This window comes from Paenalcaligenes sp. DL 463 (genome assembly GCF_057475185.1).
On record NZ_JBYBKX010000002.1, the window covers coordinates 229546 to 287216 of the forward strand.

Consider the following 57671-nt stretch of genomic DNA (forward strand, 5'->3'; position numbering starts at 1 on the left):
AGGACGGCCCGTCGGCGGGGAGGAAGGAGGTGGTGTCTGGGCAGGATCAGCACCCGTAGGCATTAACGCCAACATGCGCAAACACGCCATCACAAACCCTGCGTACTCGTCAGGTGCCAAACTTAATTCGTTTCGGCTGTGCACCGCAATGGAATAAAACAGCTGGATAAAATCCGGACCTAAGCGTGTCGCTAAGGACTGAATATCGGCTTGCAAGGGGTTCTCAGGTGGCGTAGCACCGGGCAGTCGTTGCTCGATCGCAATATGAGACAGCAAAACGGCTAAATCCGCCAACGCCGCAGCATAAGATAGCCCTCTGGCCGCTAAGTCATCCGCCACCGCTAAAATGGTAGCCGCGTCATTATCACTCAACGCTTGTAATAAGCGACACAAATGGCCCTGATCAATGGTGCCCAACATGCCTTGTACGGCTTCCGCGCTGAGGCTTCCCGCACTGTATGCAATAGCCTGATCAGTCAGCGAAAGCGCATCACGCATAGAACCGGATGCCGCTTGAGCCAGTAGCCGTAAACCAGAGAGCTCGAAGGGAATTTGCTCTTGCTGTAAAACACCTTCTAAATGCTCAACAATAGCCGGCACCGTCATCTGTTTAAGGTTGAACTGTAAACAACGCGAGAGCACCGTTACCGGTATTTTCTGCGGATCGGTGGTGGCCAGAATAAATTTCACATGTGCCGGCGGCTCTTCAAGCGTTTTCAGCATCGCGTTAAACGCGTGCCCTGTCAGCATGTGTACTTCATCAATCATGTAGACTTTGTAACGGCCCGAGCTGGGCGCATAAACCGCTTGCTCGAGTAACTGCGTCATTTCGTCTACCCCTCGATTAGAGGCGGCGTCGAGCTCGACGTAATCCACAAAACGACCCGCATCGATTTCTGTACAGGCCTGACAACGACCACACGGTGTTGCCGTAATGCCGGTTTCGCAATTAAGCGCCTTGGCCAAGATACGGGATAAGGTGGTTTTCCCAACCCCACGAGTGCCTGTAAAAAGCCATGCGTGATGTAAGCGCTGAGTCGATAAAGCGTGAGTTAACGCACGTACCACGTGATCCTGTCCCACAAGGGTATCGAAGGATCGAGGGCGCCATTTTCGTGCAAGAACTAGATACGTCATGCTATGAGAGGTCTAAAAGATAAAATGGCGATGCGAGATACCAGCCATCGAAAATGAAAAGTGTACCGAATTAATATACCTTTGGGCAGCAATGTGGCCAAAGTCAGTACAAATAGAGGGGAATAAGCGGCTGCTGTCGTAGCAATTGAAAGTGGCGAGCCTGACTTCGGCACTGGATCGGGACAGTTGTGGCTGCTTCGTTCCCGACCTGACCAGGTTGACTGTTGACCCATGCGAAGGGACCCGCCAGAACGAAGTTTACCATCAATGTGCGTGGGCTGCATCCGCATCATTAAAACAAAGTCCGTTGTTCAAAAAGAAAAGCAGGAGCCGCTTCGCGTGAAGGCACCAAGCTGTCGTATTCTATCCAGGCGTCAATACGGGGAAAAAACAAGGCGGCTTTCGCTTCGCGTCCATCAAGAGCATGGACTTGCTCGCTGTAGCGCTGCATTTGTTCGGCATAGCGTGCTTTCATGCGGGCGCTGAAGTCTGCAACGGACTCTTCTTCATGGGGCGCACCCGTTTTGTAATCAACAATGAGCCAATGATCTTCCTGAGAAATGGCTAAATCAATAATCGAAACCCTACCTGTGACATCCAATAAGGACCATTCTCGGTAAGCGCGGGCCACTTCCAGCAACCAGCGCCCCCGCTCACTGTGAAGGGTTGCAATAAGCGCGTGAAGCAAATCACCTACCGCCCTTTCTACCTGAACTACGGCAACCCCCGCTCTAAGTAACTGCTTACGCATAGCACTCTGGCTGGACTCAAGTCGTGCCGCATCCCAGTCCGATAGCCCTTCTTTACCCAGTCTTTCTAGCCAAGCATGAGCAACGACGCCCATTGCACTTTCATCCGTATTGGACTCGGGCCATTGCCACGCATTTTGATTCAAGTTAGGCCAATGCCAAGCAGTCTGTTTGACCTGCATCGTGGCCACACGCTTTAATAAACGCGTTGTGCCGTCATCCTGCTTAATAGGGCTTCCAACTTGTGGTTGCACAGCAGAGACGGTGATACATGGCCACAACCGACCCAGCAAACTCCCTGCGCCGGGGGCTTTAAGCTCGGTTTCACTGCTCAGTTGCAGTTCGGAGACAATGTGTAGCTGGGTACGTGCTCGCGTGACGGCCACGTACAACAAGCGATTCATTTCATAGTCAGCGCGTTGTTTGTCTCGGGCTGCCAAGAACCGCGACACAGGATCATGCTCATCCGATGCCCGAGGCTTAACTGGGCCCAACAAAAGCTGACCATGGCTGTGCTCCAAGCGTATGAGGGGCGCCTGATCGTTCATAGGGCGTCGTTCAAGTCCGTACAAAATCACCGACTCAAACTCTAGACCTTTCGCCTTATGAATCGTCATCACTTCAACAGCCCTGCCTGCACTGCGAGGGGCGGCATAAAGGCCTTCAACTTTTTGCTCAAACTCAGCGACAACCACGTTTCCGTAAGCAGCCGTTTCTTCCAGCAGTCGTAATACTCGCTCGGCGTCGGCTTGATCACTGGGGTGCGCATAAACACGTGCTCCGCCTAAGCCATACCAAACGCGTTCCACCCACGCTGCAAAGGGCAACATACCACTGCGATTATGGGTGTCCAATAATAATCGGCTCGCTTGCTCCAGACGGTGGGCCTCATCCGGTGCAAAATCAACAAAACCGTTTGGCTGCAGCAGCCGCTGCTGAAGTAGATGAGGAATCGTTTCTAACGCCTTCTCGCTACAGAGCTGATGTAGCGTATTAAGTCGTAATCCGATAAGGGGGCTACGCAATACCGATAACCAAGCCAATCGATCGCCCATGTGGCTCAACGCGCGCACAATTTGCAGCAAATCTCGCACCGCCGGACGAGCCTCTAAAGGCTCAAGCTCTACGGCTCTACAATCGATATTTTGCAGCGCCAACTCGCGCACCACATTTTTTAAGTGGCTGCGTGCCCGCACTAAAATTGCTACAGGGTGCTGGCTTTGGTCGTAAGTCGACAAGGCCTGCGCACAAAGCTCGACCACTTTCTGTTGTGACGCCTGCTCTAACACCTGCTGTTGCTGCTCGTCGCTACGCTCGTCAGAACTCGCCACACAAATTGGATGAAAACTGAACGCTGGCTGGGACACCGTTGGCTGAAACGCGTCAGACGGACTATAACTTACCGCCCCCAAGCTACTGTTATCGTAACGAGGGAATAAGTGCGCACCGGCTTGATTCACCCAATCGACCAAAGCCTCCTGTGAGCGGAAATTGTTCGTTAATGCGAGAGGCTCTAACGACACCGCCCCTAAACGCTTTTGGTTTTTCACTTGAAGAAACAGGCCCACTTCCGCTTTTCGGAAACGGTAAATGGACTGCATGGGGTCGCCAACTAAAAACAAGGTGCGTCCATCGCCAGACTCCCAGCCCGAACTTAAGCGTTCCAGCAATTCAATTTGGGTATGACTGGTATCTTGAAACTCGTCGACCAACAAATGGCGCATGGATCGATCGACCTTTAGCAGCAACTCGCTAGGCTCATCGACACTGCCCAGTGCTTGCAAAGCGCGCTGCGAAATCTCGATAAAATCCACCTCGCCTTGCTCAGCAAAGCGCAAACGTAACTGCGCACTCGCTATCCATAGCACCTTGATAAAGCTCATGAGCACGTCAACTTGCTGGGCATCATAGCCCTGAGGAAGATGGCGTGACCGTGCCAAGGCGGCGACCCAGTGGTCGTCGTCACTCGCGCTTTTTAGCCACTGTTCAATGGCGAGTTTTTGTGGCGTCTTTGCCGGAAACCCTTGCTTTACCGTGATGCGTTTACGCAGGCTTCCATCGGCGGTTAACAGCGCATTGGCCAGCGCTTGCCACAACGGCAGATAATCCACATTTGCCTCGAACGGTGTGCCATCCCAATCCAATAACGCTTGAATGTCAGGTACGCCTGCACCTGACTGCCGTTGACATTCATCAGCAGCCAATCGCATCAAAGGCGCCAGCTCTGCGGCCCAACCCAATGGCATCGCTGCAAGCAAACCGGCAAGCTCAGACTCGACGATTGTCTCTAAGTTATGCTCGATTTGCGCTATGTTTTCAGCGTCACCCAAAATAGGTTGCCATTGATCCCGACTGGCCAGCATCTGGGCAATCAGCGCTTCTGCTGTGGATAAATGCACGTCAACGTGCGCTAGCAACTTCGCCACCTCATCGTACTCATCAGCCAAGGCCAAGGTGTCAGAGGCTGCTTGTAAATAATGTGGCCGCGCATCTTCAATTACGCTGGGCACCCCGCCCAAGCCACTTACCCATGGCATGGCGCGAACCAAATGGGCGCATAGCGAATCAATGGTGCGGATGCTTAACCGCGCGGGATAGGATAAAAGCTCCCACCCCATCTCTTTGTCACGAGCCATGGCAGCTTGCGCTAATTCCCAGCTTTTGACTCGGTAAGCCTCTTCAGGTCTCGCTTCGTGGGCCGTTTGCAACTTCTCTAAAACTCGGGCGTGCATCTCTGCAGCCGCTTTCTTCGTAAAGGTAATAGCAACTACCTCTTCGGGGCGATTCACCGACGCTAATAACGCTAAAATCCGATCCGTTAGCAATTCGGTTTTTCCAGACCCTGCAGGCGCTTGCACCAAAAAGGAGCGAGTGGGGTCAATGGCGAGCTGGCGAACTGAGCTGTCTGTAGGTTGTTTAGCGCTCATGACGCCCCCTCATTCAAACGTAAAAAAGACAACACATCACAATACAGTAAGTCATTAGGGTTCCAATAACGATTGCTTGCCTCGCCTTGAATGAACTCATTAGCCAGACCTTGTATGGCCGCCTCCCACTCTTGCAGCTGTGTATCCCACATTGGCATTTCTTGCTGTTTTTCCATGTCTCGACTTTTCACATCGCCCAACACGATGTCAGTATCAGCATAACCGGTGACCCCAGGGCGACGCGCATTCAACCACGCCAAGGCAATGGCCCCTACCTGTTGGCCTTGAGCAAGCAAATGCGCTGCATATAAAGGCAGCTGTAGATTAATAGGTCGAGGGCGTACCCACTCGTTAAGAGGCTCTGTGCGATTAAGCGAGGTTTTGTAATCCAGCACAACATAACGGCCATCTGGCAGTTGATCTAAACGATCAAGCCGCATGGATAGCTTTAGGTGTTGATGCGTGAACTGCAACGCGGATTCCAGTTCAATCACGCTAAAAGGTTCACGCTCTAGCTCAAAACGCACCCAATTCGACAACACGAATAACGCCCGCTCGCATTCGAGCTCACGCAAACGCTCTCCATAAAGAACCAGCTCCATATCGGCTGCCTGCGCAATTAATGTGGACAACAATTCGGTCTCACCCTGTTGCGCTATCCACATCCGCAACCCCTGCTGAGTCGGCTCAGGACATTGTTTCCAAAGCAGCTCCATAACACGATGTAGAAATAGACCTCGGGCGTTTACTTCACTTAATGTCGCGTACTCAGGTAAGTTACTGGCTGCTAAACGATATTTAACAAAAGCCCAAAGTGGGGAGCGCGCTTGGGTATCTAATACCGCCACACCACCGCGTATGGGCTCGGTATCGCCCAGCGGCGGCCCTAATGAGTCATCGATATACGCGACCTCGGCAGCCTCAATCTCGTTACGGTTCGAACCATAACCCACGGTATCGAAAGGCTGCAACAAGGGGCTGGGTCGTAATAGCTGCTCGCCTTGGTGTTGTGGATAACTTAGCCGAATGACCGATGCACTGCTGCTTAGGGTTTTAAACAGCAAATGTGCCCATTGCAATTCGCGCTCGGGGGTAGAGCGAGGAGCATTAGCACGCCGCAACGCACTATGGGGCAACAAAGGATTGGGTTTCACCGCAGCAGGCAATACCTCATCATTCAAACCCAGTATCCACATCGCATCCCATTGCCCACCCTCGGCCTCTAGAAAGCCCAGTACATCTAAACGGGATTGCGGGTCTCGCTGAGGTTGAAACAATGTTTCTCGTAATAAACGAGTCAATAATCGATGAGCTTGTAAAAAGCTAAGCTCGTTCAAAACCGGGGCTTGCCTTGCAAATTGAGTCAGCCGCGCGTCAAAAGCCTCCATTACCTGAAAGCCATGACTATCTATACTTTCCTGACCTGGAAAGCCAATCAACGCCAACGTTTTACGTAGTGAGTCTGCCCATTGCGCTGGGGTTTGTTGGTTAGGTAGTCCTTGCACATAGGTCAAGGCTTCTGTCCACGCTTGCGCCAACAGGGGGGTACGGCTGCTTAAAGCGAGGTGCAGGGTCGCGGCGTCTATAGCAAGTTCATCGTTACGTCGCCACGCCACATCGATCGCCGCACGCGCATTGGCTTCGCTTAAGCTGCCTGCGCAAGCACCTGCTAATAGTGCTGCTCCTAAAATCTCAGGCTCAACACGCTGATAACGCTTCATCTGGGCCAAAACCCGTAGCCAGGCCAGCGCCGCACGCACGAGTGGCCAATCAGACAGAGGGCGCCCAACAGCCACGTTCCACGGTAAAGCGGGCTCGGTGTCCGTTTCGGCACATGCCTGAACTAATACCCGATGTACATACGCAACGCTGGACTCTAGCTGTGGAGCCACAATCGCCACACAATGTCGAGGGTTCGCCCGCAGCTGTTCGACTGCCCATTGGGCCGCTAAGCGCCATTCGTGATCCGCCTCATCGGCGACCACCACATCCATCTTAATAGGAGTATGAGCCACCGGTGCTAAACGGTAGATCGTCACACCCTGCTGTTGCAACGCCTTGAGTATGGCCACTAAGCGTGGTGACAACTCATGAAAGCCAGCCAACACCAAGGTACTAAAGTGCGGAGCGTAAGCGCCTGCTTCACACGCAAGACGCACCCGCTCGTTAGAGCGATTGCTATCGTCCACGTCATGGGCTTGCAGCGTGGCATGGTAGTGCTCGCGCCAGACTAAAAACTGTTCGTAATCGGGGGACTGCTCCCCATCAATCACCGAAACATCCCATTCGTTCAGCAACATATCGGCTTCGCACGCTAAGCGTGCTGCCTGACGAACATCCAGCAAAACGCGGTCGTCGCCTTCGAGCTCGGCAATGGTTTGCTCCCACAACTGAATCGTGCCAAAACCATCTAATAAATAAGAGGCGGGCTGGAAGGCATCGCTAAAGCAAAGTTCGTCCGCAACGATTTTTAGCCATGCGCCCATCGGAATAATATCCGGCACCGCCACGGCCCTGCGATCACTGCTAAGTTGCTTTTGTAAGGCAGATAAGATCCGTCTGGCATAGCGATTATTAACCGTCAGTATCTGGGTCTGCGTACTATCGAAAGACTCAATCTCATCTAGCTGCACCAAAGGAAAATCATGCATACTTAACCCTGTGATCTGCGTTGTTACTATAGATTTAGTATTCTACCGCTTCGCTACAACAACTTGCTTACCCCTTGCGCCAGTCACGTTACCTCGTTATGACCTCTACGCCGTTAGCTCCCACTTGCACACACGCGCTCATTGAAGCATTCATCCAGCATTGCTGGCTTGAAGACGGCCTCGCCAAAAACACCTTAGCCGCTTATCAGCGCGACTTACAACTTTTTGCCATCTGGTTAGAAGCGCACGCTCATGCCGACCTATTGGCGGTCACCAAAGAAGACCTACAAAATTGGACACAACAAGAAGGCGAGTCGATTAAGGCCACCACTTCTAACCGTCGTTTAGCCACGCTAAGAAAGTTTTATTTGTGGGCATTGCGTAACACATGGATTAGCACGGACCCCTGCCAAGGACTTAGCACAGCCAAGCAGGCCCCTCGACTACCCCACACGTTGAGTGAGACACAAGTCGAAGCGCTGCTGTCCGCACCCGACATTGCGAACCCCTTAGGGCAACGCGATCGCACCATGCTAGAGACGCTTTATGCAACCGGCTTACGCGTCAGTGAGCTGACCGACTTGCGCTTATCGCAACTGAGTCTCAACGACGGCGTGATACGGGTCGAGAATGGTAAGGGTGGAAAAGACCGTTTAGTACCCATCGGAGCCGAAGCCCAAGACTACCTGAGCGACTATTTGGCTTCGCCCCGCACCGAGATACTGGGAACCAAACGCAGTGACTTTTTATTTGTGACGGCTAGAGGTAAAAACATGACGCGACAGTCCTTTTGGTTAATCGTCAAAAAGTACGCCGCCATCGCCGGTATCTATACTCCCCTGTCACCTCATGTATTGCGCCATGCCTTTGCTACCCACTTACTGAATCACGGTGCCGATTTACGTGTCGTGCAATTATTGCTGGGCCATGCGGACATCTCTACCACGCAGATTTATACTCATGTGGCACGAGAGCGACTGAAAGCGCTCCATCATGCACATCATCCACGCGCTTAATTTTCAAACCATGGCAAAAGCAAAACATATTAGTGAAACCCCAGCCACGTTGTGGCTACGCCAACACCACATCGCCTTTACCGAGCACAGTTACGAATACGTTGATCATGGCGGTGCCTTGGAAGCCGCGCGGCAGTTACAGCTGCCACCCCAGCAGGTCGCAAAAACGCTAGTCATGGAAGACGAAAACGCCAAACCATTTATCATTATTATGCATGGTGATCGGGACGTATCGACTAAAAATCTAGCGCGCCAAATCGGGGGGAAAAAAATCAGCCCCTGCAAACCCGAGGTCGCCCAACGCCACACGGCGTATCAGGTAGGAGGCACCTCTCCCTTCGGTACGCGTAAGCCTCTGTCCGTTTATATCGAAGTCGATCTGCTTGAACTAGACATCATCTACATTAACGGTGGACGCAGAGGGTACCTATTGGGCATTGAGCCCACCCTTGTCGCTAGCGCACTCAACGCCGTCACCGTTAACGTGGCCATTCCACATTAATCAGGCATTAGTTTAGGCCTGAGCGCAACACAATTTGAGTGATTTCTGAGTGCCTACCCAAACGAATCGGAAAACCATTCCAAAGACCCGCCCCATTGCTGACATACAACTGCATCGTTTGAACCGCGTACAACCCAGAAACAAAACCCGCGTTGGCTTGTTTAACCAACCAATGCAGGCCCAATGCCTGCCCACCGTGCGTATGGCCCGATAACTGCAGATCAGCCCCTGCTTGAGCGTACTGCACGGCGTGCGTCGGACGATGTGCCAACAAAATGACCGTTTCGTCTTCCTGCACGCCGGATAAGGCCGCGTGTATATCGGGTGCAGGCTGTCCCACCGAAGCGCCTGCGTTATCCGTTACGCCTGCTAAAACAAAATGGTGGTTCTCGTGCTCAATCTTGACGTGCTCATTAAAAAGCATGTGTAACCCTAGCTCTTCGAATACGGGTAGCCAGTTTAGGTACTCGACATAGTATTCATGGTTACCGGGAATCGCGTAAACACCGTGCTTGGCAGACAAGGCTTTAAGAGGTGGAACATCCGCAGCGCGCGCCTCGGGAGAGCCGTCGATCATATCGCCCGTTAGCACCGTAAGGTCAGGCTCAAGCGCATTCGTTTTAGCAACGACCGCTTCAATCCAGGGCCCCTGCAGTAAACGACTGGCGTGTAAGTCCGTAAGCTGAACAAGCTTAAAGCCGTCAAACTCTGAGGGCAGCGTGGGCAAAACAACCTCGACGGTTTTAACATCAGGAACGCGAACAGATTCCCAAACGCCGACAGCGGCCAACACCAACGCGACCACCCCCAAGCCATAGTGCAATCGAGGCATCGCAAAGCCTAACGTTGTGGTGCGCTTCGAAACAAGGTAGATCAGCCCCCCAAGCACATCTTTAATCAAGAGCAGGCACGCAAGAAGCACCAGCGCGCCAAATAGCCATCCCAGCAATACCAACATTAAAAAGGGTATCTCTGGCGATGCCATGGAGCCAAAAAAGTGACGGGTGATGAGATGATGCTCGGCTACTAGTATCAATAAAACACCAAATAGCACTTTGGGTCTACGTGGCCACGGCAATAACCGTACAAAAGACCAATATACGTATAAAGCCGTTAGCCCAGTGATGATGTGAAACACAGATTTAATCCCGTTCTAGTGTACGTTGTCGTTGTTATCGCAATGTACCAAGCCGGTATGACAATAGCTGTATGGCATGATGCGTCATGATTACGTTAAGTATGGCGGCCCCAGCAGGAATCGAACCTACAATCTTCCCTTAGGAGGGGAAAGTTATATCCATTTAACTATGGAGCCTCAACGTATCTTCAATACTATCGCGCAAATAAGCGAGTGTATCAGCGTGCGGAGCGCTATTATATAACACCCAAAGCTCGTAATTTTGTTTTTTGCCAACGTAAAAAGCCAATAAAACCCTCAGCGCTGAAAACTTTTTACACCGCCCTTATCCATCCAACGTATTAACTTCATCAACCGATAATGTAATCGTGCTCGTTGTGCTTCATGTCGAGCAACAAGGATAGGACGACTCGCCAATCGCTGGACTTCTGCCCCCACAAAATAACGCGTCCCATAATCTCAGCAGGGCTATCAAAAACAGAAAAAATGGACAACATCACGACTGGATTCGGCCACAGCGTCTACTAACTTGGAATCAAGGGCGTTAACGCGCTGCGTCTGTTTTAGCAATGCCCGAAGCGTCGGATGAGACGTTGAAAGCTCAATGTTTTATAGCTCTGAGTTTTTGCAGTCGTCCACCCCACCGCTAGAGCTATTAAGACCCCTAATAACGCCGTTAACAAACGGTCAATACCCAGACCAAAAATGTGGTCTGGATGCGGCATGCCAAGCATTGCCACCATCACAGCGGAATACCCTGCCAACATGGTCCCGTACGACACAAAATTGCGTTGTAGGTTACCAATGCCCACACACAAGCTTAGCCAAACCGCCATGCCTGTGACAAGCCAAGAACACAGCGATGCCACAGGCAAAAGCAGTGCGCAAGCTGAAATGAAGGCGCTCTACGTCAAAGCCCAAACGCGTTACTAACGTCGTGTCACTCATACGTCCGACACCTTATTTGCCAAAACGGTGTCAATACGCTGACCAATACGATCAAAGGCGTGCTGCATCAAATCAAGGTCTTGATCGCTCAGCTCGGCCAGCAGATCCACTTCTACACTGACAAGCGCTTTGCGAATATCTCGCACAGCCGCTTGCCCCTCAGCAGTCAGGTAAATTAATTTCGCCCGACGGTCACTTTTATCGGTGCGCCGCTGGATTAACCCCCTGCGCTCAAGCAGATCCAGCAGCCGCACCAAACTTGGCTCGCTTAAGCCTAAGCGTAGCGCTAACTCTTTTTGCTGAACACCATCACCGAGCTCATGCAAACGAACAAGCGGAGACCAGCTAGCATCGGTCAGGCCGGTTTGCGCCAAACTATGGTCTAAAGCACGACGCCACCGTCGAGCAAGCTCGACAAATTGAATCCCGAAGCGTTCTCGAGACGAAAAAGTAGACGCGGTTTTAGAGGGGGGCATATCGTTTCACGTGACAATAGTTAGCATCCTAACCATATAGCAAAAAACCAACTGTTGTCGAATCATATGACAAATGAATATGATGGCTTCAGCCCCCTGTTCACTTTCTTTTTTGCGCGAGCCCTTCTCACATGTTTACAACGGCGTTATTGATCTTGCCCGATTTCATGCTGATTGCATTAGGGGGGCTGCTGCTCAAGGTGATGGGCTTTAGTAGCGAGTTCTTTCGCCACATCGAAAAGCTGGTGTACTACCTTTTCTTTCCTTCGCTACTTTTCTACTCCATTGCCCACACCTCATTAGAAGGTGGACAGACCCTTCTACTTTTTGCTGGGGTGGCTGGCGTAATTCTCGTTGGCGCACTCTGTGGTTGGCTAGCCTTGTTATTCATGCGTGATCGCACGCTTACCCATGCTTCGGTGGTCCAGTGCGCCTTTCGCTTCAACACCTATTTGGCTTTATCATTGGCTTTTGAGCTTGGGCACGAAGACGGTTTAGGTTTAATGTCCGTCATCGTTGGGTTAGCCGTTCCACTGGTAAATACCTTGGCGGTGTATGCCTTAGCCCGAGGACGAGGTCTGGGGGTTGGCGTTGAACTGATTAAAAACCCATTAATACTGGCTGCTGTACTCGGACTAATTTGGAATTTTCTGGGCCTTTCACTTCCCAAACCTATCGACGTAAGTCTGTCTCGCCTAGGTAGCTGCGCTTTGCCTCTTGGGCTCTTGTGTGTAGGCGCAACCCTTTCGCTACGTGCGCTATACGGAGAGCAAAAATTGGTAGGATGGATGGTGGTCAGTAAGCTGCTGGCTTTGCCTTTGGCCGCAGTCGGCATTGCTCTGCTTTTGGACTTCACACCTCTTGAAGCTAATATGCTGATCTTGTTTGCAGCGATCCCAACTGCATCTTCTGCCCATGTATTGGCTGCTCGCATGGGCGGCAACGCAGAGTTAGTCGCCACGACGATGTCCGCTGGCACACTACTCTCGGTTCTCACCCTTCCCTTATGCATCCGTTATTTGTTTATTTAGATAGGACAGCACCGCACTATGTCAATGGCACATGAACCGCTTAGCACGTTAACGTTTTACGCCGCAAACGAAGGCGTAACACAAGGTCTGGCTGAAATACTGTCTCCTCTTGTTTGTGGGACTTCACTACAAAAAAACGACGAAAATAGCGAACGAGGTGGGCATATCCACCTAGAAGGGGATCTGGGAGCGGGAAAAACCAGTTTTACAAGGGCTTTTTTACGCACGGCTGGCGTGACTGGCCGCATTAAAAGTCCTAGCTACGCGCTTATCGAGAGCTATAAACTTTCTAGCTTAAATGCCTATCACCTTGATTTTTATAGATTTAACAACAGCAGAGAGTGGCTAGACGCGGGGTTTCGTGATATTCTTCTGGAAAGCGCTGTTGTGCTAATTGAATGGCCGGATAAGGCGGGCGAACTATTGCCTCCGGCTGATCTAAAAATCACATTCGATTATTGCGAACCAGGCAGGGAACTCACGCTTGCGGCATACAGCAAAAAAGGACAAGAATGGCTAACGATACTCAGACCACAGCTCAGGGAATTGGAACCTTAGGATTAGCGCGGCGGCGCCTTGTCGCCTCAGCAACAACCTTAATGTTGTTGCCTATATTCCCGCGCGTCGCCCATGCAAGTTCAATCGTCGCTGTTCGTACCTGGCCTGCTGATGAATACACCCGCGTCACCCTTGAGATGGACAGCGAGCTCAAGGCCGAGCATTTCACGCTCGAGAACCCCCATCGGATGGTGGTAGACATAGAAGGGCTACGTTTAAACAGCACATTGAACGAGTTGATTGCCAAAGTTCGCGCTAACGATCCTTACATCGCTTCCGTGCGTGTAGGCCAAAATCGTCCTAACGTCGTACGTTTGGTGCTTGATCTCAAACAGCCCGTTGCACCCCAAATTTTTACACTCAAGCCCATCGGCGAATATAAATACCGCCTCGTTCTTGACTTGTATCCACGCATAGCGCAAGACCCGTTGCTAGCATTGCAGCAACAATTCGATGACGACGATCCCTTAGCTGCGGTCCTTGAAAATCTAGCCCAATCGCAACCCAATGTGCCTGTGCCCACGGTGCAAGGGCAAGAGGTTCCTAGGGTAGCCAAACAACCCACGCCCACGCCTCCTCCTGCCTCTCCGGTACCCAAAGTCACCCCTAATACAAGGCAAAATCGTCCTGTGCTGATTGCCCTAGACGCGGGCCATGGTGGTGAAGATCCTGGTGCTATCGGCCCAGGGGGCACCTATGAAAAAGACGTAGTGCTGCAAATTGCCAAGCGCTTACAAAAGCTAATTGATGCGCAACCCAATATGCGTGCCTACCTAACGCGTGATAAAGACTTCTTCGTGCCGTTACACGTACGCGTACAGAAGGCCAGACGGGTCAAAGCGGACTTATTTATTTCTATCCACGCCGATGCTTGGATTAAGCCAACAGCACGAGGCTCATCCATTTACGCTCTGTCTCAAAATGGGGCCACCAGTACAGCGGCTCGATGGCTGGCCAATAAAGAGAATCAGGCTGACTTAATTGGTGGCGTCAATATTAAAACGCAGAACAAACAAGTTGCCCAAGTGTTACTTGACCTGTCTACCGCTGCACAGATCAATGACTCTGTACGTGTGGGCTCGGGCATCCTCTCAGAAATCGGTAAGATTAATCGCCTACACAAGCGTCAGGTCGAACGTGCCGGTTTTGCTGTGTTAAAGGCTCCTGACATACCTTCTGTTTTGGTAGAAACAGCCTTTATTAGCAACCCTACCGAAGAAAAACTACTCAAAAGCCCGGCACACCAAGAAAAAATTGCTCGTGCCATGCTGTCAGGTATTAATAACTACTTCAATTCCGGTGTGGCCTTAGCCAATCGTACTTAAGGTATTTGCTGACACAAAAACGGCCCAGAAGCGAACGACATCGCCTCTGGGCCTTTCGCTTTTGATCGCTAAAAAGGTGAAACCACTCGCTATAGCTCGCTGTGCAGCCCTTCGTATTAAGCGTTACGATAAACCGCTAAAATTAGCTTCGGTCTTTCGCCCAGCGTAGAATCCATTGACAAGACACAAGTAAAGACGAGATTGATCACCATGACACCACGCCGTTCCATCGCCGCTCTACCTGAACTTCTTATTAGCCAAATTGCGGCGGGGGAAGTCATCGAAAGGCCTGCTTCAGTACTAAAGGAATTACTGGAAAACGCAATCGATGCTGGAGCGAGCAGTATTGAAATTCGCTTAGAAGGCGGAGGCATACGCCGTATCGCTGTCAGCGATGATGGTCACGGCATTCCCCACGACGAGCTCGCCTTGGCCTTCAAACGTCACGCAACAAGTAAAGTTCAATCACTGCCTGAGCTTGAAGCGGTGGAGTCCATGGGTTTCAGGGGGGAAGCACTCGCCTCTATTGCCTCCGTAGCGCGCACATCCCTTCGATCTCGGGCCGCTAACGAACCCCACGCCTGGCAGCTTAATGGTTTAAGCACGGAGATCGAAGCCGCCAGTGGCGTACAAGGCACGACGGTCGACGTAAGACAGCTATTCGACAATATTCCAGCCCGACGAAAGTTCTTACGTACCGAAAACACTGAATACGGTCACTGCGTTACGGCTCTTGAACGCATTGCGCTGTCTAAGCCTGAAATTGCTTTTCGATTGTTTCATAACGACAAAGCTACCCGTCACTGGCGTGCGGGAAACATCGGACAACGCATCCTTGATATCGTCGGCGAAGAGTTTGTCAGCCAAAGTATTAGCGTAGAACAAGATCAAGGGCTTATTGCTTTACACGGGCTGATCATCCGGCCTGCTTTTGCACGCAGCAGAACTGATATGCAGTTTTTATTTGTAAACGGGCGCTTTATTAGAAACCGGACCGTGTCACATGCCATACGACAAGCATACTCTGACGTTTTGCATGGTGATCGTCAGCCTGCTTACGTGCTTTACTTAAACATCGACCCCAATACTGTCGATGTTAATGTGCACCCTGCCAAGCACGAAGTCCGCTTCAGAGACTCAGGGGCAGTCTATCAGTTTGTGATGCGTACGCTTGGAACCGCCTTAGCGCAAAGCCAAGCCGATGCAGTAACCGGAAACTCGGACGCGTTAAGTGAAGTCAGTAGCGTCCAGACTCGTGACGTGACGACGGCACCTGCTTCGACGTCGCCTGCGCAAGATACATCACAACGCCATCCATTTAACTCTAAGTTTGGCCATCACCTCGGTCAACAGCAAAGCCTCGGCATTCATCCACAAACGGCAGCACAACAAGAGCAGAACTGGAAGAAATTTTATGCCCCCATTGCCGAAACCACGACTGTTGCTGAACCCATGGCGCCTATGGAACAACCCTCCGGCGCACACGACAGATTAAGTGAACTGCCCATGGGCATGGCTATCGCGCAATTACACGGTGTATATATTTTGTCGCAAACAAGGCAAGGTTTGATTTTGGTCGACATGCACGCCGCCCACGAACGCGTGATGTACGAACAATTAAAGCAGGCAATGGATGAACGCGAACTGCCGCGCCAAGAGTTACTGGTACCTGTTGTATTCCAAACCACTGAAACCGAGGTCGCCTTGCTGGATGAACACCACGACACGCTCGTCGAACTGGGCTTAAGCTTAAGCGCCCTCAGTCCCACATCCATAGCCGTTCGTGCCGTCCCGGCTCTGCTTGCTCGGGGTGATATTGAGGCCTTAGCCCGAAGCGTGCTCAATGACTTACAGTCGGTGGGCGGTTCACAGCATGTAGCGTCTCAGCGTAACGAGCTACTCTCAACAATGGCTTGCCATGGCGCCATACGGGCCAATCGGCGCCTGACGCTTGACGAGATGAATGCGTTATTACGACAGATGGAACAAACGGACCGTGCTGATTTGTGTAACCATGGTCGTCCTACGTGGGTATATTGGTCATTAACTGAGCTTGATAAATTATTTTTACGCGGTCAATAAATGCAGCAACGTGTTATTTGTTTAACGGGCCCGACAGCCGCTGGTAAAAGCGCGGCAACGCATGCCATCGCCAAAAATTGGCCAATCGAAATTATTGTTATGGACTCGGCCACTATTTACCGTGGCATGGACATTGGAACCGCTAAACCTAGCCATCAAGAGCAGGCTGCCATCACGCACCATTTGCTGGATATTCGTGACCCAAGTGAAAGCTATTCAGCGGCGGCTTTCGCTAACGATGCCTCGGTATTAATTAAACAAATTACAGAGCGCGGACATTACCCGCTGCTTTGTGGGGGCACCTTACTGTATTACAAAGCCTTGCGTGAAGGCTTGAACGATCTCCCTACCTCTCAGCCAGACATCCGGGCTCAACTTGACCATGAAGCCGCGCAGTCAGGTTGGCCCGCTATGCATGCCCTACTCGCCCAAGTCGATCCGGTCACTGCACAACGTTTAGCGCCAAATGACAGTCAACGTATTCAACGCGCCCTAGAGGTGTATCGAATTAGTGGTCGAACACTCTCGTCATGGATCAGCGAAACCAAACAAAAAAATGATGCCAACCAATACGATTACCTGACGATCAGCTTAGAACCTTCTGATCGCAGTGCACTGCATGCGCGCATCGCAACGCGTTACCAAGACATGATTCAAGAGGGTTTAGTTGCAGAGGTCGAGGCGCTGTATCAGCGTGGCGACTTAACGGCGTCCCTACCTTCCATTCGTTGTGTAGGGTATAGACAACTGTGGGAGTACCTTGAAGGTAATTGCTCGCTAGAAAACGCCATCGAAAAAGCCATTGTTGCCACGCGTCAATTGGCAAAACGACAACTAACCTGGCTACGCAGTGATCGCGAACGCACTGTCATCGACTGCTTAGATAAGGACCGAGTGGCTAGCGTTATGCAGCAAGTGGCCCTGCACTGGCCATCTTAAGCAACAAGGCAGCCTAGGCTGCCTTGTTGCTGACTGCTACTCGTTTTTTGTTTTAGCTTGCTATCATTTGCACCGCTGCATCATCGGCTTGGCGATCTACGATCTCGCCTAAACGATAAACCGTTTCACCTTGCGCACTAAACGTAGCACTAATGGCGTCAGCTTGGTCTTGGCTAACCACAACCACCATACCAATACCGCAGTTAAAGACACGCCACATCTCGTCGTCGGCCACACCACCATTTTGCTGTAACCACTGAAATAAAGGCGGTAATTCCCAAGCATTACGCTGAATTTTAGCCGCTACATTTTTAGGCATAACGCGCGGAATATTCTCGGTTAAGCCACCACCCGTTACATGTACTAGGCCTTTAATGGCCTTACCATGCGCCTCTAGCGCCGCCAGTACTGACTTCACGTAAATGCGCGTTGGCTCCATGACCACATCGGCTAAGGGACGCCCGCCAAGGTCATCTGTAGGACGAGCATTAGCATGCGATATAATCTTGCGTATTAACGAGTAACCGTTAGAGTGCGCACCACTGGAGGCCAAACCAAGTATGACGTCTCCGGCGGCGATATCTTGGCCCGTGATGATTTTTGATTTTTCAACCACACCCACGGCAAAGCCTGCCAGATCGTATTCGCCATCGGGGTACATGCCCGGCATTTCTGCCGTTTCGCCACCAATTAGCGCACAACCTGAGAGTTCACAACCTTTGGCAATGCCTTCAACGACCGACGCTGCCGTGTCAACGGATAAAGTTCCACACGCAAAGTAGTCTAAGAAATACAATGGCTCTGCGCCTTGCACCAAAATATCGTTGACGCTCATAGCAACGAGGTCGATACCCACGGTATTATGGCGTTGCCACTCGAAAGCTAAACGCAGTTTTGTGCCCACCCCGTCAGTGCCAGAAACCAGCACAGGTTCTTCGAGGTTTTTAGGTAATTCGAAAAGCGCACCAAAACCACCGATACCTGCCATCACGCCGGGGCGCATGGTTTTAGCAGCTAAAGGTTTGATACGATCGACAAGGGCATCGCCTGCCTCGATATCGACGCCTGCGTCACGATAGGTTAGTGATACGGATTGATTGTTTGTCATGAGAAAAGCCGTGGGATATGTAAGAGTTTCAAGTTGGATGGAATTGTACGACACATGAACCAACAACTGATTCTGGATATTTCTCCAGCACCGCCACCATCGCTTGATAACTTTGTTATCGGCTCTAATCAGGAAGTGCTTAATGCACTGGTCCAATGCAGGCCAGGCCGCGCCATTTACTTGTATGGGCCGCCCGGTGTGGGGCGTACACATCTACTTCAAGCCATGGCGCAACAGTGGCACGGATACTATTTTAATGCCAACCAACCAATTACACAGCTTAAAAAACTAGCTACTGCTGAAAGCATCACCATACCACTCATTGCGATTGATGACGTAGACAAACTCAACGCCTCAGGACAAGCCGCTGTCTTCGCTTTATATAATCGCTGGCGCGAAGTCGCCTCAACCCAAAAAGCCTTTGTTCTGTTGCTTTCAGGCGAACGTGCGCCCATCGGAACCGAAGTTCGAGAAGATTTACGCACCCGACTTGGTTGGGACTTGGTATTTCGCCTACGATTACTGTCTGATGAAGAGCGGGCCGAAGCCATTCGGTCCCGCGCCGCCGATCGAGGCTTACACTTAAGCTCTGAAGTGATGAACTGGGTGCTTACCCATTACGAACGAGACATGAGCCGACTAATTGCACTGATTGATGCATTGGATCATTACTCGCTAACTCGCAAGCGGCACATTACCCTGCCTTTGCTTAGAGACCTTTTGGCCGAAGGCCATCTTCCTACCTAATATTTATGAACACCCCAACTTCACTAGCCCTATTTGATCTAGACCATACGCTATTGCCCTTAGACAGCGATTACCAATGGGCTGATTTTCTGGCCCGCTCAGGCCGCGCGGGCGATCCGATCGAAGCACAGCGCCTTAACGAAGAGCTGATGGATCGCTACAACCAAGGTTTATTAACCGCCGAAGAATCCGCTGAGTTCATGCTGGGTCTACTCTGCAAAGCTGCCAACCGTGCCGAGCTGGCTCAATGGCAAGCTGAGTTCATGAGCCGCATTATTGAACCCGCCATGCATCCTGCGGCCATTGAGCTTGTCAAACAGCATCAACAACAAGGCCACTTATGCGCCATTGTGACCGCCACGAACGAGTTCGTGACTACGCCTATTGCTAAACTGTTTGGCATTGAGCACCTCATTGCGACAGTACCCGAAGAGCTTGACGGTCTATACACCGGAAAAATACACGGGGTGCCCAGCTTTAAAGAAGGTAAAATCACTCGTGTGGACGCCTGGCTTCACGATCTGGGCCTACGACGCGAACAATTTTCACGGGTGTGGTTTTACAGCGACTCCCCAAACGACCTACCCCTTATGGAGCAAGTTTCCGACCCTGTAGCCACCAATCCAAGCGAAGGTTTACGTCGCACCGCTCAAGAACGTAACTGGAAGATCATTGATCTCTTCCCGCTAATGATGGATGCAAAGTCTTAACACCCACTCATGTTGAAACGCACAATAAAAACATTTGTAGCGCGACTTTTCGCCGCGCCGTCTAAAGGGCCAGCACATTACGGACCAAGCCAACACGGTATTGATCGCCGGCTCGTCTCACGGCATGCCATCAAGGTGTGTGAAGTCTTACAACAGCAAGGGTACGAAGCTTACATTGTGGGCGGCGCAGTACGCGATTTAATTGCAGGCTTAGAACCTAAAGACTTTGATGTGGCCACCAACGCCACCCCAGAGCAAATACGCCCGCTTTTCAGGCGTGCCCGCATTATTGGACGTCGCTTCAAGTTAGTGCATGTGGTGTTTGGTCGAGAAATCATCGAAACCTCTACCTTTCGCGCCGCCGATACGCAAACACAAAAAACGGATGCTCATGGCCGCATTTTGCATGACAACCAGTACGGCAATTTAATCGACGACGCCAATCGACGCGACTTTACACTCAATGCGTTGTACTACGACCCCTCTAGTGAAGAAGTCATCGATTACCATCAAGGCGTTAACGATTTAAAAAACCGGATAGTACGCATTATTGGTGACCCCACCGTGCGCTATCGTGAAGACCCCGTACGTATGTTACGAGCCGTGCGCTTCGCTGCAAAGCTAGACGCTACGATCGAGCCCCATACTCACGCCCCACTCCAAGAGTTAGCCCCCCTTATCGCAAACGTGCCCGAGTCTCGACTTTTCGACGAGTTACTTAAGCTCTTAAGTTGTGGTCATGCTTTAAATTGCCTGCTGCAGCTTCAAGCTGAAAACCTGCATCGCGATTTACTTCCTTTCTTAGAACACAGCTTAACGAACACTGAGCACCGTGCCTTCTTAGAAATGGCTTTAGCCAGTACCGATAGCCGGGTCCGCACAGGTCGCAGCATCAGCCCTAGCTTCCTTTTTGCCAGCCTATTATGGAAACAAGTATTAGGCGAGTGGGAAACCCTAAAGAATGCAGGACACCCACCCATACAAGCCTTAGTTGATGCCAGCGATATCGTCATTGCCAAGCAATCTAAAGCCTTACCCATTCAGCGACGCTATCAAACCGATATGCGCGAGATTTGGTTTATGCAGGCGCGCTTTGAGCGTGTTAATAATCGTGCTATTTGGCGTCTAATCGAGCAGCCTCGTTTCCGAGCCGCGGTCGACTTTATGCAATTGCGCGCCGAGGCCAAAGAGGTAGATAGTGTAGAAGCCCAATGGTGGATGGATTTGGCAGACACTAGCAGCAGCGAGGGCCGTTCTGCACTCATCGCCGAACGTATCGCGCCTCATAGTCAAAAACGCACACGCCGCCGTCGCGTAAGAACAAAGCGCCCTACCCATCAATCCGCTCAAAGCAAAACGCCACCCACAGAATGAAATCAACGCTTGCCTACATCGCTCTGGGAGCCAATCTCGGTGATCCTATCGATACCTTACTTACGGCCATTGACGAGCTTCGAGCCCTTGCTCAGTGCTCACAACTACAAAGCTCAGGCTTTTATCGCACGGCCCCTGTCGATGCCACCGGCCCCGATTACATCAATGCGGTCGTATCATTGCAAACCACACTGGATGCACCCACTTTATTAGCCAATCTGCACGCCATCGAACAAGCCCATGGCCGTGAGCGAAACGAGCGTAATGCGCCCCGCACTCTGGATCTGGATTTATTATTATTCGGCGATGAGCACATCAACACTGAGGCACTCACCGTGCCGCATCCTCGTATGCATTTACGTGCCTTTGTGTTGCGTCCACTTGCAGAACTTGCCCCGTCATTGCAACTTGAGCAAGGTACGATAACTGCGCTTCTGCAAACCGTAGCCGATCAAGCCATTTTTCCGCTGGATACTAACGACGACGATTAAACCGTCTTGTTAATCAAGAAGCCCCCAATGATCCAGCAATAATCTGTGTCATTGGGGGCTTTTTTAATGCCTATCATCTAACGGCAATCAACAACGAAACGGGCCGTTGCTTAGACCGGAATTAGCGGAATTTCAGCGATGCGTTTACGCCATGTCGCCGGCCCCGTAGTGTGAACGGATGTACCTTTAGCATCCACTGCTACGGTCACTGGCATGTCTTTGACTTCAAACTCATAAATGGCTTCCATGCCTAAGTCTTCAAAGGCTACGACTTTTGAAGCGCGTATCGCTTTGGAGACCAAATACGCCGAACCACCCACCGCCATTAGATACGCCGAACCATGCTTACGAATCGCTTCGATCGCTTCAGGCCCGCGCTCCGCTTTACCGATCATAGAAATCAATCCCGTTTGAGAGAGCATCATGTCGGTAAACTTATCCATGCGTGTCGCCGTTGTTGGGCCTGCTGGTCCTACCGCCTCGCCGCTGATTGGATCCACTGGCCCGACGTAATAGATAACGCGATTCGTGAAATCGACAGGTAAGGTTTCACCCTTATCGAGTAGCTCTTGTATCCGCTTATGCGCGGCATCACGTCCGGTCAACATTTTTCCAGAAAGCAGCAAGGTTTCGCCAGGCTGCCACGAGGCCACTTCTGCCTTAGTAAGCGTGTCGAGATTGACCTGACGGGACTTGTTGTAATCGGGCGCCCAATGCACATCAGGCCACAAATCAAGACTGGGGGCTTCTAAGTGAGCAGGGCCACTTCCATCTAACACAAAATGCGCATGACGCGTCGCTGCGCAGTTTGGAATCATCGCGACAGGCTTGGATGCAGCATGCGTGGGGAAGGTGTTAATTTTGATATCCAAAACCGTCGTCAAACCGCCTAACCCCTGCGCCCCAATACCTAAGGCATTGACCTTCTCGTATAGCTCAATGCGCAACTCTTCAATCTTATTCTGTGGGCCACGCTGTAGAAGCTCGTACATGTCGATGTCTTCCATTAAGGACTCTTTCGCCATCAACATGGCTTTTTCCGCCGTACCCCCCACACCAATGCCGAGCATGCCGGGTGGACACCAACCTGCGCCCATTTCAGGAACAGTACGCATCACCCAGTCGACCAACGAGTCACTGGGGTTCAGCATGGCAAACTTGGCTTTATTCTCGGAGCCGCCCCCTTTGGCAGCGATTTGTATCGCCACCGTATCACCCGGCACCAACTCAACACTGACAATACAGGGCGTGTTGTCGCGCGTGTTTTTTCGGCTGAACAAGGGGTCGGTCAAGATTGAGGCTCGCAGCGGGTTATCCGGATTCAAGTAACCCTGACGCACGCCTTCGTCGCAAAGCGCTTGCAAACTAAGCGTCGTATCAAAGCGTACGTTCATTCCCACCTTAAGAAATACGTTGACCACCCCTGTGTCTTGGCAAATGGGGCGATGGCCTTCGGCACAGAGTCGTGAATTCGTCAGTATTTGTGCGATGGCATCTTTCGCGGCAGGGCTTTCTTCTCTCTCGTAAGCGCGAGCCAAATGCTGAATGTAATCGGCGGGATGGTAATAACTAATAAACTGTACCGCATCGGCAATAGACTGGATGAAGTCTTGTTCCTTAATAATCGTCGTCATGATAATTGCTTAAATAAAGTGAAAATAAAAAACGTAAAAATAGGATGCGTTGCTTTATTTGGCTTGCCATACAGGTGGGCGCTTCTCTGCAAAAGCCATAGCCCCTTCCTTTGCGTCGGCCGAGGCAAAAACCGAGGCGATAATTGGCCGTTGGATACTGAACATGTGCTCTTGGTGCCAATCGCGCGAGTGACTAATGACCCGCTTGGCCATCTGCACCGCCAATGGTCCGTTAGCATTAATTTTTTGTGCCAGTATTAGCGCCTGCGTAAGCGCCTCGCCAGCGGGCACGATGGCATTAATTAACCCAAGTTCGTAGACGCGCTGGGCGGTAAACATATCCCCTGTTAACACGAACTCCATTGCCACATGGTACGGTATTCGCGTAGGTAAACGTAACATACCCCCTGCGCCAGGCACGAGACCACGTTTCACCTCAGGCAGGCCGAACAGTGCGGCATCCGAAGCCACCATTAAGTCACACGCCAAGGCCAACTCAAAACCACCGGCTACCGCATACCCTTCAACAGCGGCAATCATCGGTTTACGAGGCGGTCGCTCGCACATACCGCCAAAACCCCGATCCTCGACATAAGGACGTTGACCCGTTTCAGCAAAGGCTTTGAGATCCATCCCCGAACTAAAGGTTTGCCCTGCCCCCGTTAACACTCCAACTCGAATGCTAGGATTTGCATCAAACTCGTCTAAGGCTTGCGCCAACTGCACAGCAGTATCGTAGTTAACCGCATTACGCGCCTCGGGTCGATTTAGCGTAATCACCATGATTTGATCAATGATTTTTGTTTGAACCAACTCTGGCATCTTGGTAGATCCTAAGAAAGCGTGTTAATCCTAGTCGATGACGACACAGGTTCTATACAATAAGACATTTGTAGATTTCTATCATACGACTAATTCGTGCCCCTTCCGCTGCCATTGCGCCCTTTTACGCAAGGCGGCTGTTACTTTTTAGCGCTGTCGCCTAAGCTATTGGGCAAAAACAGCTAAAATAGAAAGATTTTGTGCGACACCCCAATTTACTGGCCTTTGACCATGCTTACTTTTCAGCAGTTAATTCTTACCCTCCAACACTATTGGGATGAACACGGTTGTGTGTTGCTACAACCCATCGACTTAGAAGTCGGCGCGGGCACCTCGCATACAGCCACCTTCTTGCGAGCAATTGGCCCAGAGCCTTGGCGTGCAGCGTATGTACAGCCTTCACGTCGTCCCGGTGACGGTCGTTACGGCGATAACCCCAATCGACTGCAACACTACTACCAATATCAAGTGGTACTGAAACCCGCCCCTGAAAATATCGTCGACTTATACATCGGCTCGTTGAAGGCCCTCGGGATCGATCCAAAACAACACGATATCCGCTTTGTCGAAGACGACTGGGAAAACCCAACATTGGGCGCCTGGGGCTTAGGCTGGGAAGTATGGCTAGACGGAATGGAAGTGACGCAGTTCACCTATTTCCAACAAGTCGGTGGGCTAGACTGTGTGCCAGCCACCGGCGAAATCACCTACGGTATCGAACGCTTAGCCATGTATATTCAAGGCGTTGAAAGTGTTTACGATCTGGTTTGGACCACCGACAAGCAAGGCCGCTCGGTGTATTACCGCGACATCTACCACCAGAACGAAGTTGAACAGTCGACTTATAATTTCGAACTTTCGAACGTGGATATTTTGTTCCAGCACTTTAGTGACCACGAAAGTGAAGCCAAACGCTTAGTCGAGCTATCGATGGCGCTTCCGGCATACGAACAAACGCTCAAAGCCGCTCATACCTTCAACTTACTTGATGCTCGCGGTGCCATCAGCGTAACCGAACGCGCCGCCTATATCGGTCGCATTCGCAACCTGTCTCGGGCCGTCGCACAAGCCTATTACGAATCTCGCGAACGCCTTGGTTTCCCTATGCTGCAAAGCTCCGCTCAGACGGAGACTAAATAAATGAACACCATTACTCAAGATACTCGTCACCTGTTGGTTGAGCTACAAACTGAAGAGCTCCCACCCAAAGCCCTAGAAAAAATGGGCCAAGCCTTTGCCGAAGGTATTGTTAACGTGCTCAGCGAACAACATCTGGTTGCTGACAACACTACCTTTACGGCTTACGCCACGCCCCGACGCTTAGCCGTACGTGTCGACAACGTAAAAGGGCAAGCCGACGACCAGCCATTTAACGACAAACTCATGCCCGCCAAAATAGGTCTGGATGCCGATGGCAACATCACGCCTGCCTTGGCTAAACGCTTAGCAAGCAAAGGCTTACAACACCTAAGCGCCAGTGATCTACATGTAGAGTCTGATGGTAAGCAAGACTATCTGTTCGCCAGAGGCATGGCTACCGGAGCAAAACTCGCCCCCGCGTTGCAAGAGGCTCTTGATTACAGCTTGACCCACTTGCCCATCCCTAAAGTCATGCGCTACCAACTGGCTGATGGCGTGACCAGCGTACGCTTTGTTCGTCCTGCACATGGCTTAGTCGCCTTATGGGGTGCCGACATCGTGCCGTTAACCGCATTGGGTCTCAATGCGGGGCGCAAAAGTGTGGGTCACCGCTTTATGTGCGATAGCCCTCTTTCCATCGCGTCAGCCGAAACCTACGTTGAACAGTTAGAAACAGAAGGTAAGGTCATCGCCTCGTTTGCCAAGCGTAAAGCGCTAATTTCCGCACAGCTTACTGAACAGTGCCAACGCCTTAACGCCAGCTTAGGCAATGACCCCGAAGTCCCCGAATTGCTTAACGAGGTAACCGCGTTAGTTGAGCACCCCAGTGTTTATGTGGGCGAATTCGACGACGAATTTTTAAGTGTCCCTTCCGAGTGCCTGATTCTTACCATGCGTCTGAATCAGCGTTACTTCCCTCTGTTCAATCCAGACTCTCAAACACTGACAAATCGCTTTTTAATTGTCAGTAATATGCACACCGACGACCCCAGCCAAATCATTGAAGGTAACCAGCGCGTTATTTTGCCTCGCTTGGCGGATGCCCGTTTCTTCTTCGATACAGACCGTAAAGTCGCCTTAGCTGATCGGGTAGCTAGCCTAGAGCAAAGTGTCTACCACAACAAACTGGGATCACAATACCAACGCGTCAATCGCATACGCGACATTATTCGCTTTCTCGCTTCACGTTTAGGTGCGTCTGTCGATCTGGCTGATCGGGCCGCGCTATTAGCCAAAGCTGACCTAAACACCAGCATGGTGGGCGAATTCCCAGAGCTGCAAGGCATCATCGGAGCCTACTATGCTCAAGCCGATGGCGAAGACCCATCCGTCGTCCATGCCTTACGCGAGCAGTACCAACATCGTTTGCACAACGCGGTAACCGATCAAAGCCTCGTAGCGGCGCTCTTGTTTCTTGCAGAGCGCGCCGAGACTCTTGTCGGCATTTGGGGGATTGGCCTTGCTCCGACTGGCGAGCGTGACCCCTACGCATTGCGCCGTGCCGCATTAGGTGTCATTAGTGCCTTTGAACAGTTAGGTGCGGGTGGCTACTTAGGTGCTGCAGGAGAAAGCAAACTAAGTCTGGACGAGCTACTGCAACAGGCCGCACAAACTTTTGATGCAGGCATCGTTACCCAAGAAACACAAGACGCTGTACGCTCTTTTATCTACGAACGCTATCGTAATCAACTCGTCGCCGAACACGATCGAAACGTAGTAGAAGCGGTGTTGGCCTTAAATCCACCTCTGCAGCAAGTTCAAGCACGAATCAAGGCGTGCGCATCCTTTGCCTCTTTAGCAGAAGCGCAAAGCTTGGCCAGTGCCAATAAGCGCATTAGTAACCTGCTGCGCCGTGCCGACGAGCAAAATCAAGAACTCAACCCTGCCCTGTTAAGCGAGGCTGCCGAGTTAGCACTTGACCACACCATACGTGAACTTAGTCCTAAGGCTAACGCTCAGTTTGCACAAGGCGAGTTTAACGCCAGCCTAAGCACCCTAGCCGGTGCCAAAGAGGCGGTGGACGCATTCTTTAACGACGTTATGGTCATGGCAGACGATCCTGCCATACGGGCAAACCGCCTTGCCCTACTAGCGAAGCTTCACCAAACCATGAACCAAGTGGCCGATCTGTCTCGGCTTGCCTCATGATGTTAGCTATTTTAGATCGGGACGGCGTCATCAACCATGACTCCGATGCCTTCATTAAAAGCCCTGACGAATGGCAGGCACTACCCGGCAGCTTGGAAGCCATCGCTAAGCTTAACCATGCCGGTTGGAAAGTGGTCATTGCCACCAATCAGTCCGGTTTAGCACGAGGGCTGTTCAGCATGCATGATTTAAATGACGTTCATGCAAAAATGCGCAAAGAGCTCGCCGCTGTCGGTGGGCACATTGACGCCATCTTCATTTGCCCACATGGCCCCGATGATCACTGCACCTGTCGTAAGCCCCTGCCTGGGTTGTTTGAGGACATCGCACAGCGCTTTGATACCGACCTCAGCCAAGCGGTGGCGGTCGGCGATTCGCTTCGTGATATTCAGGCAGCTAGTGCCGTAGGCTGCAACGTCTGGTTGGTGTTAACCGGAAATGGTCAGCGAACCCAAGTTAGCGGACAACTTCCGCCAAACTGCCTCATCCGCCCTAATTTGGCTACCGTCGTTGACGACTGGCTAGGAATGTCATCATGCTAGTCATCCGTGCTGCTTTGTATCAGGCGTTTTTACTGATCACCGTCATTCCTTACGCCTTCGCCTGTATTTTATGGTCTCCCCTTCCCTTGCATTGGCGTTATAAACTGACTGCAGGTTGGCCGCGCTTAGCCGTCTGGGGAGCTAAACACATTCTGGGCATCGACTGGCAAGTGAAAGGCTGGGAAAACTTACCCGATGGGCCTGCCATCTTATTAGCAAAGCATCAATCCGCCTGGGAAACCATGTTCTTCCCAGCTTATATGCCCCGTGAGGTTTGCTTTGTTTATAAACGTGAGCTTCATCGCGTGCCCTTCTTTGGTTGGGGTCTTGCCTTACTTCGTATGATTCCCATTGACCGTTCCAAAGGTAAAGACGCGTTCGCTCAAGTTGCCGCAACAGGGCAAAAACGCCTTGATGAAGGACGATGGCCTATACTCTTTCCCGAGGGCACCCGCACCGCTCCGGGTACGGCCGGACGCTATAAAGTAGGGGGGGCACTTTTAGCGGTACGTACCAACACGGCTGTTATCCCTATTGCTCACAATGCCGGTGAACGTTGGCCTCGTAAGGCCTTCATTAAGACACCAGGGACCATCACAGTCTCGTTCGGTCCGCCCATTAGCCCCGAAGGCCGCACTGCCGAAGAACTGAACCAGTTAGTACGAGCATGGATTGAACAAGAAATGCGAGTCCTAAACCCTGAACGTTACGATGAGCCAACTTCCACTCTTTCATGACTCAAGCTCTCCTGCTGTGGCGCCTGATAAAACGACGCGCCCCAGCAGAGTAACGACTGTAATTACCCCGCCTCCCCCTACCTTGGCTGCTGATGCACAGTGGCGACAGTACAAAAGCGCTGACTTACATATTGCTTATGTGCTGTTACGCAGTCGACGTAAATCCATCGGTTTACACGTTAATGAAAACGGGCTACGCATCACAGCGCCTAACTGGGTTAGTGTGTCGCAAATTGAACAAGCGATTCATCAGAAAAGCCATTGGGTTTTGCGTAAACTCAACGAGTGGGAGCAGCGCAAAGCCGAGCTTGCCCTAGGGCAAGCTCAATGGCGCGAACACGGGCGTATTCCTTACTTAGGCACGCACATCAGCTTGGCATTGCAACCCTCGTTACGAGAAACCACACTGACGGGCGACCCTGCCAATCCGGTAGCGGGCGACAAACTGGCTCTTACTTTGGACAGCGATGCCAGTAGCGACAGAATTCAAGATCAAACCCACGCATGGTTGCAACAGCAGGCCACGTGGTATTTTGGACAACGACTTGAACACTTTGTAGCGCAAAGCCCGAAATCATTAAAACGATGGCGATTAGCAGGTCCTGCCAAACGATGGGGATCGTGTTCCAGCGACGGCACGATTATGCTGAACTGGCGTCTTATTCACTTCAGTAAAACCATCATTGATTACGTCATTGCACACGAAGTTGCTCACCTTAAAGAGATGAATCACAGTGCAGCGTTTTGGCGGGAAGTCGAACGCCTTATGCCCGATTACGCCTCGGCTCAGCAACAACTGAAAAATCATCATCCGGGCAGCTTACCCCTGCTCTAACCGTTACAACAGGAGAAATCCATGCGCATTTTGCACACCATGCTACGTGTTGGCGACCTAAAACGCTCACTTGATTTTTATACCAATGTATTGGGCATGAAACTGCTTCGTCAAAATGACTACCCTGACGGCAAATTCACGCTGGCTTTTGTCGGCTATCAGGACGAAAGCGAAGGGGCCGTGCTTGAGCTAACGCACAACTGGGACACCGACCAGTACGATCTTGGAAACGGCTACGGCCATATTGCCCTAGAAGTCGATGATGCCTACGCCACCTGTGATGCCATTAAGGCCAAAGGCGGTAACGTGGTACGTGAAGCTGGTCCAATGATGCACGGCACAACCGTCATTGCCTTTGTCGAAGATCCTGACGGCTATAAGATTGAGCTCATACAGAAAAAAGGTCGTGTAGACTAAGCCCCACTGATACTCTTCTCTTTGTTGCACCATGCTTAATACTCTTTGGTTCGCTTTTTTTATCATCGCTGCCGTTTCCAGTGCTTTTCAGTGGCTTTGGTTAGGCGATGCGGACGTCTTTGCTCGCATGGTGCAAAGCTTATTCGACATGGCGGAGTTGTCGGTGCAGCTTATGCTGCTTCTTTTCGGCACCTTAACGCTTTGGCTGGGCTTTTTAAAAATTGCCGAGAAGGCCGGCTTAATTGACGCTTTAGGTCGGCTGCTAGCCCCTTTGTTTAAGCGCCTTATGCCCGAGGTACCCAGCGGCCACCCTGCTTTGGGCCTTATTACCCTAAACTTCGCTGCCAATGGCCTCGGTCTTGATAATGCCGCCACGCCCATCGGCCTACGTGCGATGCGCGAGCTACAAAGCCTTAATCCTAAGCCCGATACGGCGACCAATGCGCAAATCTTATTTTTAGTGCTGAATGCGTCATCCCTGACCATTTTACCTGTCAGCATTTTTATGTATCGCGCGCAACAAGGGGCACCTGATCCCACGCTGGTCTTCCTTCCTATCTTGCTCGCCACCACCGTATCGTCGCTCGTGGGGTTACTCAGTGTGGCCTTTGTACAGCGACTGCGTATTCACGACCCAGTGGTCTTAGTGTGGTTGCTCGGTCTCATCGGCGGGCTTGGCGTTTTCATGGCAACGCTTGCCACTCTCAGTGCCGCCGCCCTTAACGCGTTCTCGTCCTTACTAGGAAACCTTAGTCTACTGGGCATTATTGTTTTTTTTCTTATCGTCGGCGCACGTAAGAAGATAGCGCTGTATGACTGCTTTGTTGAAGGGGCAAAGGGCGGATTTGAAGTATCCAGAGACTTATTACCGTACTTAGTCGCTATGCTCTGTGCCATTGGCGTGCTACGTGCTTCTGGCGCCTTAGACTTTGTGTTAGATGGCATACGGTGGGTCAGTACACTCATGTCGCTCGACACGCGTTTTGTTGACGCACTTCCCACAGCACTGGTTAAACCCTTTTCAGGCGGTGCGGCTCGTGCCATGCTCATTGAGACCATGAGCCATCACGGAGTGGACAGCTTTCCTGCTTTGGTCGCTGCCACGGTACAAGGCAGTACCGAAACCACTTTTTACGTGCTGGCCGTTTACTTTGGGTCGGTGGGCGTAACTCGAGCGCGACACGCCGTAGGGTGCGCCTTGCTATCAGACTTAGCGGGTGTGTTAGCCGCTATTGGAATTTGCTATTGGTTTTTTGGCTAACGATAAGCCCCCACCAAGGGGCTATCGTTCATAGCGAAGCTATTCGTTACTGTTGTTGCGCAAGTCGTGAATCACGTCAGCCAAACTCATAAACTGGGCCACACTTAAATCACCCGGACGACTGGTAGGCGCAATATCAAGGTGATCCCAATCACTAGCACTTAACCACTGACTCAAACTTCCTCGCAGCATTTTGCGACGCTGCGTAAATGCTTGAGCCACTACGCTTTCGAAGGTACGCTGGTTTTTAGCTTGCGGACGATCTTGGGGTAAGGGACGCATCCGTACGATCGACGACACCACCTTCGGAGCCGGATCAAAAGCCTCTGGCGCCACATCAAAAAGCTTAAACATCCGATAACGTGACTGCAGCATCACCGATAAGCGGCTATAAGCCGAATCGCCCGGCTTGGCTACCATGCGCTCAACCACTTCACGCTGCAGCATAAAATGCTGATCACGTATGCCATCGGCAAATTGCATAAGATGAAAAAGCATCGGGCTTGAAATATTGTATGGCAAATTCCCCACTACACGCAGATCAGGGCCTAAGGTGGAAAAATCCACCGTTAAGGCGTCGGCTTCGATGATGTGCAACGTGTCCGTATTGAAATTCTGCTTTAGTCTGGCCACAAGGTCTCGGTCTAACTCGATCACACTTAAACGATTAAGCCTCTGGCTTAATGGCCGAGTCAATGCTGCTAGCCCTGGACCAATTTCAACGAGGTTATCGTCAACGCGTGGATCAATGCCACGCACGATATCTTCGATGACTGACTCGTCGTGCAAGAAGTTCTGTCCAAAACGCTTGCGTGCCTGATGTTGCGCCATACTTTACTCTTGATTAGCGAATGCTTTCTCTAGCCTATTATCAACATAGGCTGCCGTACGCAATTGATTCAACCAATCATCAAACGCTGGCTCGACCCGCTGTTGGAATAAGTGCTGTCTCGCTTGCATACGACGAAACTCGGTTTCCATGTCTTTACTGCGACGCTCTTCAACAAGGATAAGATGCCATCCAAACTGTGAGCGAACCGGAGAACTTACTTGTCCGATGGCCAAAGCATCCATGGCTTGCTCAAAGGCAGGTACCGTCTCGCCCGGCGTCAACCAACCTAAATCTCCACCTTGTGGAGCAGAAGGATCTTCAGAGAAACTACGCGCTATTTCTTCAAAGGATTCGCCGCTATTAATACGGTTCTGCAACTGCGTAATTCGGTTCAGTGCCTGATCATCATCACGCACTTGGGATAACTTCACCAGTATGTGGCGCGCCCGAGTTTGTGTAACCATCATCGGGCCACTGTCTATCGCGCCGGTAGAAGCACGAGGCGATAAGTCTTGGGCTTGATTTGGGGCACCACGATTCACAACTTTTAAAATATGGAAACCGACGCCACTACGCACCAATTCGCTGACCTGACCGGCTTGCACGTTTTGTATCGCTTGGGCGAATAAATCGGGCCACCCCTCTACAGGTCGAGCCCCTAGCGACCCACCTTCTAGTGCTTCAGAGCCATCCGATGATGACGCTGCCAAACCAGAAAAATCGACACCACTACGTGCTTGGGCAAGCAGCTCCTCGGCCTTAGCGCGCAAACGAGCTTCTGTCGCCGAATCAGCACCTTCGGGAACGCGTACTAAAATTTGAGCCAAATCGATATACTCGGGCCCACTCGCCACGGGGGACGCCCCCGGCACTCGCGGTTCAATCCCTTGGCTTTTTAAGAACGAATCGATCTCTGACTCGCTGATATGAATGCGCTCATCGACCATTCGTTGGCGTAATTGATCCAGCAAGAGATCGTGGCGTAAACTTTTTAAATAGTCGTCCCACACTAGGCCTGACTGTTGAATCTCGGTACGTAATTGTTCGGCCGTAAGCTCGTTACGTTGGGCAATGATTTCTACGGCTTGATCGACCTGAACATCGTCAATAACAATACCTAGACGCTCACCCTCTTGTTTTTGCACGGCCTCATCAATAAGCCGTTGCAGAACTTGTAAACGCAAGACTGACGGATTTGGCGCTGGAATATTCTGCGCCCTTAGCTGCTCACTGACACGGCCTGCCTCGACGTCAACTTGTCGAAGCGTAATAACCTGTCTGTCTACCACTGCAGCAATACCATCAACGAATTGCCCCGAGCGCTCTGGGGCCTGCTGCACCGCCGACTCATTTTGAGTTTCAGCCCAAACCGATCCTGCTGATAACAAGGCTGAAAGGGCAACAAGACCTCTTGCTACCACTAGTTTAGAACGACGTACCTGCATGTTATTCATACCTCTCGAAGGTGGTTGTGTCTGGTATTGGTGGGGTCACTGACTCATACCCAACAATACGCTCTCGCAGTAAGTCCATTGGGTCGGTACCCAACGATCCTAAGCCCGAGAGTTCTAGCTGGAAAAATACGGCCGAGTTACTTTCTCTGGCCGATACCGCATAGCGCTGCACGACAAAACGTCCAGTCCAGCAACAGTCGCCTTTATACTCTAAACCGAGTATTGTCTGGGTACTACGCTTCTCTTGTAAAGAATAATCAACGCGGGCCAAACCATATAAGCGGTTTGATAAGGGCCATTGCGTGGTCACAGAAACTCGTTCTTTAGAGTTCTCTGCATCGGGATCATCTCGGAAATACGATGGATTATCAAAAGCACGTGGGTCTCGCTCATAACGATACGAGGCCGACACCGTCGCGAGACGCTTAGGTTGCCACCTAAACCCAGCACTCATTCGATTACGATCGCGTGTGTCTGGGTTGACTTGCGCATCAAACCGCACACCCAAGGTATCGGTTAAGGCCGCATAAGCCCCAATTAAGTAGTCAGAACGACGACGTGATTCGGGATACTCGTTACTGGGGCGATCGCCTAAAAAGACCTTTTGCTCATCAAAATACAAGCGTTGCGCGGCCTGCAACATTAAGCGTTCAAAACCCGTATCAGCATCTAACCAGCGTGAAGTGAGCCCAAAGGTTAATTGGTTAGCATTGGCAATACGATCCCAGCCCCCACTGTAGATGTTTTCGCTAAAGGCTTGAGCAAAATTAAAGCTCGTCACTGAGGTATCAAACACCGGCAACGCACTCTGATCTCGATACGGCACGTAAAGGTAATACAGCCGTGGCTCAAGGGTATGAACGGCAGCATTGCCAAATAACGTGGCATCTCGCTCGAACGTTAATCCTGAGTCGATGGAATACAGCGGCAGCATTCGGCTTTCGCTACGGGCCCGATCACGAGTGGGGTTTCCGGCGGGCATGCGATTCCACTCGGTGTTGTACTGACTAAGATGCAGACCCACCTGCGGCGTGATATAACCGCCCGCCTTTATCATTGGGTAGCTTAAGGTGGTGTATGACGAGTAACGCGTACCATCCGGTGCTAAGCGTCTGCGCCTGTAATCCGTTCCGCCGCCTTCTCCGTAGAACTCCGACAATGACCCTGTATAAAACGGCATTTCAAAACGTGTCGCCGTGTTTTCAGAAACCAAATCAAAGCCGTTCCAGTTATAACGTGCCCCGCGTACTCTGAATTCGGGCATACGGTTGTATTCAGGACGTCTATAGCCGGTGGTATCGTCTTGCAGGGTTTGGTATTGACGTACCGAGAGCGAGCTGCTGAAGTACTTGGCACCCGACCACCGTATTCCACCCGTGCTGGCTAACTCTGTAACGGTGGAGTTGTTTAGCTCGAAGGTAGAGAAATCACGAAAATAGTTATCATCTGAAACGCGGTTGTAGTGATACCAAGCACTGAACCCACTGCCCAAGCTCTGATTATGCTCGGCGGCAAACAACCATCGCTTATCATCAACTTGCTTATCATTTCCGAGATAGGTACCCGCCATTTGCCCCTTGAACGAGCGCCCCAAGTAGCGAAACTCGCCCTCGAGCTGGGTGCCACGCTTAGAGTAATAGCGTGGTGTAACCGTGGCATCGTAATTAGGTGCCAAGTTGAAATAGTAAGGAAGGCCAAACTCAAAACCACTGTTACTAGAATAACCGTAAGTGGGAGTTAAGAAACCTGACTTACGCTCTTCACGTAATGGAAAACTAAAATACGGTGAGTACAAAATGGGAACGTTTTTGAAGTACAGCACACCGTGTTTGGCAATACCTTCGTTCTCGTCGAAATGTAAATCTAAGGTAGGGGCCTTAATAAACCACGACGGCGCCGGGCACGGACACGCGCTGTAGTTAACGGTTTTTAAACGCAAATGCTCGCGACTCAAAGCAGTGGCATGTTCGGCTACGCCTGACCCACCGGAATCCATCCAAAACTGTGGCTCAGACATTTCACCGGTTTCAGTGTCTAAGTTGTAATCAATGACCGGACTGCGGACGATGCTTCCATCGCGCATCAAAAGGCCGTTGCCCCGCACCTTCACATCACCTGTTTCTTTTTTATAACGTATTTGATCGCCTTTACTAACGGAATCAATACGTCGAACCTGCGCGTCGCCCGTGATGACGAGTTCGCCTTCGTCGTTCACCTCCATTTTGTCGCCTGCTAAATACACGGCCATGTCATCTTCATGGACCTTATGCAAACGCAAATGGGATGCCGTTTGTAGCTCGATTGACTGTGTTTCGCTAGCGAATAGCCGAGCGGGCAGAAGTGCCAAGGACACAGAAAAAGCCAACAAAGAATATGAACACCAAACAGCTCGCACCGGAATTGTGCCCTCTGGAAAAATACGCATTAAACTTATACGTTAGGCCTACGACTATGCCCGCGAGCCGTTATTATAGAGAAGCCAGCGCTATTACGGCAGCGGAATCGCTTCATTTTCTTACGGACACAATTTTTATTCATGGATGCTACCCCTACATTGGCTAAAACCAGCCGCTATACACAGATGCTTGAATGGCTGCAAAGCCTAACCCTCGACGACGAGCTTCAGTTTAATACGATTGCGGTTGCCTCAAGCGATGCTAGTTTTAGACAATATTATCGTATGGCCTTAGGAGACCGCACGGTGGTCGTGATGGATGCACCGCCCAGCAAAGAAAACAATAAGGCCTTTGCAGATATTACCGTACGCCTCGCCGCTGTAGGTCTGAATGTTCCACACATCATTGCCTCAAACCTAGATCTCGGCTTTATGCTGCTTAGCGACTTGGGTGAACATAATTATTACAACACGATTCAGCAAGGAATTGATGACGCTGAGCTGCAAGCATTGTATCGAAACGCCATCGATAGCTTAGTGTTACTGCAGCGCGCCGACTGTAACGGCCTAGAGGTATACGATGCTAAACGCATGCTAGACGAGTTAAGCCTATTCGAACAGTGGTATGTCATCCAGCACTGCAAGACCACCCTAAGCGATAAAGAACGTATCGCTTTGGATGCCTGCTTTATCAAACTGGTTAACGATAATGAAAACGTTGGTCAAGTTCTGGTGCATCGCGACTTTCACTCGCCTAATCTCATGATGCCTATCGATCAAAGCCTAAAGCCTGGAGTCATCGACTATCAAGACGCGGTAGCAGGCCCCATTACCTACGATTTAGCCTCGATGGTGATGGATGCTCGCCACACGTGGCAAGAAGACCAACAACTCGATTGGGCCATTCGCTATTGGCAAGCCGCTGTGCATGCCAAGCTTCCGATTAGTACCGACTTCGCCGAGTTTCATCGCGCCTACGAATGGATGAGTGTGCAGCGTAACTTGCGTATCTTAGGCGTATTCGCCCGACTTTCCATTCGCGATGGTAAGGATCAGTATTTAGTCCACATCCCGCGCTTGTGTGCTTACATACGTTTGATTGTTAGCCGCTATGAAGAACTTAGCCCTATCCGTAAGCTCTTTGATCGTCTGGAAGGCAAGCAAACCGTATTAGGCGTCACGCTATAACATGAAAGCCATGATTCTCGCCGCCGGACGAGGCGAACGAATGCGTCCCCTCACCGACCACACGCCTAAGCCATTACTGCGGGCCGGAGGCCATGCATTAATCGAGTGGCACCTACGTAAACTGGCTACCGCCGGCATTGTAGAGGTCGTTATTAATCATGCCTGGCTGGGTAATCAAATAGAGACCTATCTCGGTGATGGAGCCCGTTACGGGTTATCCATACGCTATAGCCCCGAAACCACCGCCTTAGAGACCGCAGGCGGCATTAAAAATGCCCTGCCTTTACTGGGCGACGACCCTTTTCTCGTGCTAAATGGTGACGTGTATAGCGATTGGCTGCCAAGCTCAATTCAAGAGATCGCCAAACGCTATTCTTTCACAGAGAGGCTGGCGCATTTGGTGCTGGTCCCTAACCCTGCCCATCACCCTGACGGCGATTTTTATGTAGACCAAGACGCCAACGCGCTTATCCCGCAAGCTGTAGGCCTAAGCAACACGCGTTTCACCTACAGTGGTATCGGTTATTACCACCCTCATTTTTTTGAATCAGTAGCCCCGCAAACACCGGCCCGCTTAGCCCCTTTGCTACACGAACGGATCCTTACCGGACACGTCGGCGCAGAAGTGTACAGCGGCTTCTGGACAGATGTAGGCACGCCCGAACGTTTACACGAACTGCGACTACACCTTGGCGATAATGTGTAAGCCACGTTATCATTTACGTACTTAGGTAGTGGGCGTGCTTAACGGTTTAGCGTATCAGAGCATAACAACACGCAACAGTTTCTTAACATCGTTCAATTCGCTGTTGCTACCTATTATGCTTTATTGTTTTTTGCCCGCTGCATGCAGGGCTTTACTCATTTCCAACCAAAGGAACAATCTGCCCAATGCTAGGTTCCAAACGTCCCGCTTTTAAACCCACTGCCTACGGCCACTCTCGTAGAAAACGTCGCATACCCAGATGGTTAGTTCTGCTGCTTACTGGTGTCGTCATTGGCGTGGGCGGTTTGCTTTTTATACAAACCAGTTACGGACCCACCCGTCTTACCACCGAGCAATCTGAACAACTGCATTTTGATCTTAACAGTGCGAACACAGAAAACCACCGTCTGCAATCGCAACTTGGGCAGCTAACGCGAGAGCTTGAAGACACGCAAAACGCTCTCGAAAGTCAGCGCGCTAAAGTTGAAAATCATGATCAAATCGTAGCGGATCTCGAGCGCGACATTCAACTGTTTGCCGCCTCCATGCCGCCAGATCCTCGCGGTACGAATCCGGGAATACGTGCAGCCGACTTCAGCTTCACAGAGGGAAACCTTCATCACTCCATTCTAGTCATGCAAGACGCGGGTTACGAACAGTCTTTCAAAGGACAAATGAAGTTAGCCGTAACAGGGCGATACACCAACGGGCGCACGGGACATATTGAAGTCGAGCCGTTTGACATCGAAATCGGACGCTATGACTACGTTTCAGGCCAATCCCCCATGCCAGAAGGCTTTAGTCCACGTCAAGTCACAATACTTATTTATGACGATGGCACACAAAAGCAGCGTGCTACACGCATTATCAATGTACCCCGCTCGTAAGCGACTACCTCATCGATAATGCTTAACGCAAAAAAGCCTACATTTCTTTGTAGGCTTTTTTATGACTCACCGTCAGGCCACGTGTTGTAAGAAGTTCTGTAATCGCGTGCTAGGCGGATGGCTGATGAGCTCTTCGGGTACGCCATCATGAGCGATTTTCCCATCATCAATAAATAACAAACGGCTGCCCACTTTACGCGCGAACTCCATCTCGTGCGTTACCACCACCATTGTCATTCCCGTGTGCGCTAAATCTTGCATTACCTTCAGCACCTCATGACGTAACTCTGGGTCCAAGGCAGAGGTAGGCTCATCAAACAGCATAAGCTTGGGTTTAATCGCTAACGCCCGTGCGATAGCGACGCGTTGCTGTTGCCCCCCTGAGAGCTCGTTAGGGGAATGATTAACTCGCTCTGAAAGCCCTACCTTATCAAGCAAATCGTTTGCGGTTTCCTTGGCTTCTTTTTTCGAAACTCCGCGGGTATGGATAGGGCCAAACATCACATTCTCCAACGCGGTAAGCTGCGGGAACAAATTAAATTGCTGAAACACCATACCCGCCTCGCGCCGTAATTCACGCACTTGTGCCCCACTGCCCTTCACGCTCAGCCCGCCCACGATGATGTCACCGCCTTGTATGGTTTCCAGCACGTTTATGCAGCGTAGAAATGTGGATTTTCCAGAACCAGAAGGCCCAACCACCACCACGACTTCACCCTGCGTTATTTCTAGGCTAATGTCATTCAACACCACACTGTCACCGAAGCGTTTCACGACGTTCTTAAATTCAACGATATTCATATTACGCGCATCCTGTGCTCAATCAGCTTTAGGGTCAGAGCAATTAATCCGGTAAGAATGAGATAAATCACTGCAACGGCCGACCATATTTCAACCGATCTGAAATTACTCGCGATAATTTCTTGTCCCTGCCGGGTCAACTCCGCCACTCCAATCACAATAAATAACGATGAGTCTTTAAGGCTAATAATGCATTGATTACCCATGGCTGGAATCATTCGCCGCCAAGCAACCGGTGCGATGATAAAGAACAAGATCTTATAAAAGGGTAAACCCATGGCTTGCCCAGCTTCTTCTAAGCCTTTAGGCACCGACTGCAAGGCGCCACGCACAATCTCAGCAATGTACGCACCCGAGTTAATCACAAGCGTAAAAATCGCCGCCGACTCACCATCAATGCGCCACCCCGCCAGTAACGGAAGGGCGAAATAAATGAACATCACTTGTACGACAATAGGCGTACCGCGAATCACTAAAATATACAGCTGTGCGAGGAACGACAAGGCTGCGCCAATATAACGCCTAAAGAAGGTCAAAAAGACCACCAATAGCACTGCTCCAATGGCTTTCCACCCTAACGCTATGTCGCCTTCGGCGTTCATCATGAATCCGAAGTTTGTCCACCGTAAAACACTAGCGATCAGCACGATCACCAGCAACGCCACCGCACTATTACGCCACGTTACGGGAACCCGCACATAGGTCGTAATGACCCCCGTAAGAAAGCCCAAGATCGCACCACCCAATAACCCTAAAAAGGTTATATAGATCGTCATTCTGGTGCCATCCATTAGGCTAGGCATGGCATCCCATATTACAGACCATTCAAATGTCACGATAATCGCCCAACCAAAGAAATGTGCGTTAAGCCTTGAGCTGCCCTAGGCTAGGCACGTAAACAAAAAGGTGGTCAGCACCAGAACATGCAGACCACCTCTCACCGTTACCGCAATGTCTGCGCTTTAGTTTCGTTTACCAAACCATTTCTCGTAGATTTGATCGTAGGTTCCGTTCTCTTTAATTTCACTTAGCGCTTGATTGACCGCCGAAACCAGTTCACTTCCTTTAGGGAAAGCAATACCGTAAAAGTCACCACTACTGATATCGCCAGTCACTTTTACGCGCCCTTTACCAGCCGTCTGCGCGTAATACTGTACGTTGGGTGTATCGTGAACAACAGCGTCAACGCGGCCGGTAGCAAGCTCAAGAAAAGCATTATCAATATTAGGAAATAACTTTAACTTTGCTTCGGGGACTTCTCTGTTCAAGTAATCCACCGTCGCTGTGCCGATTTTAACGGCCACCAGTTTTCCGGCTAAATCAGCAGACGTGTTGATATTGTCAGTATCCGAATTCACCAAAATCGCTAAACCGCTTTCATAATACGGATCCGAGAAATCAATTACCTCTTTACGATCATCGCGAATCGTAATGCCTGCTAAAGCGACGTCAATGTTTCGTGTTTGCAACCCAGGAATGATGCCATTGAAATCCATAGGCTGCAGTCGGTACTGTAAATTGGCCTGCGTCGCCACAGCGTCCCACAAATCAATATCAAAGCCTGTATAGACACCATCTTGCTTAAACTCGAAGGGCACAAAAGCCGTATCCGTTGCAACGACCAATTGTTTATCTTGTGCCATCACACTGCTTACGGGTAAGGCAAGCACCAAAGCGGCGCCGGCCATCACGGCCTTGATTTTATTCTTCATCATGAAAAGCTCCTTTAGCCCAAATCGACAATAGCAAACACGTGCTCGTAATGGCGTTAACGGTGTTTTGTGCCACCTAATCAATGCCAAGTTGTCTATTCATCCTAATCGAAGTTGCTTTGTTTTGTAATTACTCTGACACGCCGTCTAGGCAAACTTGGCCCAAAATTCGGGTAAATCCGCATAAAACTCGGGGCTGCTCAACGGGAAAAGCCTCACAGCCGGTTCTAGCCAGAACTTGCCAAACCCTAACAAAATGACACAAAATAATGAAGTTGGTGTTAAGGTTAGGCGTCGGTCTTTTTCTTAGAGAGGTTGCTTATGCAAACTATCGCCACGCGTACTCTGTGCGATCATTGTCTAAAAATGCCTGTAGCCGTGTCAGGCACTCAAGCACATCCGTATTTGCGAGTCGATGGAGATTACGTCCAGACAGCAGAAGAAAAAAAGGAGAGAAAAGAGCGCTGCACAACCTGCCAAACGGTCTGGTTGCATCGCACGTGCAAATGGGGAAACTGTGAGGGCTATCGCTTAGCGCCCTAATTAAGGCCTAACGCTACCGCTAACCGATTTATTATTGTTATCGCGGTTGCTAAACCCTGAAATGAAAAAAGCCGCTATATTTAGCGACTTTTAACAGGGTAAAACTAAGGTATTCGATTGGTGGGTCGTGCGCGATTCGAACGCGCGACCAACGGATTAAAAGTCCGGTGCTCTACCGACTGAGCTAACGACCCGACCGAAGAATTGAATTATGCACGATTTTCACTATGGGCGTCAAGCCTTTTTCCAATTTATTTTTAAATAAATGTAGTTATTTAAGTCTCGCCTTTAGGCTAATAGTGATTATCACTTCTACATCAATGCCTTACAAAAAAAAAGGGGTTAACTCGTCTTATCCAAGTTAACCTCTTTAATTCAATGACCGCAGGTATCAGGTTTAACGTGCTCGCGAAATACGCACCTCAGCACCCCGACGTTTCACCTCTAATCCTTCAGACGGTAGAATTTTTAAACCCTCAAGCCCTTTGATATAACTCGACCCTTGCATTTGCATTACACGAATCTTGTTACGCATCACCTCAGGGCTACATTCAGGCATACCAAACATCCATACCTCTTCAAGTAAGCGGGCAGAGTTGAACTCGCTCGTATTGGGTGCGGTGGGCCCTAAACACAGCATATGCCCTTCTCGACCAAACACGGGAAGACGATCTAAACCGGCTTTCACTGTCCATGTCGTTCCACCTTCGTAACGCCAGCCGGTACTAAGATCCCACCAAGCGTTACCCTCTGGTAAATAAACTTCGATCTCATCACCAGACTGCAAGAACGGAGCAACCAATAGCGCTGAGCCCAACATGTATTGCGTATCCCACTCGTGCGCATAAGCATCAGCAGGAAACTCAAGCGCCATCGATCGTTGTACAGGTAAGCCACAACGCACGGACTCTTCGATAATACCCAACACATACGGTATGAGACGATAACGCCACTGCAACCAATGGGCGACAAGTTCGCGAGTTTTTTCGTCAAACGCACTAGGCAGCAACTCAGGCACGCCCTGAAAGCTGAAATTAGCCGAAAACACACCCATTGCCAGCCAACGTATATAAAGCTCGGGCGTCATGGTAGTGGTCGGCATGACAGCGTTACCCAACTTATGAGTTTGTGCAGCAATACCACTATTACCTAACGATAGTGCCGTACGCAAACTGTGTTCAAGCCCAGCCCAATCGTTGGTGATATTGGGACCAACCTGCAACGAGTATCGGTGTGCGCCGGGGAACAAGTCTGACGAAAGCACCACGCCCTCTTGCGGCGTTTTATGGCCCGCAAAGGCATCAAACAACGCCTGACGCACCAATATGGGATAGACCGTGCGCAACAAGGCACCCGATTCGCCCCCACGAGCGGTAATAGTGTCAGGGATATCGAAGGCCGCATTACAAATTGGCGCCCCTAACCCCTCGTCAAAAACCTGTCGTTGACGCTCTGACCACAAACGAAAAGCATCTTTGTGCGTTAGGTCTAACAACGCAAAGGGCTGCCCGCCAGTGGTCTCGTTACCGGGGAACAAATGCGCTTCGCCGCTATCGTCATCGATAAGTAGCCAGCCACGATCTTCCCATTCGTCAAACAACGCTGTGCCTGACAACACCCCTGGAAAGGTACGTCCGGCAAGCTGAACCTGTAAGGCTTCAGCTTGCGCCGTGGTATCACGTATATCGGAAACACGGTGTTCATCCCACTCGAACAAAGGACGATCAGCAGAAAAACCATAAAGTGCTGGACCCGATAACGCCACACCGTCTAAGCCTGTGTGGGCTTCACGTAGCACACGTATCAAATCAAAAGTTTGCGTAGTGGTCTGACGTGGAGCTTGGTCTAACCAAACCCCCATCGGCCATAATCCAGGCTGACCCGCCCTACCCGTTAACGCACTGTATTGGTTAAGGATTTCGGTCGGCGCACCTGCGAATAAAAACAGATCCAGAACGTTGGCATCAACACGAATTCGATAACGGTCACTTTCGGATTTGGCGACGTCATGATCTACCCGTTGCAGGGTATTGACGTAAACGCCCCACCCATTGGTGCTCCACAGCAAGGGCAGGCTACGATCACTGGGCTTATCCGAGCGCAATTGCACGCCTCGACGTCGTAGGTCACCGGAGCTTTCGCCCAAACCGAAGAGCTCTTCGTCATCGTGTAGCGAGAAGTCGATTTGCCAGCACTGGCTATCGTCAATACTGACCTGAGAAATGCCAGAAGAGTCGACTTGAAGTAGCGTTAGCTCGCCTCGCTTCAACGTCAAAGCAAAAGGCGTATGCTTAAGTTCTAGCGTACAGTCGCCCTGCTCAAGCCGCCAACCGTCGTCGGTTGCAATGCCTTCTTCAAGAGCGAATTCGCCCACGGCATCCTCACGAGCCAATAGCATTTCGGCATACTGTTGTACGCGAAGTGACACTCGTTCAGGTTGGATATCGCTTAATGCACCGAGACGTATACGAAATACACCCGGCGAATGCGCCTCTACCCGTAAAATTTGATCGGCCTTTGCAGTCTGAAAATCAGCGCAAGAAGGTTTGATAGTGATGTTACTCAGAAGATTAAACAATTGCGTCACGTCATCAGAGTGTGTGTTGGACAGCACAGTGCGATCCCCAGGGGCAAAGCCCAAAAATTCTTATAAAGGTACTATTCTGACGTATTTGTGCTACAAAGGAAAATATAGCGTCTAAACCCACGTAGAACCCCTCGTTAATCCTACATTATCGCAGACCTACCGCTTGGGATAAATCCCTTTCTAATAAACTCGGTTCATTAGCTAATTGTGCGGCCAATTCTTCAGCGCATAATGCAGCCCAACTAAAGCCATTCGAGCCATAAGCACAGTTCAACCAGAAGCCCCTCGAGACATGGCTAAACACGGGCAGTCGATCACTTGTCGCCGCGCGCAGTCCCGCCCAACCTCCGAACGCTTTAAATCCGCCTGTTTTCAATTGTGCGCGCCATCGATCAAGCGTTTGCGCTATGTGCGTATGACCTACTTCAGAAACGTGAACCGCATCGCTGGGTTCCCCATAGGTACTTCCTCCTACTCGCACACCCTGTAAGGCGGGCAGTAAATAGCCATTGCCAGCCAGTATGGCTGACGAAGAGACTGCAAAGTCAGTTTCGTTATAAAAACTGACTTGACCCGGTAAACGCTGCATCGCTAAAAAGCGCGGAGCCTTTAGCTCAGGAAAGGCTTGTAATGCCAATTTCGGTGCCGAAATACTATTACACATGACCACACACTCTGCCTTGATACTAATGAGTGATGCTCCGGTTTGATCCTGCAATTCCAGCATCCATTGTTCGCCATCAGCAACAATACGGCTCACTGATGCGGGTTGTAGCGTGATCAAAGGGTGATGCAATAGACCTGCAATCAATGCCTCTGGATCAACTAAGGTCGCCTCAGGAAAATACAAACCACCATAAGCAACAGGCGTATCAGTATGCGTGGCAAGTTGCTGCGCATCAAGGTATCGAACCCATGTTTCTGGAAAAGACATGACTTCAACGGCCTTACGCATCGCCTGTCCATTTTCTTTAGTGTCCGCTACCGCCAAGGCGCCCACCTCATGAAAAGCGACGGGCGCTAACGGTTTCCAATAACGTTTAGCTAACAACACCCCTGCGCGACTCAAACGCGCTCTGGGCGCATCGTCGCTGGTCATCATCGGTGTCATGGCTAAGGCTCGATGAGCAAGATGGGCTGCCCCCGCCCCTTGGGCTAAAACGGGATCGATGACGGTTACCCGAATACCTCTTCGGGCTAACGCTGCCGCCGTGGAAGCGCCTGCAATCCCTGCGCCCACCACAACCGCATGCTCAGGCATAACGCGCAAGTCTCGCCCTAGATTGGGCCGTAATTGAGCCTGAATCATTTCTCGTTTATGGGCAAAGCCCGGTCTTTTTTTCACCAGAAAGCCCGCATCCTGCAAGTCACGCCTAACCTGTCCAGCACTACACCAACTGGCTGCCGTAGCCCCTTTGGCAGCCATGCGCACAAGTTGCCCAAACAAGCGTCTGGACCACATATCGGGATTCACTCGCGGCGCGAAACCATCCAAATAATAGGCATCTACCTTGGCCTCTACTCGCTTTGCTTTCTGACTGATGTCACCAAAAACCAAGGTTAAGCTAAGGTCACCGTTTTCAAAATCCAAACGATGCACTCCCGGCAATAAGGTGGGCCATTGCGCGATCAGCTGTTGCGCTAAATCACGAATCGCTTCCGGACTGGACTTCAACATTTGTTGAAGATCCTTGGCATCAAAAGGGTGCGCTTCAAACGATAGATAATGCAATTTCTGACTGCGATGGATATCCGTGCGCCAGCGCAACCAGGTGGTTAAAAAGTTATTTCCTAAACCAAAGCCTGTTTCACAAATAGTGAAACTGCTTTTATGCTGCCAGCGCTCAGGTAAGTGGTTCGCACCCAAGAAGACGTAATCGGCTTGCGCTAAAGCCCCTGCCGTTGAATGATAGACATCGTCGTAATTTAGGCTCTTGGCAACGCCTGATTCTGTGAATGCGGGCTGCGCCGGTAGCAATGGCTGAAACCTTGCGGTCATAGTCTTAGGGTTTAATGAAGGGTTATGCTTGTAAAATCTGGGCTAAACCTAGCGGTGATACCCTGATTTACCATTAAATACATCGCAACCTGTTGCGAACGCTGCTCGAGTTATTCGAGTCATTGTTAATTTTTAGTTTCAGGCTTTCTATGCAATCTTTACGCCTACCTTTAAGTGACAGCCTTGAGGCTGCGGTCAGTGCCGCTTTAGCTGCTGCTGGTATTTTACAGGCTCACGCGTCGAACCGCAGCGAACTTATCATCGATACCAAAGCTCGCAACGATTTAGTGTCTCAGGCCGACCGCGAGGCCGAAGCTGCCACGATCGAGATCTTGCGTGAGCGCACACCGCAATTTGGCATTGTCGCTGAAGAAAGTGGAGGCAAAAACGAAGGCTTAGCCACGTGGTATATCGACCCACTGGATGGCACCACTAACTTTCTGCATGGCATTCCCCACTATGCCGTATCCATCGCACTCGTGGCACATAAAGGTAGCATCGTCGCAGGAGATACGCCCCTAGAGCACGACACACCGGTTGTTGCCGTGGTCTATGACCCCAATCGTGAAGAGCTGTTTACCGCCATGTATGGCGTTGGGGCCTGGTTAAATGGTCAACGCATACACTGCTCAAGCGAAAGCTCGCTATCCGACGCCGTCTTAGCCACCGGATTCCCGTTTCGCGACTTCAGCTTTGCCGATCAATACATGCCTACGTTGCATCAGGCCATGACAAGCACACGAGGCATACGCCGGTTAGGTGCGGCAGCGCTGGATCTAGCTTGGGTGGCTTGTGGCCGCTTTGACGGTTACTGGGAAATGGGTTTAGCACCGTGGGACGTCGCCGCCGGCACCCTTATCGTGCGTGAGGCCGGGGGCCACAGCGACGACATGTATAACGTAGACCCTTGGCCAATTGGAGGTTACGTATACAGTACAAACGCCCACCTAAAAGAACAGCTCTATCAAATGATTCAACCTCATTTGACCTCAGCGCGCTAAGCCAAACACCATCGCCCCCTCAAAACCCATCACGGGTGGGTCAATACTAGTTTGCTTAAGCTGTTCTTCGGGATAATAATAAGGAGGGGGGGATCACCCCTCCTTTACTCATCTACACAATACGTTATTGCCTAGACGCCCCCTACACGACACGACGTCACCGCTGTAGTCTTTGGCCATGCCCGCATAGGAACTGAAGATAATGAAATTGCTAGAGCCAATGATCGAGTGGCATCAAGAAATCACATCCATCCGTCGTGACCTCCACGCTTACCCTGAACTGGCTTACGAAGAAGTTCGTACGGCCGATAAAGTCGCCGAGCTGCTAACACAATGGGACATACCCATACACCGAGGGCTAGGTATAACCGGCGTTGTTGGCACAATAGAGGGTAAAACAACGAAGGGTAAACGCATCGGTCTACGAGCAGACATGGACGCCCTTCCCATGCAAGAGATCAATACCTTCGCCCATGCCAGCCAAAACGACGGAAAAATGCATGCATGTGGCCATGATGGTCACACCGCCATGTTGCTCGCCGCGGCCAAATATCTTGCTCAGCACCGTGACTTTGAAGGCATTATTTATCTCATCTTCCAGCCAGCCGAAGAAGGTCTGGGTGGAGCGAAAAAGATGATTGAAGACGGCTTATTTCGTTTGTTTCCCATGGACGCCGTTTTTGGTCTGCATAACTGGCCCGGGTTAGGCGTAGGCGAATTTAGTGTACGCACCGGCCCCATGATGGCCTCTAGCAACACCTTTGAAATAACAATTGAAGGGAAAGGGGCACATGGCGGAATGCCTAATTTGGGCGCTGACCCAATTATGGCGGCAGCACAACTTTCGATGAACTTACAAACCATCGTGAGCCGCAACGTCAGCCCTGTCGAGCCCGCCGTCCTAAGCATCACCCAGATTCATGCCGGCTCTGCCGATAACGTAATCCCCAGTGACGCAACGTTACGAGGCACCGTACGCACGTTCAGCGTGGACACGCTTGATCTGATCGAGAATCGTATGCGCGAGCTCATTGAACAAAGTTGCGCCGCCATGAACTGTAAAGGCGAATTGCTTTTTGATAGACGATACCCCCCTACCGTCAATCACCCCGCCGAAACCGCTCTCTGCGCCGACGTCGTACGAAGATTCGTAGGCAACGACGCCCTTCACGAAAACCTTCCCCCTTCAATGGGAGCAGAAGACTTTTCATATATGCTTCAAGAGGTGCCGGGTTGCTATGTCTGGCTCGGGAACGGCGATGGCGACCACCGAACGGCCGGCCATGGTCTTGGCCCTTGCACCTTGCACAACGGCAGTTACGACTTTAACGACGACTTGCTGCCTATCGGCGCTACCTACTGGGTGCACTTAGCACAACACTATCTTAGCGATCAGAGATAAAACTCGTGAACGGCTGACGATTGTAGGGCAAGTTTTATCCTTGCCGTTACAATATTGACTCTTTAACGTACTGAGGTCTTATTTAATGGGAATACGTTGCCGTGCCACGTTTTTCCTGAATAAGACTCAATACGTGACCCTGAATGCGCTGTGCTTTGCACCGCAACTTAAATCTACGGAGTCATCGTGAGCCAAAACGACCATAACTGTAATCTTCCCCCCGCTGAAAACCATGCCATCCTTCGCGTCATGCCGATGCCTGCTGATGCGAATATTCATGGTGATGTGTTTGGCGGGTGGATTATGGCTCAGGTGGACATTGCTGGCTCTATCCCTGCAACCCGTCGGGCCCATGGCCGTGTTGCAACCGTCGCTGTTAACGCTTTTACCTTCAAACAGCCCGTCTTTGTGGGTGATTTACTCAGTTTTTACGCTTCAATCGTAAAAACGGGGCGTACCTCCGTTACCGTAGAGGTTGAAGTCTATGCAGAGCGCCGTCGCCTACAGCTAGAAACTGTTAAAGTTACCGAGGCAACCCTAACCTACGTTGCCACTGATGATCAACGCCGTAGCCGCGAGCTTCCACCACTCTAATAAAAAGTTCTGCCTATGACTGGAAACGACCAACAACCTCAACACTCTACCCCCATCACGGTTGTGCGCAGGCTTGATCCTGAAGATGCCCAACAGGCATTACATCGCGTTCAAAATGTGCTGAAGCGACAAGAGGTTGTTGAAGCACTGACCCAACGTCAAAACACAGGGAATGAACGGGCAAATCTGCTTTCCAATTTGACCCATCGACGGCACGAAAACGAAATTCGAGCCATCATTAACGACCTGCACCCGGCGGATATTGCGTTTATCCTCGAGTCTCTTCCCGAACAAGAGCGTCAGGCCGTCTGGCAACAAGTTAGTGATATTCACGATGCCGATATTCTGCTAGAAATTGAAGACTGGGCTCGTGAATCGCTGATTAAAGCGATGCAGGCAGAAGACCTTATCGCTGCAGCAGCCACCATGGATGCTGATGAAATTGCAGATTTGGTCCCTGACCTACCCCCGCATGTTATTGCGGAAGTGCAAAAAGGCCTGACTGAAGCCGAACGTGCTCAATTACTTGAAGCAATGGGCTACCCCGAAGACACCGTGGGTGGCATCATGGACTTTGACATGGTCAGAGTGCGGGAAGACATCAGCCTAGAGGTCGTATTACGCTACCTACGCCGTCTTCAAGAGCTACCCGACCATACCGATCAGATATTTGTCGTTGACCGCGAGGATCGCCTCAGGGGCACTCTTACGCTTTCTAAGTTATTGGTGTCCGAGCCTGAAACTATGGTGGCCTCTGTCATGGCGGAAGAATACCTTAGTCTTCACCCTCTGGATTCTGACTCGGACGCTGCCAACGCGTTTGAGCGTTATGACTTGGTTTCATCACCTGTGGTCGACGACTACGGCCGTCTGATTGGACGAGTCACCATTGATGAAGTGGTTGACGTTCTTCAAGAAGACTCTCAAGAACAAGCGCTTTCTCGCGCCGGTCTACAAGAAGAAGATATTTTTGCGCCCGTACACAGCGCTTTACGAAACCGTGCACCGTGGTTGTTGGTTAACCTGTGTACCGCCGCAACGGCATCCTTTGTTGCTTCACGTTTTGAGGACACCGTCAGCCACATTGTTATTCTGGCATTTTTGATGTCAATTGTGGCAGGGATAGGTGGAAACTCGGGTAATCAAACCATGACCATGATTATCCGCGCCATGGCCACTGGCCGTATCACCGGAGCCAACGTCTGGACCTTAGTCAAACGAGAACTCCTTGTCACTTTCTTAGTTGGCGCTTGCGGCAGCCTCGTTACTGCCGTGTTTGCGTGGGCCATATCAGGATCCATCGCAATCGCGATCGTCATGATGGCAGCCATGATCGGAAATATGCTCATTGGCGCATCATTAGGCGTGTTTATTCCCATCTTACGTGACCGCTTTGGCAAGGATCCCGCAGTGGGGTCATCGGTACTGCTAACCTTTGGTACCGACTCGCTGGGCTTCTTTTTGTTTTTAGGTTTAGCGACCTTATTCTTAGTGTAGAAGCACCGCACCCACTACCGCCTGGCCCTACTTCACTCTCACGGCTGACACCACTGAAGCGCAGCACAACAAAAAACCCCTAATGGCATGAAGTTCGCCATTAGGGGTTTTTGTTTGGCTTTTCAAGGCCGTGCCCCCGTTTAAGAGGGGCCGAGCTACGTTCTACGCCAGTTTACCGTGGCATTGCTTGTACTTCTTACCACTACCGCATGGGCATGGATCATTGCGCCCCACACGCGGCACATCACCCGCTGTATCGCCCGACTCGGGAGCAATACCAGGATCTTCGCCACTTAACGCAGCATCGTAATCGGAATGATGGTAGCGCACGTTTTCTAAAGACGGCTCTTCAGCCGCTTGCACGGCTTGTTGCTGCTCAGCCGGCTGAATACGCACAGTCAACAATACTTTAATTACCTCATCACGGATGCGATCCAACATTGAGGAGAAAAGTTCAAATGCCTCGCGCTTGTATTCTTGCTTAGGATCTTTCTGGGCATAACCGCGCAAATGGATTCCTTGGCGTAGGTGATCAAGCGCCTGCAAGTGGTTACGCCATTGCCCATCGATGGACTGCAGCACCACGGCACGCTCAAAGGAGCCCCAGTTCTCGGCACCGACCTGCTCAATCTTGGCTTGTAAGTGGTTTTTAGAAGCTTCTAAAACCGTATCCAACACGTCTTCTTCTGATAGCGACGTGTCTGTCTCTACTAAGGTCGTTAAATCGATGGAAAGCTGTAGATCAGCCTCTAAGGCTTTCTGTAGGCCAGGAATATCCCACTGTTCTTCCATCGACTCTTCCGGTACGTACTGATGGAATAAGTCGGTGACCGCGCTTTCACGTAAACTAGAAACAATGTCACTAATATCCGTTGACTCAAGTACATCGTTACGCTGCGTGTAAATCACTTTACGCTGATCATTTGATACGTCGTCGTACTGAAGTAACTGTTTTCGGGTGTCAAAGTTACGTGCTTCGACTTTACGTTGCGCCGACTCGATAGAACGAGACACCATTCGCGCCTCAATGGGCTCACCCTCGGGAAGACGTAGGCGGTCCATAATGGCTCGCACACGGTCACCAGCGAAAATCCGCATTAGCGGGTCTTCAAGGGATAAATAAAAGCGCGATGAGCCCGGGTCACCTTGTCGGCCTGCTCGTCCGCGAAGCTGGTTATCAATACGACGAGACTCATGGCGCTCGGTACCGATAATACGCAGCCCACCTGCCGCCTTCACTTGTTCATTTAACGGTTGCCACTCAGTTCTAATGGTCTCGGTGCGCTTGGTTTTTTCAGCCTCGTCTAACTCATCATTTGCATAGACAAGTGCAATCTGCCGCTCTGCGCTGCCGCCCAACACAATATCCGTACCACGACCCGCCATGTTCGTAGCAATCGTGATATGGCCCGGTTTACCGGCTTCAGCCACAATTTCAGCTTCGCGTGCGTGCTGCTTCGCATTCAATACTTCATGCTTAAGCCCCGCTTTATTTAAGCGCTCGGAAATCAGCTCTGAGTTTTCAATACTGGTCGTTCCCACCAAAACGGGCTGGCCGCGTTGGTAGCAATCTTTAATGTCTTCAATAATAGCGTCGAATTTTTCGTTGTCTGTCTTAAAGACTTGATCGTTTTGATCGACACGAACCATGGGACGATTCGTTGGAATAATAACGGTTTCAAGACCGTAAATTTCTTGAAACTCAAAGGCCTCAGTATCCGCAGTACCCGTCATACCACCCAGCTTCTCGTACATACGGAAGTAGTTCTGGAAGGTAATCGACGCGAGGGTTTGGTTCTCGTGTTGAATCTGCACCCCTTCTTTAGCTTCCACGGCCTGATGCAAGCCATCAGACCAGCGGCGTCCTGCCATTAAGCGGCCGGTGAATTCATCAACAATTACAATTTCACCATCTTGCACCACATACTGTTGATCGCGGAAAAACAAGTTATGCGCCCGCAACGATACGGTCAGATGGTGCATTAGTGAGATATAACGAGGGTCGTACAGTGAAGCCCCGTCGGGAAGCAACCCGATCTCTGCCAAGACCTGCTCAGCACGTTCGTGGCCTGCTTCGGAAATATGAACTTGCTGCGCTTTTTCGTCTACCCAAAAATGCCCTTCAGGCTCGGGCTCATTCGGCTTGGGTTCTTCGGTCATGCGGGTCAGCATGGCTGGCACCACATTCATCGCGCGATATAACTCGGTGTTATCGTCAGCCTGACCTGAAATGATAAGCGGCGTGCGTGCTTCATCAATAAGAATGGAGTCGACCTCGTCCACAATAGCGAAAAACAAGCTACGTTGACGGCGATCTTCTGCGCGGTACTCCATGTTATCGCGCAGGTAATCAAAGCCAAACTCGTTATTGGTGCCATACGTTACGTCAGACTGGTAGGCTGCCTTCTTCTCTTCATTATCTTGTTGAGGCACAACCACCCCTACCGATAAACCCAAGAAGTTATACAAGCGCCCCATTTGCTCAGCATCGCGACGGGCCAAGTAGTCGTTTACCGTAACAACGTGCACGCCTTTTGACGCTAGCGCATTAAGGTAAACCGCTAATGTGGCCATCAGGGTTTTACCCTCACCCGTGCGCATCTCAGCAATTTTGCCGTGATGCAACGCGATGGCGCCAAGCATCTGCACGTCAAAATGACGCATGTTAAATACGCGCTTACTGGCTTCACGCACCACAGCAAACGCTTCGGGCAGAAGTGAGTTCAATGACTTACCGTCGCTGATACGCTGACGAAACTCGTCTGTTTTGGCGCGCAAACCATCGTCGCTAAGGGCTTCGTATTCGGACTCGAGTGCATTAATTTGCACGACCTGCTTACGATACTGTTTAAGCAACCTGTCGTTGCGGCTACCAATGAGCTTTTTAAGCAATGAAACCATTCTAGTGTCGTTGATGTGAGTGTTTAAGCACGCCTTGCAACGCGCTGACTCCCATTCCTATCTGAGCGTTAAAGGGAAAGCAGCAAGAAAACAATAGAGTTTAACGCACCTGTGCGCTACTCGCTTGATTCTGCAGCATCGCTGTATGCCAACAGAGAATCCGAGCTGGGGATACGTGGTAAAAACAGAGCAGGATCTACAGGTTGCCCTGCCATATGTACTTCAAAATGCAGGTGCGCCCCCGTGGTACGGCCAGTATTACCCACCCGTGCAACCAATTCACCTTTTTCCACCACATCACCCAGTCGTACCGTAATGGACGAAGCATGAGCATAACGCGTTACGAGGCCGCCGCCATGATTAATTTCAACTAATTTTCCGTATCCCGGCACATAACGAGCCTCGGTAACAATGCCACCTGAAGCCGCTACAATCGGCGTGCCAATCGGTGCAGCAAAGTCCATCCCCTCGTGTAGGGCATGTCTACCGGTTACGGGGTGACGACGCCAACCAAATGCAGAGCTGCTGTAGCCTGCATCCACGGGATGGATGGTCGGCACGACAGATTCATTGCCCGCGCGCTTAACCATCACCATATCCAACATGGTTAACCAATCTTGCTGATCAGAGAGCTGCGAGGCTAATGAGTCAAGCTTACGACCCAAACCTTCGGCATTCCAATCGATAGGTGCATTATCAAACACTTCGGGACTGCTCTGCGCTTCCGTATTCATGGCCGCAACCACCTCGGGGTCGGTATACGACACACCTGCGGTTTCTGCTACATGTTTACTTAAGTTGTCCATCTGAATAAGTTTGGCTTGCAGATCACCCACACGAGCCGCCAACTGATTCATGGTCTCGCGAACATAGGCCGAGTCACGAGACACTTGCTCGGACAGTATTTTTTCTTGCTCTACACTTAAGGTAGGACGGCTAGTAAACTGAGACTGAACCAAAGCGCCAGCTACCGCTGAAGCACCTAAACCGATCATTGCCGCTACAGTAATAAATAGGGTACGCACCCCCTTAGCGCTAAAATCAGTTAAGCGCCTTTGCTTAATTCGCTTCACACTCAAAACCTTTAATAAATGTCACGACATTACTTTAAAAAAAACCCCATCCGCAGCAAGAAACCTGCAGAGCTTGCAATACGTTGGCTAGGTAACGACAGGTACGGCTCGGACGTGCTCGATACCGCACGACAGTTCTTAGCAATTGAAACCACCATTGCTAATACACTAACTGGGGCGCTGGGCCGTGAATGTAAAGTGGCCCATATTGACAGACAACATTTAACGCTCGCAGTTCCATCGCCCGCACACGCTGCGAAATTACGACAGCTTGCGCCCACGCTACTACGGGCTTTAAATCAGGATGGTTGGAACCTTAACGGCATTGGAGTACAGGTGCAAGCCGCTTTATATAAAAGGGTGATAGAACAATCACCTAGAGAGATAAAGCCGATTGACGCTAACGCTATCGAAGCGTTTAAAACGTTACAAGATAATCTGGCACCCGGAGCGCTAGCCGATGCGGTCGCTAAGCTTATTAAAAACCACAGCTAAACCAGCCGCTACCCGACAATATAGAAGAATAACGCAGAAAACCGTACGATGTGAAGCCTAATTAGGCAAATTTCCACTCTTGGGTATACGCGGCTGCCGCGGGCTCAGCGACATCGTAGGTGACAAGTTCCCAGCTATCCTGCGCTTCGAGCAGGGCTCGTGCAAGCTGGTTATTTAACCCGTGGCCCGATTTACACGCCACATAACGGGCGATTAATGGATGACCAATTAAATACAAGTCACCAATCGCATCAAGAATTTTATGCTTAACGAACTCGTCTTCGTAGCGTAAGCCGTCGGCGTTTAAGACTCGGTACTCGTCCATGACGATGGCGTTGTCTAAACTACCACCGCGTGCCAGACCCACTGCCCGCAAGGCTTCGACTTCACTTGCAAAACCAAATGTACGTGCACGAGCAATCGTTTTAATGTAGGAGTCTTTAGCGAAATCAACCTCAGCAAAATTGGCTGTGGCATTAATCGCGGGATGATGGAAATCGATAGAAAACTGCAGCGCAAAACCCTCGTAAGGTTCAAGGCGAGCCCACTTCAAGTCATCGCCTTCACCTTCAGACACTTCTATCGGTTTCAACACGCGTAAAAACTGTTTAGGCGCATTTTGCTCTTGCAAACCAGCAGAACGTAGCAAGTACACAAAAGTACCTGCGCTACCATCCATGATGGGAACTTCTTCAGCGGTTAAATCAATGTGAATATTATCAATGCCTAAACCCGCAAGCGCTGACATCAAGTGCTCTACCGTCGAAACGCGCACCTTATCTTTTTGCAATACCGAAGCCATACGAGTTCCACCGACCAGACTGGCTTGGGCCGGTAGTTCGACCACTTCAGGTAAATCAACGCGATGAAACACAACACCAGTATTGGGGGCTGCAGGACGTAGCGTAATTTCTACGCGGCGCCCTGAGTGCAGGCCCACCCCTTTAGTGCTGATTGCTTTAGCGATTGTGCGTTGACGTAACATTGTTATTTATTCACTATTGACAGTATTCAATGTCGATTGTAACCGTTATTTGAAAGCACTTGCGCTTTTAGTGTAAGGAATCGAAAAGTTCTACTAGCAAAAACACCTCGGATTCGATACGACCAAACACGATCACTTCCTTTACCTACGCCCCCTATTTCTCGTTCGCGTCCAGCGTACCCATAACCACATGGGTACGCTGAAGTGCGAGAGTCGACGCGCAAATCGGGGAATGCGCGATTAACCGTCTAGCTTAATCAGCTTGTTTGCGCAAGAAAGCAGGGATATCGAAATGATCCATACCCGCTGTTTCTAATGCACGCACTTGGGCTGACGCTTGACTACGAGGATTGCGAATTACGGCTGGCACATCGGCGTTCGCGTAATCAAACTCAGAAACGGGCTGATTGTCTGTACCCGTACGCAGAACTTGCTCATTGTTTTGAACCAGTTGTGGACGCGCTTGTGCACGACCCAATCCGGTCGCTACAACGGTGACACGCAACTCATCACCCATGTTGTCGTCGTAGGCGGTACCGAAAATCACGGTAGCATCTTCGGCAGCATAGCCACGAATCGTATCCATAATTTCACGTGTTTCACGCAACTTCAAATTACGGCCCGATGTGATGTTAACCAGCATGCCACGAGCACCATGCAAATCCACGCCTTCTAGCAATGGGCAGGCAATAGCACGCTCTGCCGCTTCACGAGCACGCCCTTCACCCGACGCTACCGCTGTACCCATCATGGCTTGACCCTGCTCGCCCATAATGGTTTTAACGTCTTCAAAGTCGACGTTAACGTTACCCTCTACATTAATGATCTCGGCAATACCCGCGCAAGCATTATGCAAGACATCATCGGCCGCTTTAAAGCAATCTTCTTGCGTTGCTTCGTCGTCCATTAAGTCGTAAAGGTTTTCATTCAACACGACAATTAAGGAGTGCACGTGTTTGGACAGCTCGTCAATACCTTCTTCTGCCATTTTTAAACGGCGAGCCCCTTCGAAATCAAAAGGCTTAGTGACCACACCCACGGTCAAAATACCGAGCTCTTTAGCAACCTCAGCAACCACTGGACCCGCACCGGTTCCAGTACCGCCACCCATACCAGCAGTGATAAACACCATGTGGGCGCCGTTCAATGCTGCACGAATTTCTTCGCGAGCGGT

The 57671-nt window shown here is 50.8% G+C and carries 49 protein-coding genes, 2 tRNA genes and 1 other RNA gene (2 of these 52 only partly in view); 26 read left to right on the top strand and 26 right to left on the bottom strand.

Annotated elements, in window-relative coordinates; translation table 11 throughout:
* From AC2UZI_RS11175 to AC2UZI_RS11190, 4 genes are all read right to left on the bottom strand, one after another.
* Positions 1-1137 carry the 5' portion of a DNA polymerase III subunit gamma/tau gene (locus AC2UZI_RS11175; RefSeq protein ID WP_486943945.1) on the bottom strand. Its footprint begins 978 nt before the window's first position, so only the first 1137 of its 2115 coding nucleotides appear in the window; its start codon is at positions 1135-1137; its stop codon lies off the left edge, out of view.
* Positions 1138-1287: 150 nt separating this feature from the next.
* An RNA gene (gene ffs / locus AC2UZI_RS11180) (signal recognition particle sRNA small type) lies at positions 1288-1385 on the bottom strand.
* A gap of 44 nt (positions 1386-1429) precedes the next feature.
* Positions 1430-4813, bottom strand: coding sequence for a UvrD-helicase domain-containing protein (locus AC2UZI_RS11185; protein ID WP_486943946.1), 3384 nt, complete (start codon positions 4811-4813; stop codon positions 1430-1432).
* The gene (locus tag AC2UZI_RS11190) at positions 4810-7464 is read right to left on the bottom strand and encodes a PD-(D/E)XK nuclease family protein (RefSeq protein WP_486943947.1); all 2655 of its coding nucleotides are present in this window, start codon (positions 7462-7464) and stop codon (positions 4810-4812) included. The genes AC2UZI_RS11185 and AC2UZI_RS11190 overlap by 4 nt, the downstream gene beginning before the upstream one ends.
* A 98-nt stretch (positions 7465-7562) precedes the next feature.
* Between AC2UZI_RS11190 and xerD the strand changes: the two genes are divergently transcribed.
* Both xerD and AC2UZI_RS11200 read left to right on the top strand, forming a co-directional pair.
* The gene (gene xerD / locus AC2UZI_RS11195; protein WP_486943948.1) at positions 7563-8480 is read left to right on the top strand and encodes a site-specific tyrosine recombinase XerD; all 918 of its coding nucleotides are present in this window, start codon (positions 7563-7565) and stop codon (positions 8478-8480) included.
* A gap of 10 nt (positions 8481-8490) precedes the next feature.
* Positions 8491-8982 carry an aminoacyl-tRNA deacylase gene (locus tag AC2UZI_RS11200; RefSeq protein ID WP_486944016.1) on the top strand — a complete coding sequence of 164 codons (492 nt, stop codon included), beginning with the start codon at positions 8491-8493 and terminating at the stop codon, positions 8980-8982.
* Between the two features lie 7 nt (positions 8983-8989).
* On the opposite strand, the gene AC2UZI_RS11205 is transcribed toward AC2UZI_RS11200, so the two are convergent.
* From AC2UZI_RS11205 to AC2UZI_RS11230, 6 genes are all read right to left on the bottom strand, one after another.
* A complete protein-coding gene (locus AC2UZI_RS11205) occupies positions 8990-10120 on the bottom strand; it encodes a metallophosphoesterase (protein ID WP_486943949.1) in 1131 nt (376 codons plus the stop codon).
* 102 nt (positions 10121-10222) lie between these two features.
* Positions 10223-10297 (bottom strand) — tRNA-Arg (locus AC2UZI_RS11210).
* Between the two features lie 173 nt (positions 10298-10470).
* The gene (locus AC2UZI_RS11215; RefSeq protein WP_486943950.1) at positions 10471-10620 is read right to left on the bottom strand and encodes a hypothetical protein; all 150 of its coding nucleotides are present in this window, start codon (positions 10618-10620) and stop codon (positions 10471-10473) included.
* A 63-nt stretch (positions 10621-10683) separates the two neighbouring features.
* Positions 10684-10956, bottom strand: a complete 273-nt coding sequence (locus AC2UZI_RS11220) for an FUSC family protein (protein ID WP_486943951.1) — start codon at positions 10954-10956, stop codon at positions 10684-10686.
* Positions 10919-11068 carry a hypothetical protein gene (locus AC2UZI_RS11225; RefSeq protein WP_486943952.1) on the bottom strand — a complete coding sequence of 50 codons (150 nt, stop codon included), beginning with the start codon at positions 11066-11068 and terminating at the stop codon, positions 10919-10921. The genes AC2UZI_RS11220 and AC2UZI_RS11225 overlap by 38 nt, the downstream gene beginning before the upstream one ends.
* Positions 11065-11544: a MarR family winged helix-turn-helix transcriptional regulator gene (locus AC2UZI_RS11230; protein WP_486943953.1), complete on the bottom strand. Its 480-nt coding sequence runs from the start codon at positions 11542-11544 to the stop codon at positions 11065-11067. The genes AC2UZI_RS11225 and AC2UZI_RS11230 overlap by 4 nt, the downstream gene beginning before the upstream one ends.
* 131 nt (positions 11545-11675) lie before the next feature.
* Here AC2UZI_RS11230 and AC2UZI_RS11235 point away from each other — a divergent pair, with 131 nt between their 5' ends.
* The 5 genes from AC2UZI_RS11235 (at position 11676) to miaA (ending at position 17479) form a co-directional block, all read left to right on the top strand.
* A complete protein-coding gene (locus AC2UZI_RS11235; RefSeq protein ID WP_486943954.1) occupies positions 11676-12575 on the top strand; it encodes an AEC family transporter in 900 nt (299 codons plus the stop codon).
* A gap of 18 nt (positions 12576-12593) precedes the next feature.
* Positions 12594-13133 carry a tRNA (adenosine(37)-N6)-threonylcarbamoyltransferase complex ATPase subunit type 1 TsaE gene (gene tsaE / locus AC2UZI_RS11240; RefSeq protein ID WP_486943955.1) on the top strand — a complete coding sequence of 180 codons (540 nt, stop codon included), beginning with the start codon at positions 12594-12596 and terminating at the stop codon, positions 13131-13133.
* On the top strand, positions 13088-14458 hold the full coding sequence (locus AC2UZI_RS11245) for an N-acetylmuramoyl-L-alanine amidase (protein ID WP_486943956.1): 1371 nt from the start codon (positions 13088-13090) through the stop codon (positions 14456-14458). The genes tsaE and AC2UZI_RS11245 overlap by 46 nt, the downstream gene beginning before the upstream one ends.
* A 210-nt stretch (positions 14459-14668) precedes the next feature.
* Positions 14669-16540 (top strand): DNA mismatch repair endonuclease MutL, encoded by a 1872-nt coding sequence (gene mutL, locus AC2UZI_RS11250; protein ID WP_486943957.1) that lies wholly within the window; start codon positions 14669-14671, stop codon positions 16538-16540.
* Positions 16541-17479, top strand: a complete 939-nt coding sequence (miaA, locus tag AC2UZI_RS11255) for a tRNA (adenosine(37)-N6)-dimethylallyltransferase MiaA (RefSeq protein ID WP_486943958.1) — start codon at positions 16541-16543, stop codon at positions 17477-17479.
* Positions 17480-17531: 52 nt separating this feature from the next.
* Here the strand turns inward: miaA and purM are convergent, their stop codons facing one another.
* Positions 17532-18587 (bottom strand): phosphoribosylformylglycinamidine cyclo-ligase, encoded by a 1056-nt coding sequence (gene purM / locus AC2UZI_RS11260; protein ID WP_486943959.1) that lies wholly within the window; start codon positions 18585-18587, stop codon positions 17532-17534.
* Between the two features lie 54 nt (positions 18588-18641).
* On the opposite strand from purM, the gene hda reads away from it, so the two are divergent.
* From hda to folK, 4 genes are read left to right on the top strand one after another with little or no spacing between them, the layout of a single operon-like run.
* Positions 18642-19334, top strand: a complete 693-nt coding sequence (gene hda, locus AC2UZI_RS11265) for a DnaA regulatory inactivator Hda (protein ID WP_486943960.1) — start codon at positions 18642-18644, stop codon at positions 19332-19334.
* Positions 19335-19339: 5 nt separating this feature from the next.
* The gene (locus tag AC2UZI_RS11270) at positions 19340-20044 is read left to right on the top strand and encodes an HAD family hydrolase (protein WP_486943961.1); all 705 of its coding nucleotides are present in this window, start codon (positions 19340-19342) and stop codon (positions 20042-20044) included.
* A gap of 9 nt (positions 20045-20053) precedes the next feature.
* Positions 20054-21418: a polynucleotide adenylyltransferase PcnB gene (gene pcnB / locus AC2UZI_RS11275; RefSeq protein WP_486943962.1), complete on the top strand. Its 1365-nt coding sequence runs from the start codon at positions 20054-20056 to the stop codon at positions 21416-21418.
* Positions 21415-21909, top strand: coding sequence for a 2-amino-4-hydroxy-6-hydroxymethyldihydropteridine diphosphokinase (folK, locus tag AC2UZI_RS11280; RefSeq protein WP_486943963.1), 495 nt, complete (start codon positions 21415-21417; stop codon positions 21907-21909). The genes pcnB and folK overlap by 4 nt, the downstream gene beginning before the upstream one ends.
* A 110-nt stretch (positions 21910-22019) precedes the next feature.
* On the opposite strand, the gene AC2UZI_RS11285 is transcribed toward folK, so the two are convergent.
* Together AC2UZI_RS11285 and AC2UZI_RS11290 are read right to left on the bottom strand one after the other, a co-directional pair.
* The gene (locus tag AC2UZI_RS11285; RefSeq protein ID WP_486943964.1) at positions 22020-23543 is read right to left on the bottom strand and encodes a fumarate hydratase; all 1524 of its coding nucleotides are present in this window, start codon (positions 23541-23543) and stop codon (positions 22020-22022) included.
* A gap of 54 nt (positions 23544-23597) precedes the next feature.
* A complete protein-coding gene (locus tag AC2UZI_RS11290) occupies positions 23598-24365 on the bottom strand; it encodes a crotonase/enoyl-CoA hydratase family protein (protein WP_486943965.1) in 768 nt (255 codons plus the stop codon).
* 231 nt (positions 24366-24596) lie between these two features.
* Between AC2UZI_RS11290 and glyQ the strand changes: the two genes are divergently transcribed.
* Genes glyQ through AC2UZI_RS11325 form a run of 7 tightly spaced genes read left to right on the top strand, consistent with a single transcriptional unit; the run spans position 24597 to position 31445 of the window.
* On the top strand, positions 24597-25505 hold the full coding sequence (glyQ, locus tag AC2UZI_RS11295; protein ID WP_486943966.1) for a glycine--tRNA ligase subunit alpha: 909 nt from the start codon (positions 24597-24599) through the stop codon (positions 25503-25505).
* A gap of 9 nt (positions 25506-25514) precedes the next feature.
* Positions 25515-27653, top strand: a complete 2139-nt coding sequence (gene glyS, locus AC2UZI_RS11300) for a glycine--tRNA ligase subunit beta (protein ID WP_486944017.1) — start codon at positions 25515-25517, stop codon at positions 27651-27653.
* Positions 27650-28195, top strand: coding sequence for a D-glycero-beta-D-manno-heptose 1,7-bisphosphate 7-phosphatase (gene gmhB / locus AC2UZI_RS11305; protein WP_486943967.1), 546 nt, complete (start codon positions 27650-27652; stop codon positions 28193-28195). The genes glyS and gmhB overlap by 4 nt, the downstream gene beginning before the upstream one ends.
* Positions 28189-28932 (top strand): lysophospholipid acyltransferase family protein, encoded by a 744-nt coding sequence (locus tag AC2UZI_RS11310; RefSeq protein ID WP_486943968.1) that lies wholly within the window; start codon positions 28189-28191, stop codon positions 28930-28932. The genes gmhB and AC2UZI_RS11310 overlap by 7 nt, the downstream gene beginning before the upstream one ends.
* Complete coding sequence (locus tag AC2UZI_RS11315; RefSeq protein WP_486943969.1) at positions 28907-29767, top strand: M48 family metallopeptidase; 861 nt, start codon at positions 28907-28909, stop codon at positions 29765-29767. The genes AC2UZI_RS11310 and AC2UZI_RS11315 overlap by 26 nt, the downstream gene beginning before the upstream one ends.
* Before the next feature lie 21 nt (positions 29768-29788).
* A complete protein-coding gene (gene gloA, locus AC2UZI_RS11320; RefSeq protein WP_486943970.1) occupies positions 29789-30184 on the top strand; it encodes a lactoylglutathione lyase in 396 nt (131 codons plus the stop codon).
* 31 nt (positions 30185-30215) lie between these two features.
* A complete protein-coding gene (locus AC2UZI_RS11325; RefSeq protein ID WP_486943971.1) occupies positions 30216-31445 on the top strand; it encodes a spore maturation protein in 1230 nt (409 codons plus the stop codon).
* A 39-nt stretch (positions 31446-31484) separates the two neighbouring features.
* Here AC2UZI_RS11325 and rsmA read toward each other — a convergent pair whose 3' ends face one another.
* The 3 genes from rsmA to AC2UZI_RS11340 are packed head-to-tail and all read right to left on the bottom strand — an operon-like array spanning position 31485 to position 36084.
* Positions 31485-32276, bottom strand: coding sequence for a 16S rRNA (adenine(1518)-N(6)/adenine(1519)-N(6))-dimethyltransferase RsmA (rsmA, locus tag AC2UZI_RS11330; protein ID WP_486943972.1), 792 nt, complete (start codon positions 32274-32276; stop codon positions 31485-31487).
* Between the two features lie 3 nt (positions 32277-32279).
* Positions 32280-33731: a peptidylprolyl isomerase gene (locus tag AC2UZI_RS11335; protein WP_486943973.1), complete on the bottom strand. Its 1452-nt coding sequence runs from the start codon at positions 33729-33731 to the stop codon at positions 32280-32282.
* Positions 33724-36084, bottom strand: a complete 2361-nt coding sequence (locus AC2UZI_RS11340) for an LPS-assembly protein LptD (RefSeq protein WP_486943974.1) — start codon at positions 36082-36084, stop codon at positions 33724-33726. Before AC2UZI_RS11340 ends, AC2UZI_RS11335 begins: the two co-directional genes overlap by 8 nt.
* Before the next feature lie 183 nt (positions 36085-36267).
* Between AC2UZI_RS11340 and AC2UZI_RS11345 the strand changes: the two genes are divergently transcribed.
* The 3 genes from AC2UZI_RS11345 to AC2UZI_RS11355 all read left to right on the top strand — a co-directional run bounded on the left by AC2UZI_RS11345 (position 36268) and on the right by AC2UZI_RS11355 (position 38907).
* On the top strand, positions 36268-37314 hold the full coding sequence (locus AC2UZI_RS11345) for an aminoglycoside phosphotransferase family protein (RefSeq protein ID WP_486943975.1): 1047 nt from the start codon (positions 36268-36270) through the stop codon (positions 37312-37314).
* A gap of 1 nt (position 37315) precedes the next feature.
* A complete protein-coding gene (gene murU / locus AC2UZI_RS11350; RefSeq protein ID WP_486943976.1) occupies positions 37316-38020 on the top strand; it encodes an N-acetylmuramate alpha-1-phosphate uridylyltransferase MurU in 705 nt (234 codons plus the stop codon).
* Positions 38021-38205: 185 nt separating this feature from the next.
* Positions 38206-38907, top strand: a complete 702-nt coding sequence (locus tag AC2UZI_RS11355; RefSeq protein WP_486943977.1) for a DUF6776 family protein — start codon at positions 38206-38208, stop codon at positions 38905-38907.
* A gap of 72 nt (positions 38908-38979) precedes the next feature.
* Here the strand turns inward: AC2UZI_RS11355 and glnQ are convergent, their stop codons facing one another.
* The 6 genes from glnQ to mnmC2 all read right to left on the bottom strand — a co-directional run bounded on the left by glnQ (position 38980) and on the right by mnmC2 (position 46549).
* Complete coding sequence (gene glnQ, locus AC2UZI_RS11360; RefSeq protein WP_486943978.1) at positions 38980-39708, bottom strand: glutamine ABC transporter ATP-binding protein GlnQ; 729 nt, start codon at positions 39706-39708, stop codon at positions 38980-38982.
* Complete coding sequence (locus AC2UZI_RS11365) at positions 39705-40313, bottom strand: ABC transporter permease subunit (RefSeq protein ID WP_486944018.1); 609 nt, start codon at positions 40311-40313, stop codon at positions 39705-39707. The genes glnQ and AC2UZI_RS11365 overlap by 4 nt, the downstream gene beginning before the upstream one ends.
* A gap of 357 nt (positions 40314-40670) precedes the next feature.
* Complete coding sequence (gene glnH, locus AC2UZI_RS11370) at positions 40671-41423, bottom strand: glutamine ABC transporter substrate-binding protein GlnH (RefSeq protein ID WP_486943979.1); 753 nt, start codon at positions 41421-41423, stop codon at positions 40671-40673.
* Between the two features lie 658 nt (positions 41424-42081).
* Positions 42082-42157, bottom strand: a tRNA-Lys gene (locus tag AC2UZI_RS11375).
* 203 nt (positions 42158-42360) lie between these two features.
* A complete protein-coding gene (locus AC2UZI_RS11380; protein WP_486944019.1) occupies positions 42361-44574 on the bottom strand; it encodes a glycoside hydrolase family 31 protein in 2214 nt (737 codons plus the stop codon).
* 121 nt (positions 44575-44695) lie between these two features.
* On the bottom strand, positions 44696-46549 hold the full coding sequence (gene mnmC2 / locus AC2UZI_RS11385; RefSeq protein ID WP_486943980.1) for a tRNA (5-methylaminomethyl-2-thiouridine)(34)-methyltransferase MnmC2: 1854 nt from the start codon (positions 46547-46549) through the stop codon (positions 44696-44698).
* 149 nt (positions 46550-46698) lie between these two features.
* Here mnmC2 and AC2UZI_RS11390 point away from each other — a divergent pair, with 149 nt between their 5' ends.
* The 4 genes from AC2UZI_RS11390 to mgtE all read left to right on the top strand — a co-directional run bounded on the left by AC2UZI_RS11390 (position 46699) and on the right by mgtE (position 51043).
* Positions 46699-47550, top strand: a complete 852-nt coding sequence (locus AC2UZI_RS11390) for an inositol monophosphatase family protein (RefSeq protein ID WP_486943981.1) — start codon at positions 46699-46701, stop codon at positions 47548-47550.
* A 202-nt stretch (positions 47551-47752) separates the two neighbouring features.
* Positions 47753-48952, top strand: coding sequence for a M20 aminoacylase family protein (locus AC2UZI_RS11395; protein WP_486943982.1), 1200 nt, complete (start codon positions 47753-47755; stop codon positions 48950-48952).
* 249 nt (positions 48953-49201) lie between these two features.
* On the top strand, positions 49202-49546 hold the full coding sequence (locus tag AC2UZI_RS11400; protein WP_486944020.1) for an acyl-CoA thioesterase: 345 nt from the start codon (positions 49202-49204) through the stop codon (positions 49544-49546).
* A gap of 15 nt (positions 49547-49561) precedes the next feature.
* Positions 49562-51043 (top strand): magnesium transporter, encoded by a 1482-nt coding sequence (gene mgtE, locus AC2UZI_RS11405; RefSeq protein WP_486943983.1) that lies wholly within the window; start codon positions 49562-49564, stop codon positions 51041-51043.
* Between the two features lie 162 nt (positions 51044-51205).
* Here mgtE and secA read toward each other — a convergent pair whose 3' ends face one another.
* Positions 51206-53944, bottom strand: coding sequence for a preprotein translocase subunit SecA (secA, locus tag AC2UZI_RS11410; protein ID WP_486943984.1), 2739 nt, complete (start codon positions 53942-53944; stop codon positions 51206-51208).
* A gap of 116 nt (positions 53945-54060) precedes the next feature.
* Positions 54061-55017 (bottom strand): M23 family metallopeptidase, encoded by a 957-nt coding sequence (locus AC2UZI_RS11415; protein ID WP_486943985.1) that lies wholly within the window; start codon positions 55015-55017, stop codon positions 54061-54063.
* 18 nt (positions 55018-55035) lie between these two features.
* Between AC2UZI_RS11415 and AC2UZI_RS11420 the strand changes: the two genes are divergently transcribed.
* Positions 55036-55512 carry a DciA family protein gene (locus tag AC2UZI_RS11420; RefSeq protein WP_486943986.1) on the top strand — a complete coding sequence of 159 codons (477 nt, stop codon included), beginning with the start codon at positions 55036-55038 and terminating at the stop codon, positions 55510-55512.
* Positions 55513-55573: 61 nt separating this feature from the next.
* On the opposite strand, the gene lpxC is transcribed toward AC2UZI_RS11420, so the two are convergent.
* Positions 55574-56497 carry a UDP-3-O-acyl-N-acetylglucosamine deacetylase gene (gene lpxC, locus AC2UZI_RS11425; RefSeq protein WP_486943987.1) on the bottom strand — a complete coding sequence of 308 codons (924 nt, stop codon included), beginning with the start codon at positions 56495-56497 and terminating at the stop codon, positions 55574-55576.
* 253 nt (positions 56498-56750) lie between these two features.
* Positions 56751-57671, bottom strand: the 3' portion of a protein-coding gene (ftsZ, locus tag AC2UZI_RS11430; RefSeq protein ID WP_486943988.1) for a cell division protein FtsZ. It continues 246 nt past the right edge of the window; the window shows 921 of its 1167 coding nt (coding positions 247-1167); its start codon lies off the right edge, out of view; it ends in the stop codon at positions 56751-56753.

What these genes read in the sequence shown, in the direction of transcription:
- glnQ (WP_486943978.1), bottom strand. Translation starts at nt 39,708, where the DNA reads ATGAATATCGTTGAATTTAAGAACGTCGTGAAACGCTTCGGTGACAGT.
- xerD (WP_486943948.1), top strand. Translation starts at nt 7,563, where the DNA reads ATGACCTCTACGCCGTTAGCTCCCACTTGCACACACGCGCTCATTGAA.
- AC2UZI_RS11315 (WP_486943969.1), top strand. Translation starts at nt 28,907, where the DNA reads ATGAGCCAACTTCCACTCTTTCATGACTCAAGCTCTCCTGCTGTGGCG.
- gloA (WP_486943970.1), top strand. Translation starts at nt 29,789, where the DNA reads ATGCGCATTTTGCACACCATGCTACGTGTTGGCGACCTAAAACGCTCA.
- AC2UZI_RS11325 (WP_486943971.1), top strand. Translation starts at nt 30,216, where the DNA reads ATGCTTAATACTCTTTGGTTCGCTTTTTTTATCATCGCTGCCGTTTCC.
- AC2UZI_RS11190 (WP_486943947.1), bottom strand. Translation starts at nt 7,464, where the DNA reads ATGCATGATTTTCCTTTGGTGCAGCTAGATGAGATTGAGTCTTTCGAT.
- AC2UZI_RS11355 (WP_486943977.1), top strand. Translation starts at nt 38,206, where the DNA reads ATGCTAGGTTCCAAACGTCCCGCTTTTAAACCCACTGCCTACGGCCAC.
- AC2UZI_RS11335 (WP_486943973.1), bottom strand. Translation starts at nt 33,731, where the DNA reads ATGAATAACATGCAGGTACGTCGTTCTAAACTAGTGGTAGCAAGAGGT.
- folK (WP_486943963.1), top strand. Translation starts at nt 21,415, where the DNA reads ATGAAATCAACGCTTGCCTACATCGCTCTGGGAGCCAATCTCGGTGAT.
- AC2UZI_RS11220 (WP_486943951.1), bottom strand. Translation starts at nt 10,956, where the DNA reads ATGGCGGTTTGGCTAAGCTTGTGTGTGGGCATTGGTAACCTACAACGC.
- rsmA (WP_486943972.1), bottom strand. Translation starts at nt 32,276, where the DNA reads ATGGCGCAACATCAGGCACGCAAGCGTTTTGGACAGAACTTCTTGCAC.
- glyQ (WP_486943966.1), top strand. Translation starts at nt 24,597, where the DNA reads ATGCTTACTTTTCAGCAGTTAATTCTTACCCTCCAACACTATTGGGAT.
- pcnB (WP_486943962.1), top strand. Translation starts at nt 20,054, where the DNA reads ATGTTGAAACGCACAATAAAAACATTTGTAGCGCGACTTTTCGCCGCG.
- AC2UZI_RS11285 (WP_486943964.1), bottom strand. Translation starts at nt 23,543, where the DNA reads ATGACGACGATTATTAAGGAACAAGACTTCATCCAGTCTATTGCCGAT.
- AC2UZI_RS11395 (WP_486943982.1), top strand. Translation starts at nt 47,753, where the DNA reads ATGAAATTGCTAGAGCCAATGATCGAGTGGCATCAAGAAATCACATCC.
- AC2UZI_RS11245 (WP_486943956.1), top strand. Translation starts at nt 13,088, where the DNA reads ATGGCTAACGATACTCAGACCACAGCTCAGGGAATTGGAACCTTAGGA.
- secA (WP_486943984.1), bottom strand. Translation starts at nt 53,944, where the DNA reads ATGGTTTCATTGCTTAAAAAGCTCATTGGTAGCCGCAACGACAGGTTG.
- AC2UZI_RS11225 (WP_486943952.1), bottom strand. Translation starts at nt 11,068, where the DNA reads ATGAGTGACACGACGTTAGTAACGCGTTTGGGCTTTGACGTAGAGCGC.
- AC2UZI_RS11420 (WP_486943986.1), top strand. Translation starts at nt 55,036, where the DNA reads ATGTCACGACATTACTTTAAAAAAAACCCCATCCGCAGCAAGAAACCT.
- miaA (WP_486943958.1), top strand. Translation starts at nt 16,541, where the DNA reads ATGCAGCAACGTGTTATTTGTTTAACGGGCCCGACAGCCGCTGGTAAA.
- AC2UZI_RS11230 (WP_486943953.1), bottom strand. Translation starts at nt 11,544, where the DNA reads ATGCCCCCCTCTAAAACCGCGTCTACTTTTTCGTCTCGAGAACGCTTC.
- AC2UZI_RS11310 (WP_486943968.1), top strand. Translation starts at nt 28,189, where the DNA reads ATGCTAGTCATCCGTGCTGCTTTGTATCAGGCGTTTTTACTGATCACC.
- hda (WP_486943960.1), top strand. Translation starts at nt 18,642, where the DNA reads ATGAACCAACAACTGATTCTGGATATTTCTCCAGCACCGCCACCATCG.
- AC2UZI_RS11390 (WP_486943981.1), top strand. Translation starts at nt 46,699, where the DNA reads ATGCAATCTTTACGCCTACCTTTAAGTGACAGCCTTGAGGCTGCGGTC.
- mgtE (WP_486943983.1), top strand. Translation starts at nt 49,562, where the DNA reads ATGACTGGAAACGACCAACAACCTCAACACTCTACCCCCATCACGGTT.
- purM (WP_486943959.1), bottom strand. Translation starts at nt 18,587, where the DNA reads ATGACAAACAATCAATCCGTATCACTAACCTATCGTGACGCAGGCGTC.
- AC2UZI_RS11365 (WP_486944018.1), bottom strand. Translation starts at nt 40,313, where the DNA reads ATGATGAACGCCGAAGGCGACATAGCGTTAGGGTGGAAAGCCATTGGA.
- AC2UZI_RS11235 (WP_486943954.1), top strand. Translation starts at nt 11,676, where the DNA reads ATGTTTACAACGGCGTTATTGATCTTGCCCGATTTCATGCTGATTGCA.
- mnmC2 (WP_486943980.1), bottom strand. Translation starts at nt 46,549, where the DNA reads ATGACCGCAAGGTTTCAGCCATTGCTACCGGCGCAGCCCGCATTCACA.
- AC2UZI_RS11290 (WP_486943965.1), bottom strand. Translation starts at nt 24,365, where the DNA reads ATGCCAGAGTTGGTTCAAACAAAAATCATTGATCAAATCATGGTGATT.
- lpxC (WP_486943987.1), bottom strand. Translation starts at nt 56,497, where the DNA reads ATGTTACGTCAACGCACAATCGCTAAAGCAATCAGCACTAAAGGGGTG.
- AC2UZI_RS11200 (WP_486944016.1), top strand. Translation starts at nt 8,491, where the DNA reads ATGGCAAAAGCAAAACATATTAGTGAAACCCCAGCCACGTTGTGGCTA.
- murU (WP_486943976.1), top strand. Translation starts at nt 37,316, where the DNA reads ATGAAAGCCATGATTCTCGCCGCCGGACGAGGCGAACGAATGCGTCCC.
- glnH (WP_486943979.1), bottom strand. Translation starts at nt 41,423, where the DNA reads ATGATGAAGAATAAAATCAAGGCCGTGATGGCCGGCGCCGCTTTGGTG.
- AC2UZI_RS11270 (WP_486943961.1), top strand. Translation starts at nt 19,340, where the DNA reads ATGAACACCCCAACTTCACTAGCCCTATTTGATCTAGACCATACGCTA.
- AC2UZI_RS11400 (WP_486944020.1), top strand. Translation starts at nt 49,202, where the DNA reads ATGCCGATGCCTGCTGATGCGAATATTCATGGTGATGTGTTTGGCGGG.
- AC2UZI_RS11345 (WP_486943975.1), top strand. Translation starts at nt 36,268, where the DNA reads ATGGATGCTACCCCTACATTGGCTAAAACCAGCCGCTATACACAGATG.
- gmhB (WP_486943967.1), top strand. Translation starts at nt 27,650, where the DNA reads ATGATGTTAGCTATTTTAGATCGGGACGGCGTCATCAACCATGACTCC.
- tsaE (WP_486943955.1), top strand. Translation starts at nt 12,594, where the DNA reads ATGTCAATGGCACATGAACCGCTTAGCACGTTAACGTTTTACGCCGCA.
- AC2UZI_RS11185 (WP_486943946.1), bottom strand. Translation starts at nt 4,813, where the DNA reads ATGAGCGCTAAACAACCTACAGACAGCTCAGTTCGCCAGCTCGCCATT.
- mutL (WP_486943957.1), top strand. Translation starts at nt 14,669, where the DNA reads ATGACACCACGCCGTTCCATCGCCGCTCTACCTGAACTTCTTATTAGC.